This is a genomic window from Ignavibacteriales bacterium (assembly GCA_026390575.1).
Taxonomy (GTDB): domain Bacteria; phylum Bacteroidota; class Ignavibacteria; order UBA10030; family UBA10030; genus Fen-1298.
The window spans coordinates 1-57,671 of record JAPLFR010000002.1; the positions used below are offsets into that span (position 1 = coordinate 1).

Consider the following 57,671-nt stretch of genomic DNA (forward strand, 5'->3'; position numbering starts at 1 on the left):
TCGTTCACGTTCTTTGGTGTTCATGGTCAGGTGCATTTCTGGGGTTCCTTTGTGAGTGTGTGCACATACAAGGTACTACCCGTGAACCTGACATTTTCACTGTCCGCTTAACCTGACATTTTCTGTGCCGTATTACATTGAAAATGAATCCTGCTGGCGCGTTGAGAATAATTGTGGTATTATATTGACCAGCATTGCCACTCGTTGCCTCTGCATATACTGGACCAGTTATATCTGTCCAAGAACCTCCCGTATTATCTGCGGAGATTGCACTACCGCCGGTCGCTGGAGTTACACTCCCAGTGCCTGCGGCATTAACAGTGATGGATGGACTTGTATTTGCAGTTTTTGCGCCGTTAGTAATATCTGTAGCTGTGATTGTCGGACTACCGACTGTGTTTAGAGTAATATTGAATGTTTGAGTGCCACCAACAAGCGCAGCATTGGCTGGCAATGTAGCGGCACCATCGCTCGAAGTAATACCAACTACATCCGTAGCGGTTACCGGATTCCAACTGGCATCAACTGAATTTACATCTACTTGAAATAGATTACCCACATTGCTTGCTGTTGGTGTTCCTGTTTTACCCGTGGTACTTCCAGGTGCTGCTGTCTCACCCGGAACAAGTATTTGCAGTTTTGTAAACGCACCTGTATTTACCGTTGTGCTGGGGCTTGTGTTGGAAGTCTTTCCACCATCTGTGATATCCATTGAAGTCACAGTAGAAGTGCCCGCCGTCCGGAGTGTCACGCTAAATGTATGAGTTCCTGAAGACAATGCAGCATTCGCCGGCAGCGTTGCATTCAGATCAGATGAAGTGATGCCGACAACATCAGTCGCTGTTGGGATAACGTTCCAATTTGCATCAACTGCATTGACTGTAACATTGAAAGCAGTTACTGCACTCTGTGCTGTCGGTGTACCTGTCTTACCATTTGTCGTGCCTGGAGCCGCCGTCTCTCCCGGCATGAGTATCTGCAATTTCGTAAATGTACCAGCAACCACTGTGAGAGCTGGGCTTGAGCTGAAGGCTAAGCCAGTGGTTATATCGGTTACTGTCAATGTCGTCGATTGTAAGGTCGGTAGTGTTACACTAAAGACCGTTGACCCGGATGACAGCGCTTTATTTGCCGGCATTGTTGCATTGGCGTCTGTTGAAGTAATCGAAACGACATGGGATGAGTTTGCTACGTTCCAATAAGTATCAACCGCGTTGATAGTGACATCAAACGATGCTCCTGCTGTGGGTTGAGATGCTGTTCCAGTTTTTCCATTGCCGGTTGTTCCTGCGTTTGCCGTTTCTCCAGGTACCAGGAGTAGTAATTTAATTGGTGAACCAGCATTAATTGTTAACGAAGAACTTGCCGGTCCAGAGATTGAACCATCGCCTGCAGTTATCGTCGTCGCTTCTGCCATCAACAGAGTTGTGGCTAACGTAGTTGTCGACTGACCATTCGTGAAGCTTACTGCTGTTGTATACGTTGGGCTGCCGCCTGGACCGCTGTAACTAATCGTCTTTGATCCGCTGTAGGACGTCGTAACGTTAAAGAACTGATCTGTTGCAGTCAGTGAAACAATATTAAATGCAGCGCTGGCCGTCTGTGCTGTGGGTGTTCCACTCACACCGACACCAGCTGTGAATGTCTGATTGGGAAGAGTTACAACAAGTTTTACAGTCGCACCTGCTGTCTCTGTTAATGTTCCGAAATTTGTAGAACCATGACTTACGCCAACGAGTGTCGAAGTACCGGAGCTTGTGATATTTCCACTGGCGAGAGGTGTTCCAGCAGTGGGTCGGATACGGATATTCTGCCAGGTCAATGAATTGATGACAGAACTAGTGCTACTTGAGTTAACAGTGAATGATATTTGCGTAGAGGTTGTCGTCACTGCGGATATTGTTATATCCGAGCCGGTGCCGCTTACATGTCCAACACTGACTGTCGGTTGGGTACCGCCGGTGTCGAAAATGTAACCTGAGGGCACATTGAGTACAAGTGTTCCTGTCGTGACTTGACCTGTTGCTCCTTCTTGATATACAGGTCCGGTAAGGGAAGTGTATGTTACGCCAGTGTTATCAGCAGAGACTGCGCCACCCCCAGTTGCGGCTGTTACAGTTCCAACTGCTCCAGCAATGACCGTAATCGAACCGCTGGTAGATGGTGTCATCCCGGAGTTTGTAACATCGCTGACTGCAATCGTCTGACTACCGGTGGCATTTAAAATCACACTTAAAGTTTTCGTACCAGCAGCGAGAGCAGTATTAGGCGGCAATGTTGCGGCGCAACTCGCAGTAAATTGGACGACATCTGTTGAATTGACGACGTTCCAGTAGGCATCGACCGCATTAACTGTAGCATTAAATGATGAATTTACAGTTTGAGAAATGGGTGAGCCTGTCTTTCCTGATGTTGAGCCAGCAGCGGCTGATTCACCGGGCACGAGCAGCTGCAATTTTGTAAATGTTCCTGCGTTAACAGTCTCATAAGAACTGACGGCAGCGGTCTTCGCTCCATCAGTAATGTCTGTCGCCGTAATAGTAGTTGTACTGCCGCCGGCTTTCAATGTCACTGCATATTGGTTCGTGCCAGAGACGAGTGCTGCATTCGATGGAAGAACCGCGTTCAAATCTGATGAAGTAATTCCAACAGCATCTGTTATGGTGTTGACCAGATTCCAATAAGTATCAACAGCATTTACCGTAACGTTGAACGATGTTCCAGCTGTTTGCGGTGTTACTGTTCCAGTCTTTCCGGATGATGATCCCGGAACCGAACTTTCTCCAGGAAGAAGTATCTGGAGTTTCGTAAAGGCGCCAGCGTTAACTGTAATGGATGCGGTTGTAGCTGGTGTTTTTGTACCGTCAGAAATATCTGTTGCAGTTAACGTTGGATATTGAGTTGATTTTAATGTTACACTTAGTGTCACCGTCCCCAACGATAAAGCTGTGTTTGCCGGTAAAATAGCATAGGCATCTGTAGATGTTATCCCAACAACATGCGAAACCGAAGTTATAACATTCCAGTGATCGTCAACAGCATTCACCACCAGGTTAAATGATTCACCTGCATTTCTCGCTGTAGTAAATCCTGTCCAGCCTTGTGCTGATCCTGGAGCTGCCGTTTGGTTTGGCAACAGAATCTGGAGCTTAGAAAATGCCCCCGGATTCACTGTAATTGTAGGACTTGTATTGGCTGTCTTTACGCCATCAGTTAAATCTGAGGCGGTAATTTTTTTACTACCAGAAGTTTTCAGTGTAACGGAAAAAGCCTTGGTACCTGCAATTAGATTTGCATTTGCTGGTAATACTGCATTTGCATCATCAGAAGTGATACCTATCAAATCTGTTATTGTTGTGACTGTGTTCCAATAAGTATCGACAGCATTCGCTGTGATAGAGAACGATGAACCAGCTGTGGTTGCATTCGGAGTGCCTGTTTTTCCAATTCCTGTCGGAGTTCCCGGATCTGCAGCCTCACCAGGCACCAACAATTGCATTTTTGCAAACGCGGCCGGATTAACAGTTAGTGCCGAACTTGCAGGGCCAGTGATCGTTCCATCGCTGGCAGTAATGGCAACTGATTCTGCTTTGTAAAGTGTTGTCGAAAGAGTGGTTGTCGATTGACCACTCGTGAAGGAAACAGATGTTGTATAAGTTTGGTTAGTGCCGCCGGGGCCTGTATAACTGATTGTTTTAGCACCGGAATATGAAGCAATAATATTCACGAACTGATCAGTTGCAGTCAGTTTTGCAAGGTCAAACGCCGCACCTGCAGTCGGTGCCGTTATAGTACCGGAATTTCCGCTTGCCGCCTTCGTTGAAGCATCGGTGAAGGTTTGTCCCGGTAATGTCACGACAAGCTGACTGAGATTGCCGACAACTTGAGAGAGGGAACCAAAGTTTGTAGTACCATTTGTAATACCAGTAACGGTTGCTGTTCCTGGGTTTGCTGAAGTTCTTAAGATATTACCTGAACCAGGGAGATTCCCACCATCAATAGGTTGAACTTGAACGCCGATGATTGTTAAAATATCTGTTTTATTCGTGCCCCCAATACTTAAGGTTAATGTAATCGTTGATGCAGTTACTGATGTATTGGTGACAGCGACATTCTGGTTGCCACCTGTACCACCGGTGACTGTAGTTGAAACAGAACCTGGTGTGTTAAATTGCCATCCTGCTGGTGCAGTAAGAATAAATGTTACACCTGTACCGGTAGCAAAATCGCCGTTTGCACCTTCGGTTATGACAATGTTCCCAAGTGCCGTCCAGGCAGGAGATGTAGCATTTGCTGCTTTATCTGCAGAAATATTTGTTCCACCTGTGGCGGCAGTAACAGTCACTGCTGCTAGAGCAGATTGATCCCACGACAGTACAAGTACTGCAAAGAGCGAAATGAGCAATATGTGAATTGCTTTTTTCACTTTGTTAGAATCTGAATATGCTCTTTTGTTTCATTATTGATTCCATTGTTGAATACATCATGCCGCGTAAGCACTGGCTACCATTGGCTGCATATGCGAATGCTGCTCGCTGGAAAGAATGGAGAGAAGCGCACTCTTCATCGAGGTTTTCGCAATAAATCCATCGGCAAAATCCTGTGTGTTCCTGCGATAGAACTCGCTCGGATCCATCGAGAGAATAAATACTTTCGTGCCGGGCCATCGATTTTTGATCGCCTTCGTTGCTTCAATGCCATTCTGCTTCGGCATGTGAATATCCATCAGAACGAGATCGGGGTGAAACCGTTCTGCCTGTTCGACTGCTTCCTGCCCATCGATGGCTTCTCCGACTACTTCTATATCTTTTTGCGCTCTCAAAAACGCAATTAAGATCCGACGGAAACTGTCGTGATCATCGGCTAAAAGAACTTTGAGTTTGTACATGGTATTACTCCTTATTGTTGGTTTTTATTATTTGATAATTTGTAATTCATAGTCACTAGGAATACTTTGCTGCTCCCTCTGAACACTGAATGTCGCTTCGAGCGATGGCTTCATTGAACCTTTGAGTATAAATCCATCCGCGCGCGCTTCAAGTGCCTGCTTGCGATACATCGGATCGTCATGATTCGTGGCAATAAGCACTTTCGTTTCCGGCCATCGCTGTTTGATAATCCGCGTAGCCTCAATTCCATTCATCAAAGGCATCGAGATATCCATCAGCACAACATCGGGAAAAAGTTTCTCTACTTTCTTGATTGCGTCATCGCCGTCTATCGCTTCTCCAACAACTGAGACATTCGGCAATCGATCAAGAAAATCATGGACGACTTTCCGAAAATCTCGGTGGTCATCAGCGATAAGAACTTTGATTCTGTTCATACTCTTTTTCCCTTCTGAAAAATGAGAATACTCCTTTAATTACTGGGGATAATATAGCATTGGGGTAGTTGTGACGAATCAATTGATCACCGTATTTTGAAGAATACAGGGATTACCGTAGGCGTCTACGGTAAATACCGTAATTATACGCTTGAGGTTACTAAATGACGCCGATATTAGCCAAAAATGACAGAGTAATACCAAATGTATTTAAGAAACGATTCGGGGTGTCAAGGGAAACTTATGTGAACGATATGGGTGATTGGTTACTTTGGGGTGGAGATATTCCCGGTTGGCTACCGCAAAAGTATAAGAAGCAGTATAAACATCTCGATAAACAAAAACGATTGAACAATAGATTCTATTCGTACAATGACGCCACTCTCGGAGATTCTTTTTTCTATAGTCTCATGCAAGATTTTCTCGGTCATAGTATCTATGATTTCATAATCGTCAAAAATCTGTTCATAAAGCTCTTTGGTTTTCAAAAAGCTCCACACGATGAGCCAACAAGAGAACACAGAAAAGAGAACCAAAAGAAGGATAAGAAGATGATTCCCTGTGGCAGAAAGTAAATAAATAGCAGAGAATACGCTAAGAAGTATTCCATTAATTGTCAGGAGCGCACCCCAGTACATATATCTTGATTCACGTATAATTTGAGAATATTGAGTGCGGGATTTTTCGGACATTTGAGATTACTCTTATGAATAAAGAAAATAAAAATATTCTTTACTGTTTCGGTAATTTAATCTCTTGCGGATTTACCCGAACAATACGCTGTATGAACTCATGGAAAGGTATGGCTTTTCCTTTCATGTTTCCATCGAAGATCATTTCAATCTTTGTTTTGCGTCCGCGTTTAGTGGCATGTTTATTCGTTGGTTTGGGTTTGTTCATGTGTCTGACCTTATGGGGAGTTCTGTGAGATGACCTTTTATATATGCCTGAAGAATTACCTGAAAATTTGTATGGATAGCATCAAGAGTAACTACGTCCACCTCAAAATGCTCTTTGCACAATCGGCACTTAAATTCAATAATACTATAGCGCATACCCATTGCTCTTTTTTCTTTGGCGAGCATTTGCACATGATGTTTGGAACAGTAACAACCATCGTAAATTTTTCCGCTATTGGCATGATACATAAAGGTAATATTATCGAAAGTATGGAATTTTTCAGGTTGAATGGGTTCTTTTTGTACAGGTTTAAAGATCGACGTTTCTTCTTCTTTAATCGGATTAATAGATTCAACTTCGTTTGGTTTGCTGAGAGATTTTTTTGTTCGTATGCCTAAAAGGAACATGAATGAACTCACAAGTATTATATAAAACACTACAAATAATATCTCTATTGTACCCCATCGCATTATTGGTTTGGTCAGGATATTTATTAAATGATTTCTTATCCAAGAAAAAAGAAATACGAGAGTGCCTATCCCAATCGAAGAACATACACTCCAGAGAATATATCCATAGGCACTTTCTTCAACTGATTTATACAGCCGTTGTTTTCGTATTTTTAACCAGTTGTTCAATTGCTTATTTGATCGTATTTATTTTGAATTATTCTATTTATTAATCAAGGCTCTATATGTCAATCTTCCTTCACATGCGCCTAACAATAAACCAAATCTTACAGAGTCATTTTGTTTGCGAGAATTGTAGCGATATTCAAACTCTTCGCAGTATCTATGTAAATGTTTTTTAGAGGTATGATGATATATACCAACAATACCGCGTTTAAGCAAGCTCCAAAATCCTTCAATGGTGTTTGTGTGAATGATACCATCAACGTATTTGTGTGCGCTATGGTTAATAACTTTATGATCTTTGAACTCTTTATCCAGTCCTTTGTATGCAGTGTAGTTGTCTGTCATAAGGGTAGAATCGGGAGTTACACCTTTTCTGATAATTGGCTTTATGGTTTCTGCTTTAACGTTTGGAATAGTTTCTATTCGAGCATTTCCACCGCGTTCCACCATACCAAAGACCGGGGATTTTTCTGGATTGAATCCTTTGCCATAACCGTGTCTTGTACCGCCAATAAAGGTTTCATCAACTTCAACGATACCACCAAGAGGTTTTTCAAAAGAACCCGTTGTCATGGTAAGCCTTATTCTATGCAACATGTGCCAAGCAGTAGCTTGACGAACACTAATATCTTTAGCAAGCTGGCAGGAAGAAATACCTTTCTTGTGTGCAGACACAACGAACATCGCATGAAACCACTTCTGCAAAGGAAGTGCGGAATCCTCGAAAATAGTGCCAACTTTAACAGAAAACGGCTTTTTGCAAGCAGAGCATTTAAAGAGTTTTCCACCTTGAATCTTATACATCTTCTCAGTGCTTCCGCAATGGACGCATACGGGCTTATCTCCCCATCTGGATTGAATAAGAAACTCTCTACAAGATTCTTCAGTAGGGAATCGTTTAATGAGTTGAAGCAGGTTATTGATCTTGGGTTCTTCGATTGTCTTTTTCATGGTCGTTTCCTTGAGTTTTTAACTACACAAATATACAACAATTCTCTGGTAATGTCAAGCGTATAATTACGGTAAATACCGTAGATGTATGCCTGATGTTACTAAGAATTCGGCGAAAATGGACTGTTTTCAGCGAAACGCAATTTTTAAAATAGGTCGCGCAATCAGGTAAAGTGACGTAAAAGTGACAGAAAAGATGAAAAAAGACTTTGATACCGTAGATAGAGGAAATTTGAGGTAAGATCGAAAAAAGAGTTACTTAAAGCTTAAATAGTGTTGTGCTAATTGGGTAAAGTGGATGTAAGCGCGGCAGACTTTAGTAAAATATTTTTGCTTGTATTATAGAGAGATGAAAAAGTTTTTGCTGATATTAATAGAGAAGACTTGTTGCAATCAGGTAAAGTGTGCAAAAGTTGTGAAGATTGTGGAAAAATATCTTGATACCATAGATAGGGAACACTTGGCGTAAGTCCTAAAGAAAGAGTTACTTACAGCATAAAAAGTACTGTGTTAATTGAGTAAAGTGAGTGTAAATGTTGAAGGATTTAGAAAAAAGTTTTTGCTTGTTAATAGAGAGATGAAAAAGTTTTTGGGATTTATATAGAGAGATCTCTGAAATATTAATTGAATAACGGTAGTCGCGAACTCCCGCCTGCCAAAGTCTCGCTTGTGGGACGGCGGGAAGGTTAGTTCGCAATTGTGTTCAGAAAACGCAATCTGAAAAGCGCGACTACCATAATAAAATCGATTATTCAGATGTCTCATATAGTAAATCATTGATTCAATTTTTTTGTTCAATTATCGTAGAGGACATAAATGAAAAGCAATAATAAAAAAACTAGTCCTTATTGTTTCGGCAATTTTATTTCTTGTGGATTTACCCGAATAATGCGTTTCATCGTTTCCAAAAATGACTGAACTTGTTCAATGGGTTTCTTGACTTGGGGCTTAGTTGTTGTTTTTTTTTAGTCTAAAAAAAACCTCGACAAATGCCGAGGCTCTTTTCTGATAAACTTATAAATAAAAACTCACTTCATTCCCCTATGTAAAATGTCTGACATCTCCTTTTTGACTCGTTAGGAAGATGTCAGACATTTACTCTACTCATCTACTCGCTTATTTCATCAGGAGCATTCTCTTCGTCTGGACTGAGGTGCCAGCTATCAGACGATAAATATACGTTCCGCTCGACAACCTGTTCGCATTAAATTGGATAGAGTATAGTCCAGAACTTAATTGATCATTCACAAGTGTCGCTACCTCATGACCCAAGAGATCATAGACTTTCAACGACACGAAATTATTTTCTTGAATCGCAAAACTTATTTCTGTACTCGGATTGAATGGATTCGGATAATTATCATATAGTTTAAATCCACTCGGCTGATCGGATTCTAGGAGTGATAATTCAGATACGTTCTTTCCTAAAGAGGATGCTTCCACAGTATACGCAACGCCATCATTGATGACATTCTTAGCACCTTGGCTCTTAGGAACCCATACTTCATAGCTTGCCTGTCCTTTATTACCGTTTGCATCCAGCACTATGAGGTTAATTGTATATACTCTCCCGTTTCCCCAATCTTGTCGTTCTGCGCGCAAGTTTACGCACTTTGCGTCATTGCTAATAACAATATCGTTATACGTGTTACCATCACCGGGAACGTTTTCCGGTTCGTCGCTGCTAACAGAAGCAATTCGGATTTTGCTAATTTCAATCGGTAATCCTTTGCTGTCATTGGCAGAAACGACAATGTCAGCGACTTTGATGTTGACGTATTTATGATTTGCCGGCCATAAATTAATATGCGTGTCCTTCACCACAATTGTGGGCGGTGCTGCAGCCACAACATTAATGATGACATCATCGGAAGCGGTCAAATGGCCGTCAGACACTACAAGTGTTATGGTATGAGTCCCAACCGGTAACGTTACTGCAAGTTGCACACCTGTACCAAGGATGTTTGTTCCTTCATTCCAAGAATACGTCAGAGCATCTCCATCTGGATCTGATGAAGCTGAACCGTTCAGTGTCACTTGAACACCTTCATTAACCGTTTGATCTGACCCTGCATTGGCAACAGGCGGGTGATTTATTGTTGCTAAAACAGTCACAACAACAATATCAGAACATGTTCCACCATTATTATCGTTAACTGTTAACGTAATAGTATGAATACCCACTGGTAATGATACTGTAATTTGCGGAGCTGTTCCAAGTGTCGCCCCTCCTTCTTGCCATAAATATGACAACACATCTCCATCCGGATCTGAAGAAGCTGAACCGTTGAGTATTACTTGTGTACCCACGGTAACAGTTTGATCCGGGCCCGCCTTGGCGATAGGAGGCTGATCAGGAGAAATTAAGTTGCGTGATATCGAGAATGAATTACCAAAATAATTAGCAGTCAAAATATCCGGCTTGCCATCTCCATCTATATCACCGATCTTCAACCCATAAGGAGCAAGTCCAGTCGATATATCGACCTTAGGGGCAAAAGAATCTAGCGTAACATTACCGCTGGCACATATATTAAGAAATATTGAAACTTTTTCACTGGTGCTATTCGCTGTTACAATTTCCGGCTTACCGTCGCCATTCAAATCACAAAGTGCAACATCATATGGATTATTAACAGTGGCACTTGCAGTCGAGAAATCGACTTTCGGAGCAAACGATCCTGTTGTGATATTTCCGGTAGTACCTATGTTTTGAAAAACAGAAATCGTATTGCCCATAACATTTGCGACGACCATATCCATTTTCCCATCGCCATCGACATCACCAACCGCAACACCGATCGGATTTTCTCCTGTTGCAAAATACACGGGTAATGCGAACGTTCCTGATGATATGCCATAACCTGTACCTATATTCTGATACACCGATACACTATTGATCGTATTATTGGTAATCACAATGTCCGGTTTCCCATCACCATCGATATCTTTTATTGCTGCTCGATACGGATTTCCTGAAGCTGGAATATGAACTCCTGAAGCAAATGACGTTGAACCGATCGTGCTTATGTTTCGTAACACAGAAATTGAAGTGTTGTTGGCAGTGACAATATCAGGTTTTCCATCACGGTCAAGATCACCAATCGCCAAACTAATGACTCCTGCTCCCGTCTGGAAGTTCACTCTTGGGGCAAAGGAAATGCTTCCGCTGGTACTCATGTTCCGATAAACTGAAACTGTCGCTTCGCCACCATTGCAAACGATAATATCCGGCTTACCGTCACCGTCTATATCACTAACAACTACTCCCATAGGATTATTTCCAGTTGGTACGTTCACCTTTGCTGCGAATGATCCTGACGAGATAGTACCGCTTATGCTTATGTTTCTATAAATGGAGAGAGTGTTGTTACTCGAATTTGAAACGACAACATCCGTTTTACCATCACCATCTAAATCACTAATCGCAATATCAAATGAGTACGCATCATCGAGGAAATCTACATTCGAGGCAAATGATGATGCTCTTATGGTTGTACTGCCCGTGAAAGTTGTTACAAACGGCGCATTGGAATATGCCGTCAATCCTGTTACAACGTCTGTTACGGATAACGGTTGGTATGTTGCGCCAACAGGAACATTTACTGTGAGTGATGTTGAACTTGCCGATGTTACGACAGCTTTCACAGGACCAAAATAAACTATATTGTTCGCTGGAATAGAATTAAAGTTCGCACCGTTGATTGTGACACTTGCACCTATCGGACCCGAGGCCGGAGAGAAGGAGGCAATAGAAGGAACTGCACCTTGTGTCCTCACCTCATTTGCATAGAGTAACGTGAGTACGACAATGAAGAAAATATTTTTTATGAACGAACTTTTAACGAGTTGCATAAGTAACCCCTTTGCATTGGAAAAAATTAAAAATATTTCTTTGTGATCTTTTTTACAAAAAGCTTTGCAGTAATACTTGAGTCCGTATTATTCAGATCGAGATTACGACTATTTCCTAGATCGTATAGGAATTTTCTGATATCGACAACAACACGCACAAATGCCCATGCGTTCCTAGAACAAAAAAATTTATTCTTTTGCGTAATTTACTTAATAAAATTTAATGATTGAAAGTGCTAAAATCAATGATAATAACATGAAAAATGGAGAATTAGTTTCAATTATGTCTAGAGGAATTGCAGTGGTACCATTTTGAAGATTTGAAAAGAATCTACACTCTTGAGATTGCGTAAAAGCTATATCGCTTTTCTGATCACGACTAAAAATGAGAATTTTTCCTAAAACGAGACGTCAATAACTCTCAGTTACGATCGTTTTTTCCCCCTTCCTTACATCCGTTTGGGCTAATCGATGTCATTTATCAAAAGCACAATCTTGTTGATAAGAAGAGATAATGTTCACTGTCTCAAAAAGAGAAGATATTTTACGGAATGAAAAATGTTTTAATGAAAAGTCCAGAAGAACGTTGTTCTGATCCCATTAGGGGTTTGAACGATGTTTCTCTTTCTTGCTCAATGCGTATCGGACAAGATTGGCGGCGTCGTGGATATCGAGCTTTTGCATGATGTTTGTTCGATGCGTGTCGACTGTTCTTGCGCTGATGAAAAGTTTTTCGGCTATCTGGGAATTGTTTAATCCATCCGCAATATAGAAGAGGATTTCCTTTTCACGTTTCGTGAGAAGGACGTCTTCATTGCTGAGGGGAAGTTCTTCCCGTACATCCGCTTTCCGCAAGTATGCGTTCACCATAATTTCTGAGACACGCGGACTAAAGAAGGTCTCTCCTTTTGCTACAGCACGTATGGCGGCGGCAAGGTCATCTTTCCCTGTATTTTTCAACATATAGCCGCCGGCACCGCACTTAAATATCTGATACACATATTCTTCGTTATCGTGCATCGTCAGCACAAGAACTTTGGTGGTGGGATTATTTTTTCGTATAAGCTTTGTGGCTTCAATTCCTGAAAGTTTCGGCATCGAGAGATCGATGATAACAATATCAGGTTCCAACTTCTTAGTCATCGCAACTGCTTCTTCCCCATCGCCGGCTTCACCGACCACGACAAATTCTTTGTACGGTTCTAATAATTTAATAAGACCGCTGCGAACCATCGGATGATCATCCGCGAGAAGAATTCGGATTTTATTCATGAGTATTCGATTTTAGTATTGGTACTTCGACAGTAATCAGTGTTCCATGGTTCGGCGTCGAATCAATGGTGAGTGCGCCGCCGATCGAAGAAGCGCGGTCGCGCATACCCGGCAATCCCATACCGCCCTTGCCTGTTGCACGGATAAGGCTTGGCTGAGTGGTGATGCCCTTTCCATTGTCTTCGATAACGAGGCGAATGCCCTTGCTATGATGAATAATTTGCAGATTGACCTCTGTGGCTTCTGCATGCTTCGATATATTATTGAGCGACTCTTGCGCGATTCTGTACAGGCCTATTTCCAAATTTGTGTCGAACCGGTCGTTGACACCATGCGCTTGAAATTGAACTTTCACATTCGTTCGATTAGCAAATTGTTCGCTCAGAAGCTGAAGCGCAGGCGCCAATCCAAAATCCTCAAGGACGCTCGGCATCAGGTTGTATGAAATTTCGCGCGCTTCCTTCATCACGCTGTCAAGCAAATTCTTCATATCATCAATACGTTCACGTTCATCCTTGCCCGCCGTAATCATATCTTCCAGAATTTCAAGATTGAATTTGATAGCGGTCAGCATCTGACCAAGACCGTCATGGATTTCTCGTGCGATGCGTCTGCGTTCGTCTTCCTGCGCCTGCACACGTGCGCCGGAGAGAATTTCTAATTCTTTTTCCCGTTGAAGAAGATCTGTATACAGTTGAGCGTTGACCATTGCGATAGAATGTTTCTCGGCAAGCGAGGTAAGCAGCCGCATCTCGCGTCCGGCAAAATCGTGGTACTGGCGGTATCCTACAACAAGCATCCCCCTATGCTTTCCTTCTACAATCAACGGAAGCCATGCAGTTGAAATAAGTTGTTCCTCTCCAACAAGTGAAAGCCGGGAAAGCGGATATTGTGTATTGGTCTTGGAATTTTGTATAATCAGCGGATCTTCCCTTCTGAGAATATCACGCAGCGTGTCACTGGGTTGGAACATTTCTGCCGTATGCTGAAGTGTGTTGCCGCACATCGAATTCCATTGTATGTGCAAATTTGATTCATCAAACAGGAGAACACCGCCAAAATGTGCACGTGTCAGGTTTAATGTGTGCTGCAAAATTGCGGCAAATATTTTATTCAAATCGACAACACCAACAAGTTTTCGGTCGATATCACTGAGTGTTTCTTGTTCCCAGAGCCAGAGCGTCTGTTCGCGTTCGAGCATTTTTCGTTCGGTGATAGTACGAAACGACGCTTGCACAGCTGGATGATCATTCCATGCAATCACATGTGCGTTTGCTTCCAGGTCTATCATCTTTCCCTGTTTCGTCAAACCGCGCAGCTCGTAATTCCTCAGGACTTCGTCTCCTATGGAACGACCATCAGGCGTCAGCGTAAGGTATGGTTTGTTCGGCGGAGCAACGGTTTCCGTAAAATGAAGCGATTGCATTTCTTCCGCTGATGCATAACCGAAGATATTGATTGCTGATGGATTGACATACACGAGCCGTTCATTCTGCACGATCATAATCCCGTCGAGCGAGCTTTCTACAATACTGCGGTACTGGCGCTGCGTTTCGATCATTTTTCGCGTAAACTCTTTTCTTTCCGCGAGGTCCTTGTGCAAGGCGATGCATTCTAAAAGCGTTCCGTTCGCATCAAGGACTGGGGAAAGAATCAAATCTGCAATAGCCATTTGTCCGTCTGGTCGTGCAAATTCCACTTCTCCTTTCCATACCTTATCAGATACAAGATCTGATTTCGCCGAAGACCAGCCACTTTCTTTACTCCCCGTATGGGTAGTGATTTTCATAAGATCGAAAAGATTCTGTCCTATAACGGAAGATTGATTCATTCCACTCCATTGTAGAAATGCCGGATTTGCATAACGAGTTACACCGCTGCCATCAGTTACGTGGATTGGATTTGAGGAAGAGTTCAGCACTGCATTGAACTGTTTGAGACCGTAACTAATTTTTCGATTTCGCTGTGCTATCAGCAAGAAGAGAATAAAACAAAATCCGATGAGTACAAAATATAACGCGGGCTTCTGTAAGAAATATATACTTACAACTAATAGAAACGTCAGGAGCAGGCCGCCGCAAAGTAAAAACGTCAACGTGTGTTTCGCAGGCGGTGTAAGAAGGCTTTCGTTTGATGTACTACTTTTCCACACAGGTCTATTCATTCCTTACATCACACCAAAGGCAGATGCGTATGCCTTATCAAGAATTTTCAGTATTGTGTGCGGACTACTTTCCTACGAGTGTTTTGTATGCTTGCACGTCGAGGAGCGTGTCCAACTGAGCAGGCTCGGTGATCGCGATCTTTACCATCCATCCTTTTCCGTATGGATCTTTATTGACAACTTCCGGATGATCTTTCATCTCTGCATTCACTTCGACCACTTCGCCGGCGACAGGTGCAAACAAATCGGAGACGGCTTTTACAGCTTCAATCGTTCCAAATGATTTACCTTTTTCTACTTTTGTTCCAACGGCAGGTATCTCAATGTACACAATATCTCCTAATTCACTTTGGGCATAATCCGTAATTCCAATCCAGCCAAATTGTCCTTCAACTCGGATCCATTCATGGTCTGCTGTATATTTCACATGTTCGGGGAAGTTCATAGCAACCTCTTACGCTTAGAGAAGGTTTTTAAAATGAAGTTGTGTATCTGCCGCCGATGAAACGCGGTAAATCCCACAACCATACTCTTTGTTGAATGTCTAAAATTTAATCATCAAACACAAATGATTCGATAAACTTTGTATCGAAATCGCCGCTTTTAAATTTATCATTCAACATCAACTTTTTGTGGAATGGAATCGTGGTCTTGATTCCTTCGATGATAAATTCATCCAGCGCGTAGTACATCTTCGTAATCGCTTCTTCTCTGGTTTTGGCTTTCACAATCAACTTGGCAATTAACGAATCGTAGTACGGCGGAATCACATAGCCGGCATAAATATGCGTATCGACACGCACGCCAAAACCGCCGGGGAAATGCAGACTCGTAATCTTACCTGGGCTTGGCCGGAATCCCATTGCCGGATCTTCTGCATTGATGCGGCATTCAATGACATGCCATTGCGGTTTCACCTGAATTTTTTTCAGGCGCTCTCCCGCAGCCATTTGGATCTGCAGCTTCAATAAATCTACTCCCATGACTTCTTCCGAAACTGGATGCTCTACTTGAATGCGTGTGTTCATCTCCATGAAATAGAAGCTCTTGTCTTTGTCTAACAAGAACTCCACAGTCCCTGCTCCAACATATCTGACACTTTTTGCACCTTTCACTGCCGCAAGGCCCATTGCTTCGCGAAGTTCTGGAGTAAGTGCTGGTGACGGTGATTCCTCGGCTAACTTTTGGTGCCTTCGTTGAATACTGCAATCGCGTTCGCCGAAATGGACAACCGTTCCGTACTGATCGCCCATAATCTGAATTTCGACATGACGAGGTTCTTCTATGTATTTTTCAATATAGACTGCTGCATTCCCAAATGCAGTTTCCGCTTCGTGCTTTGCTGTCAGGTATGCATTCTCCAGTTCTTCGAGCGAACGGACAATGCGCATACCTCTCCCCCCGCCTCCTGCTGTTGCTTTAATGATAACAGGAAGACCAATCTCATCCGCGATCTTTTTTGCTTCAGTAATATCTGAAATAGTACCTTCGCTCCCCGGTACGACAGGCACTCCCGCTTTCTTCATGGTTTCTTTCGCAAGCGCTTTGTCGCCCATAGAAGTAATTGCATCCGGACGAGGACCGATGAACGTGAGGCCGGATGATGCGCAGATATCGGCGAAGTTTGCATTTTCTGCAAGGAAGCCGTACCCGGGATGAATAGCATCGGCATCTGTCACTTCTGCAGCGGCAATCAAACGCGGAATATTGAGGTAACTCTGCTTGCTTGACGGCGGACCGATGCAAACAGCTTCATCGGCAAACTTGACATGAAGAGAATCACGATCAGCTTCGGAGTACACGGCAACCGTCTTGATTCCTAATTCACGGGCAGCGCGAATGATACGCAGCGCAATTTCCCCCCGATTTGCTATAAGGATTTTCTTAAACAAAGGAGTGCGGTTTCCAGATTGAGAATGAATCACTACGCCTTCTCAATCAGAAACAAAACTTGATTATATTCGACTGGTTTGCCGTTCTCTGCAACGATATTCACTACAGTGCCGTTGCAATCTGATTCTATTTCATTCATTAATTTCATCGCTTCAACAATGCACATAACCGAACCGACCTGTACTGTCTGCCCTACTTCGACATATGGTTCTGCATCGGGAGATGGGGCACGATAAAAAGTACCAACAATGGGTGAACGAACCTCATGATATTTTGATTCCGACGGAACACCGTGTGATGCAGGATTGACCGATTCTGCGGGCTGGAGAATATGTGATGGTGTGGCTTGCGGTACTGCCATTTGTGCAGAATTTGCAGTCTGTACGAAAACCCCAGAGTTGCGATTACGCGCAACTTTGATTTTCGTCCCTTCTTCTTCAAGCTCTAACTCGTCGATCGAACTGTTTTCGACCAGTTTGATAATTTTTTTTATATAAGAAAGGTTCATCAGATCTCCGTTATAAAGAAATCTCAATAAAGCAAGCTTCTTCTTTTGGAAGGTGAGTTCACTTAACTATTCACGCGTTCTAAATATTTACCTGTTCTTGTATCCACCCGAATAACATCGCCCTCGTTGATAAAGAGCGGTACATTGATACTCGCGCCGGTTTCTACAGTGGCCGGTTTTAAAGCACCGGTTGCGGTATTACCTTTAATACCCGGCTCCGTTTCGGTAACTTTTAACTCCACATGCTGCGGGATTTCCGCTCCAACAATATCCAAACCCACCATCTGCAGTTGGACTGTTTCGCCTTCCTTTAAAAATTTTGCGCCTTCGCCCAATGCCTTTTCGTCCACTGGCATCTGCTCGTAGCTCTGTTTATCCATAAATTGATAACTGGCGCCATCGTGGAAGAGATATTGGAATTCTTTCTGCTCAACGCGGATTTCTTCCACCTCTTCGCCAGACCGAAAGCGGGTTTCTGTTACCCGACCACTCCTAAGATTGCGAAGCTTTGCTTGCACGAAAGCACGAAGATTTCCCGGAGTTCGGTGAATATATTCCTCAATCCTGTGTAATTCTCCATTAAATACTATAACCATGCCAATACGAAAATCAGAAGTTGAAGCCATGAGTAACCTTCAAATCCTCTCTATTTTTTACAAAAATGATACTATTTTTTGAATTTTAAGGGAAAAAGATACATAAACTTAGCAGAAAAGTCAAGAAACACGTAAATCTAAATTCGTGATAAGTCCAGATAAACCTTCTTAGCCTATATAGATACTTTTTTATAAAATTTTATGAACCACTTTTGCATTTTTCTCCTATTTACAACCTTTCCTTCACTTCTATAGTTCTATTTTCGGTTTATTCCTTTTTTTTATCTAACTCCTTTCTATTGGCACGTTTGGTGTTTATATTCTTTACAATGTAAGAATATAGAGATCAACAAAATGAACGCAGTGATACTGCCAATCTCTATAAATACATTAGAGCAAAAGTGAAGAACGACTCATGACAAAACGAATTTTATGTATTGAAGATGACGCTGGAATGCGGAAGGTGGTCCGACTATTGCTCGAAATGTCTGGATATGAAATGGAAGAAGCCACAGATGGAAAAGAGGGAGTGGATTTAGCATTGAGGATTCTGCCAGATCTCATTGTGTGTGATATCCGAATGCCGGGTATGGATGGATTTGAAACCCTGGAAGAATTGCACCGGCATGAATCGACTGCACACATTCCATTCGTTTTTTTGACAGGTGAAGACCCGCGCACTCATCTTCGAAAAGGGATGAATCTCGGTGCCAGCGATTTTATCCTCAAGCCGATTGATGCGGATGATTTCATTCATGCAGTGCAAGTGCGTTTGGACGAAGCCGATGAGAGGAAAAACGAATCGCAGCGCGCAATTGATGAATTGAGTGAAAGTATTACACGGGCACTGCCGCACGAACTGCGGACACCAATGACAGGGATATTAGGCTTAGCCGAACTTCTAAAATCGCAGGCAGAAGAAATGGCGCCTGAAGAAATTAAGGGCCTTGCACAGTCATTGTTTGATTCGGCTGTGCGGATGAATCAAACGCTGGAAAAATTTTGGATCCACACACAATGCCTGTTCCTCCAGAATGATCAAGCGAAGATTTCTGCATCTCGCCAAATGGGTTCTCAAGAAGCACATCAGATCCTTACGCGTGTTGCAGAAGAGCTTGCGTCTTCTTTTAACCGGTCCACCGACCTCGCCTTGAACCTCTCTCCCATCTCTATTGCAATTTCTGAACAATATTTAAAACAATTACTGCAGCAAGTGATGGACAATGCATTTAAATTTTCTACTGTCGGCACGCAAGTGATAATTTCGACTGCTCGCGAAAACGAAATGGGCATAATAACAATAAAAGACAATGGACGCGGAATGTCCGAAGAGCAAATCAAGAAGATTCATATGTTCATGCAATTCGATCGGGAACGGCATGAACAGCAAGGTCTGGGATTGGGATTGATGATTGCAAAACGTTTGACAGAAATTCACGGCGGCAATATTTTCGTAAACAGCATACAAGGGCAGGGAACGACTATTTCTCTTTCCCTGCCACTGCTCCCGATGAAATAGTTGTACTATTGGCGTTGGCGATACCTTGTCATCTGCACTCCGATGATAACCTGCATAGATTGTCCGAGGAAAAGATGCCAGTTGTTTCTATTCGATGCTATGCTGAGTTGAGCGATTTTCTTCCGCCGAATCAGAGGTTCATGACTTTCCCTCTGTCTCTTCCGTCAAATGCAGTTTTAAAAGATCTCCTAAACAAAATCGGAATCCCTTCCGACGTCATTGACTTAGCCCTTATCAATAACAAACCAGTCGGCCTAACGTACCACCTGGAGGAAAACGATCGGGTCGCCTTTTATCCGGTATTTGAGAATTTCGACATCTCCTCCGTAACAAAAGTACGGGACCATCCTCTCCGTCAGCCGAAGTTTATCCTTGATGTGCATCTGGGAAAGCTCGCCCATCACCTACGGATGTTCGGTTTCGACACGCTCTATCAAAACAATTGGACGAAGGAATCCCTCATTACAATTTCAAAAAACGAAAATCGGATACTCTTAAGCAGAAGCAAGTCGTTATTGGATATCGAATCACTCACCCATGCTTATCTGATAAAGAACATAGATCCACACTTTCAAATTGTTGAAGTACTTGAGTGGTTTGATCTTTACAATTTGGCATCTCCATTGACTCGTTGTATCAAATGTAATTCAAAGCTTCAGCTTGTAGAGAAAGAAGCGATACTTTCACGAATTCCACTCAGGGTAAAGGATTGGTGCAACGAGTATCAGCGGTGCTCATCGTGCGACCGAATATACTGGAAAGGATCACACTATCAACACATGAATGCATGTGTGCAGGAAATCTTCTCTGGGCGGTCTCATCCCGATTATCCAAATAAAAATAATTGAGAACTGGAATTAAGGTTCACTGAAATGCAGAACAGGAAGATTTCATGTTCCTAAAATATGATCGGAATACCAATCCAATCTACGTTACAATTGACTTTTTCAATACATTCAGGATTAGGGCAGTTCTTCTGAGGACTTTGAAGAGGAGGAACGCGTTAATACCTTCTGAACAATCGATTTCATCTCACTCATCTCTCTTGCATCAATCACCTTCAGGAGTACCAATGCAGCTCCAAATGCAATCACCAGTACAAGCTTCACTACTATACTCATAGGATCAAGCGGCTGTAAATGCAGTACACGATATAGTATAAACATGCATGCTGCTGACCCAGCAATCGTCAACACTTTATTCCATTCGTACTCTACTCGATAGAATCGCTGAGATGCAAAATACATTCCCGTCGCCATGACGATATAACTGAACAACGTTGAAAGCGCTGCACCAAGAATCCCTATTTTAGGAATGAGAAATAAGTTTGCACCAACATTCAACAATGCACCAGCGCCGGTAATAAACGGAAGATATTTTGTTTTCTTTTCAAGATACACACCGACGACAAACACAACGTACGCTCCGGTGAAGACATACGCCAGCAGTACCCAGGGAACGATCTCAACTCCTTGCCAGTAAATCGGCGGAAAGAATTGTTTTCCAAAGAATTTCATCCGGACAATGTCTTCAATGAATAACGAAATAGTAAGGAAAACGGACATAGCACCAAGTACAAAATAGGTGAACACTTTTGCAAAGAGCGGTTTTGCGTCGGCATCTTTGGCGTGATTGAGGAAAAAGGGCCGCCAAGCATAATCAAACATTCCGACAATGAGCATCATAAAAATGCCAAGTCGGTAATTGAGCTGGTAGATTCCGAGCGTTGCATCGTTGGTCAATGCTTTAACGATTGGACGATCGATCACTTGCATCGCAATACCTGCAAGTCCGGCAGGAATATACGGAAGACCAAATTGAAGAATCTCTTTATATAATCCGACGGGAAATTTGAAAGTTAACCGTCGAAGCACCATGCCAATCATTGCAAGAAAGGTGAGTCCGGATGCTAAGAGGTTTGCGAGAAATACTCCTTCAGCATGCATACCGAGACCAAGTATCAATCCGAGATTGAGAAGAAGATTCGCTGTGATGTTGAAAATTTTTAATGCTGCAAATCGCTTCGCCTTCTGCTCCATTCGCAGAGAAGCGAACGGAATGATCGTCAGCGCATCTAAGCAAAGAATCCATCCTGCATATTGTATAAAGTAATGTTGTGATGAATCAACACCTAAGAATGACGCCAGCGCAGGTGAATTGAAATGGATTGCCAGCGCAAGTAAAACTGATGTTGCTAACAGAGAGAGAAACGGAACACTGAAGTTTTGTTTCTTATCGCCAAGTTCCAGAGATGACACAAAGCGCATATATGCCGGCTCCATGCCATAACAAAAAATGACGTAAGCAAAAGCAATGTACGCATAGATATTAGAGATGACGCCGTTTTCGGCCGGCAGGAGAACGTTGGCATAAAACGGGACAATAAGAAAGTTTAATAATCGCCCGACAACGGTGCTCAAACCGTAGATGGCAGTCTCTTTTCCAAGGCGGAGAATTTTATCCAGCATGCATTAGCAGTCAGTAATCAGTATTCAGTTCTCAATCTTCATCATCATAGCATTGCATCTTGGTACGTTCGACGTACTACGTATTACTTCCGTCGTCAAGTATCTGCAATCGCATTCTGTAATCAGGTATCAATCTTGTCCTAAGGAGTTCACAGGTGTCATCAGTGCCTTCTCCATAATTTGCATGAAATATAACGGCGGCCGTGTTGGTTTCCCTGTGGCGACATCTAAAAAGCTATGAATCGTGTACCCTTCCGCAAGCAGTTCTTCCTCATGATTTCGGAATACTTGATAGTGTATTTTCAGTGTCGCTTTAGGTAATTCTGGAACGATCGCTTCAATAGAAAGCAGATCGTCATAGCGGGCTGGTTTTCGATATTTTGCAAATGCTTCAATGACGGGGAGAAGAATACCACGGGTTTCAAGCTCTGAGTAAGGTAATCCGAGTGAACGGATCAATGCAGCGCGTCCTACTTCAAAATATTCAAAATATTTTCCGTGATAGACAACTTTCATTTGATCCGTATCCGCATATCGAACACGGATTTCTGTGATGTGCTTTATCATTAACAGATTTAATGATCTGGTGATTTAGTGATTAGTAATTGATAACTTTTTTCTACCATCTGTCATCTGCAATCTGCTCTCTGTTATTTACTTTGGACTTTTTACTTGATACTTTTTTATTTCTCTTTCCACGCGCCCATCTTCGAAAACTTTTCGACACGAAGATGAACGAGACGATCCGGTTTTATCTTTTGCAGCGCTTTCAGCTCCTCCAGAAGCGTCTCTTTCAGCGTCTGCGCCATCAGTTTTGGATTGCGGTGCGCACCGCCTTTTGGTTCTGGAATGATCCGATCAATGATTCCTTGTTCTAATAAATCAGGCGCGGTGAGCTTCAGTGCTTCAGCCGCTTGTTCTTTATATTCCCAACTCCGCCAGAGGATGCTTGAACAGGATTCCGGTGAAATAACAGAATACCAGGAATTTTCAAACATCAGCACACGATCACCAACGCCAATGCCGAGCGCGCCCCCTGAAGCTCCTTCACCGATAACAACGATAATAATCGGTACGGGAAGATGCGACATCTCGAACATATTGCGTGCAATCGCTTCACCCTGACCACGCTCTTCCGCACCTATTCCCGGATATGCTCCCGGTGTATCAAGCAGAGTGATGATAGGTCTGCCAAATTTAGCTGCAAGCTGCATCAAACGAAGCGCTTTGCGGTATCCTTCCGGATTAGGCATACCAAAATTTCGGTATATGTTAGAGCGTGTGTCTCTTCCTTTTTGATGTCCGACAATAAGTACTGTTTCTGTGTCGATCTTGCAAAAACCAGCAACAATCGCTTTATCATCACCAAATCGACGATCGCCATGCAATTCTATAAAGTCTTCCGTCATGAGTTGGATGTAATCCAACGTATATGGCCGATCCGGATGCCGGGCAAGCTGGACTCTCTGCCACCGTGTCAAATTGCTATAAACGTTCATACGAAGCTGATCCACTTTTTGTTCGAGTGTAGCGATTTCGTCGGCAATATCGAGATTGTCTGCGTAATTGCGCATCTCCATAATTTTTTGTTCAAGCTCAAGAATTGGACGTTCAAAATCCAGTATAACTTTTGCCATAGGGAAAATCTCCTTGTCACGCTTTTATATTCCTTGCGTATTTTTTCGCATCGCACGATATTGCAGCCATGTCTTGATAAGAATTTCAAGATCAAGCAGAACGCTCTGGTTCCGCGCATAATAAAGATCGTATTGAGTACGTTCGTCGTCTGATAATGTTCGGTCTTGCTGCAGTTGCACCAAACCGCTGAGGCCCGGCTTGCCAAGAAAGAGCAAATCTTCAGTCTCCTTTGGTTTTCGCGATTCATTCATGGGTGTACCAACAAGACTCATGGTTCCATTGAACACACGCGGCAATCCCGCAAGAAATCCGTTTTGTTTCTTTTGCTTCATCGTTGATGATAATCGAAAAATAGGATAAACAGATATCAAGAACAATCCGGAAAGTACGATATCGAACATTCGTTTTGTAAACAGATGGGACGGCTTGTCGATATTATATGCAATTTGCACCAATGGCAAATCGTCGAGACTATCCACACTTGCCTTCCCAACAATGACTTCCATGGTCGTTGGAACAAGATGAAAGTTCACGACCTGTTCACGGCTCCTGCTGATCACCGAAAGAATTTGTGCATAACTGAGTGCCGTCGGTGAAAATATCACGTCGTTGATTTTCTGCTCTTTCACTATCTTTCCAACGTTGTCGATACTGCCAACGACCGGGACGCCATTCAATATCTTACCGATTTGCTCGTGTGTGGTTCCGACAAATCCTACAATTTCGTATCCCTCACCAATTCTTGCCCGCAATTTTTGTTGCAATCCAACAGCGTCTTTATCCGTGCCCACGATGAGCGTTCGTTTGCCAAACAGCGTTCCTCTGCCATGTGCAGACGTTTTTCTGACGAGTCGAAATACAAATCGCCATCCCGGAATAAGAGCCATTGAGAGAATCCCGGAAATAGCGACAATCATTCTGCTGAAGGCATAGTTCTTAAAAAAAGCTGTCAGTGCTGAGATGAAAACATAAGCGAGAAAAATAGCGCCGAGGGATCGAGAGATGGACATGCGCCGCTGTGTATATACTCCCGCCACGTACAAACAACCGATCACAATGATCGCTGGAATAGTAAAGACGATTGAATAGGCGTACGCCGGATATCTGAAGAGTTCTCCTCTCCATATGTATTCTGCTATAAGAAGACTTACGGTCATTGCGATAAAATCGAAAACAGCGATTTTCAAGGGCTTCAATGCTGACGTGATGAATGCAGCGAATGAAACTACGCCGATGGAGACACGCAAAACAATTTTAAAGAGTCTTGAAGATTGGAAATGTTTTTCGACGAAAAGATGCATTGCTTTATAAAATGTATGGATCTCATCTAAGCTGCTTCGCCGCGTGCTCTCGCCTTTGTAATGAATAATCTGTGTGGAGTGGACATAGTATATTCGCCAGCCGGTTTGACGAATGCGGTAGCACCAATCAAGATCCTCGCCATACATGAAATAACTCTCATCCAAACCTCCAACGTGCTCGTATGTTTCTTTTCGCACCATCATAAACGAGCCGCTGACAGCATCAACCGGATAAGTTTCTTCCGTTTGTAAATAGGTAAGATTATATTTCCCAAATAACTTGGTCTTCGGAAAGAGCTTGCTGAGTCCGAATATTTTTGTGAATGCAACCCACGGCGTCGGAAACCCGCGGCGGCACGCCGGTTGAAAACTGCCGTCAGGATTTAAAATCTTGCATCCGGCAAGTCCGGCTTCCGGATGACTCTGGAGAAACTCAACCATCACACGGATAGTGTCTTCCTGCACAATTGTATCAGGATTAATGAGGAGCAGGAATTTGCCACGTGCCTTCTTGAGTGCAACATTGTTTGCTTTGGCAAATCCAAGATTGACACTATTGGCAATAAGTCGAATGTGCGGAAATCGCCGCCGCACCATCTCTGCACTGCCATCATCGGAAGCATTATCGACGACGAAAATCTCTGATCGAAATCCCTTCAATGCTTTCTGAATGGAACCGAGCGATTGATGCAGAAAATCGCGAACGTTGTAGTTGACAATGATGACTGAAACATCGAGCAATGCTTGTCTACGCGCGCTAGCCATACGCTTAGCGGTTCTCTTTTGAAAACAAAGTTCTGAACTTCAACTTCCACACCATCCATGCCGCTTCATAGACAATATGTTTCGACATTTTTGAGACACCTTCGCGCCTGTCGGTAAAGACGATAGGCACCTCGCACACGCGGAAACCATGTTTCCATGCGAGATAATTCGTTTCAATTTGGAAGCTGTACCCGTTCGATTTGATGGAGTCAAGGTCGAAACTTTCCAGCACAGCACGGCGGTAACATTTGAATCCCGCTGTTGCATCTTTCACGGGCAGGCCGGTGATAATCCGCGTGTAAAGATTTGCAGAATAACTGAGAATCAATCGCCGCAACGGCCAATTCACGACGTTCACGCCATGGATATACCGCGACCCTATGACCAGATCACAGTCCTCGGCTTTTGCGAGAAGTTTTATTAACATCGCGGGATCATGTGAGAAATCGGCATCCATTTCAAACACAAAATCGAATTCATGCGCTAGTGCATATTTGAATCCCGCCACGTATGCAGTACCCAATCCTAGTTTGCTTGCGCGTTCAATGAGATGAATACGCACATTCGTCCTCTGCATTTCTTTTACTAACTTCGCTGTCCCATCCGGCGAGTTATCATCAACAATCAGCACGTTGAATCCTTCATCCTGTGCGAGCACCTCAGGGATGATCTTGGATACATTGTCCGCTTCATTATAGGTTGGGATGATAATAAGAGAATGTTTCATAAAATGACCAGATTATTTCTTCATTGATTCTAAAATTGATTGAACGATAAATTTCTGCTGATCTTCGTCAAGTTCTGTATGCATCGGTAACGAAAGAACTTCGTCCGTCGCATTCTCGGTTATCGGAAATGCGCCTTTGGGTTTCCCTGCCGCTTTATACGCTTCCTGCATATGCAAAGATATTGGATAGTAAATACCATACGGAATTTTTTTCTCACTCAGAGATTGTGCAACACGATCTCGATTTTTAATTCGAATTGTGTATTGATGGAAGACATGCCTGCCGTATGGCGCTTCAAACGGGATCTCGACATCGGACCCAACAAACAATCGATTGTAGACGAGAGCCGCCTTACGTCGTGAGTCAATCCACTGATCTAAATAGCGAAGTTTCACACGCAGCATCGCGGCTTGCAATGCATCCAATCTGCTGTTCACACCAATAATTTCATGTTTATAGCGTACGCGCGATCCGTGTACAACAATCATCCGCAGCTTCTCTGCTAAAACCGCATCATTTGTTACGACCATACCGGCATCACCAAACGCACCGAGATTTTTGCTAGGGAAGAAACTGAGGCAGCCCATCGCGCCAATGCCGCCAACTTTTTTACCCTTATAGTCAGCGCCAATTGCCTGACACATATCTTCTATCATGGGAATATTGTATTGACGTGCAATTGTTACCAGCGGATCCATATCCACGGTTTGCCCGTACAAATGCACCGGAATAATCGCTTTCGTCTTTTTTGTGACCACTGCCCCTATCTTTGATGGATCAAGATTAAAAGTCTTCGGATCTATATCGACATAAATCGGCTTGGCACCAAGTAACATAATTGTTTCAATAGTAGCAGCGAATGTGAATGGCGTCGTGATCACTTCATCCCCCTGCCCAATTCCCAGTGCCATCATCGATACCATGAGTGCATCGGTGCCGGAAGCACATCCAATTCCATGATTCACATGCAGGTACTGCGCAATTTCATTTTCAAACTCCAATACTTCTTTACCGAGAATATATTGTCCCGATTCAATCACTTTGATTGCAGCTTCGTCTATTTCTTTCTTTATCTTCTTGTACTGACCGACAACATCAACCATATGAATTGGTTTCATTCAGATTTCTTTCAAGCTAATTCTGTAAATTTTATCTGCCTTTTTACTTATACCTTTGAACTTTTTTACTATTTTAAGCGTGCCCTTTTCCTGTAATCATCACATAAATAGTGTTAAAAAGAATTTTCAAATCCAAGCGCCAAGAAATATTTTCAATATAGAATAAATCGTATTTAATCTTTGCGCGCACATCCTCCATATTTTCGTCATATTTATGTTTCACTTGCGCCCAACCTGTAATGCCAGGCCGCACACGATGACGGTGGTTGTAGAGCGGAATTTCTTTCGTTAATTTATCCACGAAAAATGGACGCTCAGGCCGTGGCCCTACTAAACTCATATCTCCCGTAAATACATTGAAAAACTGGGGAACTTCATCAAGATGCGTTTTCCGAAGAATGCGTCCGGCAGTCGTCACGCGCGGATCGTTCTTTCCAGCCCAGATTGGTCCAGACTTTTTTTCTGCATCCAAGCGCATCGAGCGAAACTTCAATATCTTAAAATGAGTACTATTCTTTCCAACACGCACCTGGCGATAGAGTACAGGACCTCGAGAATCAAGTTTTATGAAACACGCGATAAGAATCCAGAGTGGAAGTCCGGCAAGCAGTACTGTAAAAGAAAAAAGAATATCGAGTGCGCGTTTTGCTGTTTCTTCCCACGGCTTCATCAACTGTGGTCGCACTTCCATAAGCGGCAAACCATAGAGAGAACTGATGCGTGCCTGCCCGCTGACAATATCGTATAAATCCGGCATTATTTTCATGCCTACGTCAACAGAATCACATTGACGCAATATATCGCTCAGTTGTTTTCGTTCGGAGGGATCAAGCCCAATCAGTACTTCACTGATTACGTGCTTCTTGATAAGCACAGATAATTCCTTCATCGTTCCCACAATTGAGATGCCTTTGTAAGTGTTCCCTTTCGTGCGAAGATCAGGTGCACTCTTTGCTCCTACTTTCACAAATCCAATTACTTTATATCCCAAAGCCGGATATTTCAGCACCATATCACACAACTCAAAAGCTTTATCTGACCATCCGACAATAATTGTGTTGCGCAGTCCGACTCCGGCTAAGAGTAATCTCCGTTGAACAAATCGTCTCGTTATTCTACCGATGACAACTAAGACCATCAGAACAAACCAATATCCAAAAATCACAAGCCGGTAATGTACAATAGTATCACTGGATTTATCATCAAGAAAAATTAAAGAGAACAATATCAGTGTACCAATAATAGTTACTCTGACTATCGTGAGAATCTCATCGATGCGGGATTGCTCATACCATGAATGATAAAGGCCAAAGATACTAAACCAGATAAGCCAGTACACACAAACGAACGCCATGGGCAATAGAAAATCCGGTTCAATGCTGTAAGGAATCCATCCGCTTCGCACACGAAAATAATAATATGCGAAATATGCAAGATTGATGGTGAGAACATCAATTAACAACGTAGTGATTTGTTCACGCCGGGAGTTCATGAAATCGTTGTCGTGTGATGCGTCAAAATGTCTAAAATCTTTTCCGATGCATGACCATCGCCGTATGGATTTTTAACAAGATCATGCTTAATGTTTCCTTCAACGGTGCGCTGGATTGCACCAAGGATTTTTGCAACATCCGTACCGACAAGCTCGGACATTCCAAGATTGACGCTTTCCATCCGTTCCGTAACTTCACGCATGACAATGCAATGTTTCCCAAATGATGGGGCTTCTTCCTGAATACCTCCGGAATCCGTAAGCACAAATTCGCAATGCTTCATCAGCGTAAGCAATTCAAGATACGGAATTGGTGCAATGAGTTTTACATTTGGTATATCTCCTAATAATTCATGCACAGGACCTTTTACGTTCGGATTGAGATGCACAGGATAGATAAAATAGAACTGAGGATATCGAATTGCGCATTCGCGGATTGCTGTACAAATGTTTTGAAATCCACCGCCGAAACTCTCGCGTCTATGAGCAGTGATAAGTGCAAACGGCTTTTTTATATCAGGGGATATTGTTTCGAGCTTATTCAGATCATGCTTTTCTTGTATCAACCTCAGCGCATCTACAACAGTATTGCCAATGACATATAACGTCGAATCCTTTGCTCCTTCTCGTTCTAAGTTAAGACGCGAATCCTCAGTTGGACATAAATTATACATCGATACAACACTAATAAGCCGCCTGTTGCATTCTTCAGGGTATGGTGCGTCCATGTTAAATGTTCGCAGGCCGGCTTCAATGTGAGCAACTTGCACTTTCATATTAAATGCACAGATCGCGGTCATTGCCGCGGTGGTGGTATCTCCCTGTACCATGACGATATCCGGTTTCACCTTCTCAATGACCGGCGGGAGTTTGGCAAACACAGATTCGCAAATCATATTCAGTGTTTGGTTGGGACGCATTATCTGAAGATCATCGTCTGGTTGAACTCCAAATATGGACAATGCTTCCATCGCCATAGTCTTATGCTGACCTGTAAGGCAATAAACGACCTTTATATCTTTTCGCTTTCTAGCTTCTATGACAACTGGGATAGTCTTAATAATTTCAGGGCGAGTACCGGCAACAATAAGGAGAGTTTTCAATAATTCTTTCTCTTTAATCTTTCTGGGAGTCTCAATAGTATTAGTATTAATAGGAGTCACCTTCTTTTAGAAAATAAGAAATTCTTTCAAGGAATTCATCTTTTTAGGAAGATTTCACGAGGTGGAAAAGATTTACTGATGCGCAGCGTATGTTTTTATTAAAAAGGTTTGCTATTCATCAAGCAAGGTGCGTGAGCTAAATAAATGCGCTTTCATTATCTTGAAGAAATCATTTGGGAGAATAACAGATCCATCCGCATTCAGGAGGAAGAATCATCGGTTCTGAAGGTTTCACTCCCACACCCTGAGTAAGAACTCCTCCAAGAATTATATTATAATTATACCATCCATGGGGGAAAAGTCCTCTGATTATCCAATTACCAGCACTATCGGGGCTTCTATTAATATAAACTACTACGCCATGATCATACTCAATTCTCACTCGTCCCATAAAATCCTTAGAATGTATATCAGCAAATTCGTTCGGGTGATCGGCAATGTATTGTGAGGCTGTTTTCGCTATTCCGATCGAATCATAGTACATAATGCTAACCGGTTTTGCATCTGTAAGAAGTTTTTGCATCGGTAGCACGTGTCGATATTCCAGAATAATTTGTTTCAGAGAATGATCCTGCCAATCGGATGCACTTTTTGTAACTAATCCTCCATGCCCATAAGCGAGTTCTGTCGCAATAAAAGGCAACAACTGTTTCTCAGAGAACGATGTATCCAACAAACTCCCATAGAAATCGTAAATGTGGCCAGCTCCATGATAAGAAGATTTCGATCTGAGTTTGTTGAGATGAAAATCTATGAACAGCGGAGCATGATATCCATTATAATAATTGTCATAGTAGGATTTGTTGCGGGACTGAGATTGTCCAGGTGGATTAGGAACCGCAGTATATATCCTAGCTTCAAAATCATCGAAGTATCCAGCATAAAGGAAGTGATTTCCACCTTCACCTTGAGTCGGTCCATTGTTTGTCTGTTTTCTTAATATGTCGGGAATCCTTCGGTAGTTGCGCAATGTATAGAGGAACTTGCCAGAATTTTCTCCAAGACTCTTGTCAAAATCGACATAGCTCTTGCTTTCATCTCCCATTAACGGTCCAGAAGGAGATGTTGAGCTTGTGACGTCGAGGTAACTCCAATCCGCACCATAGTTATGATAAATTGCAGCGGAGACCCGCGTTCCAATATCAAGAATACGAGATGGCTTGATAGCATATGCGAATTCACTGTTACAGTTTGGCCCAAACGCCATCGCAAATTTATTATTGGGGAGTTTCGAAACACACGTACTGTCCACCTGGATCAAAATCTCGGCTCCTGTCCGATATTTGAAATACATATCGACATAATTTTGATGAAGAGCAAATGTGAATCCGTGTTGATGCGCTTTATCTCGAATGTTTTTCATTACTTCATTGCCGCCGCCGCCCCAGCTCTGCCACTCCAGATGAGGGCAAGCATCATTCCCTCCAATGTAATCGTTTGCCGGAAGCACATTCGGATTTCCTGCGTCGTCCCCCGACCACCACCAGTCTTTTATGAGGAGAGCAATATTGGTGATCCCGAGCTTTCCCAAACTATCCAGATAACAAGAGAGTGAATTGTCACCAAGCCATGGTTTTAAGATCCATGGGAAAGGCGGTTGAAAACTAACAACAATCTTGTCTTGCATTTTATCTTTGTGCGGTGCTATTGGTCCTACGACATTAGGCATAACCTCATTTACGTCCTGAGACGTCGTGAGATATATTCTTTCCTGTATCCGATGACGTGTTCCATCAGTATTCGGGAAGTAATCGACTCTTTGTGCATAAGCACTATCAGTTAATGATTTTGTGAGTGGATACATCCTTGAACAATTAGTTCTTTCCCAATCGAAAAACATTGATGTGAAGCTCGATGAATTTTTCTCATAGAGTAAATTTGTTAATGTCAGGTATGGAACAGGAACCACAAATACGCTATTTTCAGAACTCTTTGCATATCCCAAAGTAATACCGGATCCCATCGGATCATTATCGTCGGTACCGACAATATCAATTATCAAAGTTCTTCCTTTGATATGAAATTTCATCCAATAACTATAGAGGGAATTTCGTTGATTGTATATCGTCCATAAAAAGGCAACACTATCTTTATCAATAATCCGATTTTTCAGTAGATATGTGAGTTCGTTATTCAGTGGAGTTAGAATTTCTTGATGATCAGAGACGAGAACTCCACCACACTTTGCTGGATGGAAATAACTCTGTCCATTTGCAGATGCTGAGAGCCCGTCAAATGTTCCCCGTTGATTTTCATATTTGTACAACGGAATATCTTCAAACCAGAATGTAACTGAACTGCTATCAGTTGAAAAGTCAATTCTGTTTGTGCCAAGAACCTGCGTGGGCTGTGGTGTAGTTTGGGAAAAAGAGATTCCAGTATACATTATTGAAAAGATTAAAGCCAACAAGCGATAATTGCAATTTAAGGTTTTCATACACATTTCCTTTATTGCTGTGATAAGCCCTTGATTGTAAACACGCACTATCGCAGCAGTAGTAATTTCTTTGTTTGTATAAAACTACCCGATTGCAATTTGTACAAATATACTCCGCTTGCCAATCCTCGACCATCGAATGTCTTTTCGTAACTTCCCGGTCTCATCTCCTCATTTACCAATGTTGCCACTTCTCTACCGAGAAGATCGAAGACTTTCAGTGATACAAAACTTGTCAAAGGAACATCAAAACTTATAATTGTCCCTGGATTGAATGGATTGGGATAGTTCTGGCTTAAAGAATATTGAGTAATTACTGACTTCTCTCCGTAACCTGAAATACTTATGCCATAAGGCCCTATCTGGAAATTTCCAATCTTAAACCGATAGATAGCAATAATTGAATGATTACCATGAGATTGCGGATTAAATCGAATTGTGTCAAATATTGTCGAATTAGATGCTATAGTTCCAATTGGCATCAAAGCAAATCTGTACGAAAGATCAGGAACAGAAAAATCTCTAATAATTTCCAAGTCTATATTATTCAGATTCGTTATAGTTAGTATTGTATCATGGTATTCACCGATACGTACTTTTCCAAAATTAATGTTTGTGGCACTGATTACAACCTGCGGAGAGACACACAGACCAGAAATAATAACTTTATACGGCCCGGTTTGGGTAACTCCGTCATCAAACATATATCTTATTGACATAGCATGATTACCCAAAGTTTTAGGTGCAAAATGAATAGTATCAAAGATACTTGCATTTGGTCCGACCGTACCAATTGGCCCGGTCGGCACTATAAACGATGAATCAAAATTTAAAAACTCTCTTGTAATATTTTGAGGAACACCTGTTAAATTAGAAATTGGTATAATATTATCCGCATATTCACCGATAGCCTTGCTTCCAAAATCAATCGTAGATTCACCAGACATAGTAATAGGCATGCCAATTCCACTAAGCCAAACCGTATCAATTGCAGGTATTATATCATTAGGTTCTGTTGACCGGGATGAATAAATAATATAGCCAGTATGCATACCTGCCGTTCGCGGAATAAATTGAATTTCGTCAGTATAAGTATGGTTGTGATAATCAGCACTGATTGGATTTGGTATATCATTCGGTGTTTTGAATGCGGGATTTGAAGGTTGCCCCCTTTGAACAATCACATCAGCCATGACAGCTACTATATACAAAACACCTCCTCCAAGCCCATTGACGTCAGCAGTGAATGATAATGAGTGAGAACCAAAAATTATTGCTCCTCCACAAATTGGTGCGCTAAAATGAATAACATCAGGTGATGATTTTGAATTGGAATAGATTGAAAAATTAGTGTTTTGATAACGATCCCTAGCCGTAAGTTCCAACCCTATTTTGCAGAATGCAGTATCCCCGGAATTCACGAATCTACGATCAAAATCCCAAGTCAATAGTGGATACGCCAGCCACTCGGACGAAATAGGCGCATTAACTGAATCCACAACGAGTGGTATATTACCAGTGTTAATAATAGATATTGTGGTATCAAGATGTCTTCGCGAGAAGAAAACCTGACCGAAATTGATCTGTTTATTTGTTTTCAAAATAGCTTCCATACGTCCTTGTATTGTAATATCAATTGTGTCAGGAGAGGTAACTGACGAACTGGTTATGATAATTTTTGATAATGATGTTCCATTCGGAGGAGAAGTATGCTTGATTGATAATACAGCATCACTCATTGGGCCCATAACCAAGAATGAAGGAGTGATCTTTAACGATGGATTAGTACTTATAATGCTATATATACGAACGAGTTCTGTGCCGTTACACGTTAAAGTGATTGTTGTATCCGTTGGAATACCAGTAAGTGCACTGAATGTAATATACCTTGGGAATTTAAGATGAGGGCCTATATAGGAAGGTGAGAATGATATTAAATTATTGCTCCACCACCCTCCTTGAATTCCGTAGTAGGAGATCCTACCTGTAGATTGTATGACACCTATATCTTTACGAAAATAAATATCACGTTGAGTAGAAGTCATTGCTCCAATATATTTGCTGAATATAAAATCCTTTGTTGTATCACCATGTAAATATCGAGAGAATATCGAAGAATCGTTGTAACTATAAACATAATATTTCCAAAAAGGGAATACACTATGAATATAATATTCATTACCCCAATCAGAAGTTAATAGATAAATTTCATGTTGACCTCTATTCATTTCCACTATTTGAAAATAACTTGTATCGTTCATAGAAATAGGTGGATAGTTCGTATAATTGAAGTACCAATAACGGGTATAATTTCTCGTCTGCCTAAATTTCCAACTCGTCGAATCTAACGAAGTGATAGAAGAAATAATTTGGTACTCGGTAGTTCCTGTATCAGTTGTAGATGTGTGGCCCATAGAATACGAATAATTATTAAAACTATAAGTCCATTTATTACCAAATCTCAGTGGAAAAACATCTGCAAGAGAATCTTGTTGCGCAAAGGAATTATTGATAAAAACCAAAGAGAATAATAAACAGAATTTTATAGTAATGGTTTTCATGGATTGCTTACATCTCGTGAAAGGTTTTGTAAATATCTCAGTAGCTGCAAATCCCTTCACATTGCATACGTACATGCATAATTCAGTCAGGAAATAATTCCTTTTTGAATTATACGTGCGCCCAGTTACTTTGTTTACAACGACAGCGACATGATATCATTGGTGGAGCTATTTTACCAAATTCTGCTTCAAACTGCAAGGCAGAGTCAAGAGGTCATGAATGGTTGATAACTACAAAGAAGGAAGGTGTTAAGAATTTGCTAATTAAATAATTTTTTACTCGGATGATTCTGATTCGTCATCCGCTCTTGCTCCACCAGCTTTATACCACTTAATATTCTCGTCCAGACCTTCCTTTATGGAATACCGGGGAATAAAACCAAAGTCACGGATTTTATCTGCCTGATGAAATGTTGGGACAGTAAATTTTTTCATTCGTGCTGCAGTGAGAGGAAAATCTATGCCTGTCAACTTTCCAACTATATCAAAAATATAACCGCCCGCCTCTGCCAAGAGCAAAGGGACATACAGTCTCTGCGGCTTACGCCCTGCTTGGGAAGCTATGAGAGCAACCAACTCCCTGGTTTGCATGTGAGGTTCATCTGCATAATTGAAAATATGAAGTCCAGCCTCGCATCTATCCTTGAGATAGATCGTAGCATCCACCAAGTTTCTAACATAGGCGATCGATTTGACATTTTCTCCGCTGCCAACCATTAAAAACCGCCCATCGCAAACTTGACGAATCAAACGGAAAATATTTGCTTTGCTGTGCGGACCAAAGACAACTGTGGGCCGAATAATAATTGCAGTTCGCGAACTATTTTCCTTAGCCCAGGCAGTTACACATCTTTCGGCGGCTAGTTTTGATGCACCATAATGATTATTTGGCACAGGTGGAGTCTCTTCCGTTGTATTTGACTGCGCACCATACACGGCAACAGAGCTGTAAAATATGAGCTTTTTAATATTTGCATTCGATGCTTCTTCTAAAATAGCTCTCGTTCCCTGTTCATTCACTCTAAAATAATCTGATTCAGCAACACCAAAATCTTTATGCTCGGCTGCAAGGTGAATCATGGTATCTACATCTTTCATCGCTTGACGGACAATACTTCTCTCGAGAATATTTCCATCGACCTGAACAAATCCAAACAAAATATCTTTTCGAGGCCGGATATCAATACCGCGAACCGTTTCTCCTTTTTCAAGAAGAACACCTGTAAGGTATTTACCGATAAAACCTGCATTGCCAGTGATGAGTATCATTTAACACTCTTACCATGAGTTAATTCCATGATTAATGCATCATACTTTATTGCGATAGCTTCTTTGGAATAATTCTTCTCAACATATTCTCTGCCCTTCTTACCTTCATGGGTAAGAGTCTCCCTGTGTTTGTAGGCTTCTAAGATTGCATTCGCAAATCCCTCCTGATCATCGATAGGCACTGCCCTGCCGCAACCTGATTGCTCAATGATCCACCGCAATTCTGAATCTTCATCAACTAACGCTATCGCCGGTTTTGCACAAGCCATGATAGAATAGATTTTAGAAGGTACGCCATCCTTGCTGCCGGCAAGGTTCATCGGAATTATACTTACATCGCAGCAAGAATTAATTAGCGGCATGAGTTCTTTCGATTGATAACCAAGCAGTGTAACATTATTCATCTTTTTATCTTCAATCTGTTGTTTGAGCCAATCACGTTTAGAACCATCACCAATTATAACAAATCTTATGGGATGTTCTCTGAGATTTTCAGCTACGAACAACACTGTTTCCCAATCTTGAACTATTCCAATATTGCCGGCATAAAGGACGATGAAGTCATCGAACAAATTGTACTTTATCGAGAATTCGTTTCTCCTTTCTTTTGGACTATAAAACCTGGTGTCAACAAAATCAGGGATCATACGCAACTTACTTTCTGGAACCCCCCTCTTTTTGATCACTCGTTTAAATTGTTCTGCGATCGGGACTATGGCGGTATTTTTTCTATAGATGAACTTCTCGAGCCAATTGAGAAAAGCAATGAAGGTTTTGTTTTTCACAATACCTTGACGAATAGCAACATCCGGATATAATTCTGCCACCTTATATACTGACGGTGCGCTCCATAGTATCCCTAATAACCAGGATACGACAGCAATTGTCATAGGAGGGGAAGTTGCAATAACAATGTCTTGTTTTTCAATTTTAAATAATGCGACAAAGAGTGAAACCACATGAAATCGTATATAATCAAAGACTCTCATCCATACTCTGTTACCTTTATATGGTACTTTGACATGCCATATCGGAATATTTTCAAGTTCGCTGGAAAATAATAATCCGAACCAATGTTTCTGCATCGGCTGACGTTTTGCCATCTCTTGTAACACGTTGTTGTGAGGTGTCGTAGAAATGACCGTCACTGAATGCCCGAGCCGCTTTAGCTCGACAGCCATCTCGGTCATCAAATATGCAGTGGAATTACCATCCGGAGAGAATACCAAAGAATGAAGAAGAACTTTACTCATTAGGCCTTTCAGTACAAATGTTGAGCTTAGAAAAATTTATTTTGATTTTGTAGCAGTAACTTTAAAGGCTGCGGCCGACATGCCTGGAGGAAATTCAGCATCTCTCCGGATATCATCCCAATTATCGTTAAACCATTTGATTGTATTTTCGAGTCCCGTTTCAAAATCCATCTTAGGTTCATAGCCCAGCAAATCTTTTGCCCTCTCTATGGATGCAAGTAACCTTTTTTTTGTGTCCCACACACGCCGTTCTGCCCTTATGATTCCGGCTTTATTACCAGTCAATTCGTTTATATGTTCCGCCATTGATAAAATATTCACTTCACTCCCCGACGCAATATTCATCTCTTGCCCGATTGCTTTTTCAGTATGAGCAGCCCTCAATAATGCATCGACTATGTCCATGACATATGTAAAATCACGAGTTTCCTCACCGCTCCCCGTGAAGGGCAACGGCAATCCGGATAGTGCTCTAAAAATGAAATTTGGGATGACGTTTCTATATTGTCCTGGTACTTCTCCAGGTCCATAGGAATTAAAGAACCTTGTCTTTACAATGGGTAACCCATAATGATGATGGAAAAAATTTGCGTACAATTCACCCAGCATTTTCGTTATCTGGTACGGAGTGGTGAGATGCATAGACATAAAATCTTCTTTCAGAGGCAACGGTGCTGTTGAACCATAGATGGAACAACCAGATGAAGCATATACTAATCGTTGCACACCACACATCTGAGCATACTGATATACTAATAATGTCCCTAAGCCATTCGTCATCAAGTCGTGCTGGGGAAAGTCCACGGAATTTTGATTTGCAAAAAAAGCGGCTAAATGATACACAATATTTGGCTTCAAAACAAAAACACGTTTTAACGCTACTTCATCTGTAACCGATCCTCTCACAAACAAAACATTTGGCATGGAGGGTATATTCCATTCGTAGCCTGCCGACATATTATCAAACACGACGACCATACGGGCGCCAAGTCCCGCAATAGTACGGGTGAGGTTTGTACCAATCGCGCCGGCACCTCCCGTAATCAATACTACTTTATCTTCTAATGCTTTTTTATATTCTTCCATTGATAATCCTTTTTCAAATTTATTATTATTATCGACATATAATTTATTTGCTATAGACTTTTTTCATCCAGGCTACGTATCTGCACACTCCTTCGTGAATATCAATTTTAGGATCATGTTTTAGATCGCGCCGTGACTTTGAATAGTCAACTATTTTTACCCGCGTCGTAAAACCTTCTTCTCCCTTGTATTCCGCAAGCGAAGGACTTGCTCCGGTCTCTTTGATAATGATTGCTGCCAGTTCCTCAATGCTGATCACCCAATCTTCTCTGCTCCCGATATTATAGACTTCACCAGGGATAAAATTATCCACAATATTAGCAAAAGTCCTGCACGTGTCTTCGACATAATCAAAAATCCTTTTATGTCCCTTATATACTGTGAATTTTTTATTCATTAAACAGTGATACACAATAATAGGTATTACACCCCTATAACGGCTGTAATATTCATGAGGGCCGTAACATCCGACTGGCCGCACCCGCACCACATCAACACCGAACATTGCTGCATGGTTTAAACATTGTAATTCCCCCGTCCACTTCGATATTGCGTAGTCGTTCATTTGCTTTATTGGTACACGTTCCATAACATCTTCGGACATTAATTCATCGTAGTCACCATAGACCTCGGCGCTGGAAAAGAAAATCATTTTAAAACGATGCTGCTCCTGAAGACGCAACATATTTTTTGTGCCGATAACATTTGTGCGCCAGAGGTTTTCGTAATGATCTTCACCGTTCCAGCGGCCATATTCTGCGGCAAGATGGTACACGTAATCAAACTTATGCGATCGAAAAACACTATCGACCTGCTGATAGACACCGGTATCCGCCTTCAAATGTTGAGGATCTTCCCCCTGTAAAATGTCACACGTCCACACGTCATGACCTCTTGCACGTAATTCATTTGTCAAATTCGTACCAATAAATCCTCTTCCGCCTGTGAGAAGTATTTTTGCCATTACTGTTCTCCAAAATTATTTTGATCAATATACATAACTTTCTTTGTATTCTTTCAACCTGCGATAAGACTCGGCCTTGTAATAATTTAACCCATGAATTTATTCATCGCATCACCTTGGCAAGCGATTTTATATGCATTGAGTAATCGAGGTATGATACTGTCTTTTCGATATGTTTTAGCCTTCTCTAAACCACGTAATTTATAATCAAGCAATACATCATCATTTGCAAATTGCAGCATGGCTTTTACCATATCCTCGATATTTTCTCCATCGAAACATATCACAGTTGAATTCCCCGCAAATTCTTTTGTCGTAGGTATGTCAGAGGCAACCACGGGGCAACCGCATGCGAGTGCTTCCATGATAGGAATTCCACCTCCTTCGTATAACGAAGGAAATACAAGAGCTGAAGCAGCGGAATAAAGCGTTGGCATCTCACTATCATCTAATTTGGGCAACCACATCACATTATTTTCAATTCCGGCGGCATGCAATTTTTCTGCAATAACTTTATCAGCTCCATTTTTCATTCCACATAAAACTAACGGCCAAGTTGTTTTCTGTCTCGTCCGGAGTATAGCATAGGCTTGAAAAAGCCTTTCATGATTCTTATGTGGATAATAGTGAGCTACATAAAGCCAGTAATGATCCGGAAGTCTGTATTTTTCACGAAAATTCTTAGCGATCCCAGATTCAACAGGCTTGAACATGTCATCGATGATAGGCGGTATAACAATCATTTTCCCTGAATCAATCTCAAACCTATTGTGAATATCACTTTTTGTCGTCTCTGACATCGGTGCAATTACATTCGACATCCGCAGACTATAAGGTACCATGACATACTTGTATATACGATTGAATAATGAATGGCTCATTGAGCTGCGAAATGCGAGCAAATCGTATACCGTAATAATGGACGGTACTGAACAATAAAATGAACGCGTATTTGCAAACCAATGCAACACATCGACAGTGTCATTTCTCGTTCTCAATTGAAGGAACAAATTTTCATAGAGAATCCTCGTCATTCTATTCGTACCATCAATTCCAATAGATATTATTTTTGTATTTTCTTGTTCTGTAATCAGGCGTTTACTAAATGGTGTACAATAAGCTATGTAGGTATTTTTCTTATCATAAGATTGCAACGATTGCACGAGACTCTTTATATAGTTCCAACCGCCACCAATACTCGGATGTGCATGAAGGAGATTTAAACCTATTCGCATGTTCTACCACTTATCGTTAAAAAAAGGAGAGAGTAGGATACAAGCGTTTTCCTGATTGTTATATTCATATTGGTTGTTTGACTCTTTCTCGATTGATGGTCGATTTAATTAATTCCCAATCAGCAAGAGTTACGCCCTTCAATCCAATAATGATGATTCCAAAAATTATTGAGCTGAACACCATTCGAAGCGCTGGGTGAAGCTCTCCAAGGGGGAGAAATAAGATCATAGAAATAATTGCCGCAACTATTGGTTTCCAAGTATTTTTTATAAGAGTAACTGATTTTAAGAATGGAAATGAAAGTATGAGGTACACAAAATAACACAATTCCGAAAGTACCATAGCTAAAGATGCTCCTACAATACCATACTTCAGAGTTAGAATCGGTGTAAAAATAGTGTACATAACTGCGAGGAATATCGTCCCTATCATATACCGCCGTTGTTTATCCGAAGCAATTAGAGCTATTTCAAGAATGGATCGAATGCTCGCGAGTACAAACGCCCATATAATGACGGCGAATACCATACCAGAGGATTCGTATTTAGCAGTAAATAATAGTGTCATAAGCGGTAAAGCACACAATGTTCCCACGAGGCCAATCGGAACTGCGATTAATGCCGAGAGTCTGAAGAACTTTTCTACAAATCTTGTATAGTGGATAAGTGATTCCCGAAAATACGTAGAAAGGCTTGGCAATAAAATTCTGTGCATACTTGTAAGAATATATGCCCACATGAATAATACAATGCGGTGCGCTGCGGTAAAGTAGCCAAGTTTTTCCATCGATAGAAAATACCCAACCATGAGCGGTGCTGCGGATAGACAATACTGCGAAAGCAACGAGGATATTCCTATCGGTGCTGATTTATGCAATGCATCCATGGCACTACGAATGCTTAACGAAGACCAGGCAAAACCAAATCGGTTTATAACGATTGATAGAATCATCACACTTGGAAGAGTGATGCTGATAACGTAAAAGTACGCTGCAAGTGTGGCATCTTCACTTCTTGAAATCAAAAATACTACTGCGAGGAAGAATAAAATGCCTTTCAGAATCCTTGCAATACTGATCAGTCCGACCTCCTGACGCGCTTCAAATACCCATTCCAGGAGAAAGGCCATTGGAAAAACACAGAGCGAAGTGATAACCACGAGAGATGTTGTGCCTGATGGGAGCAGGTTGAGGATAGATAAAAGTACTGCAAAACCAAACAGGAATATCGCCAAAACAAATCTCACTGACACGACATTTGCAATCCAAGAGCTGACGATCTTAGGATCCCGTGCTGTCTCACGTAATCCGATGACTTCCAGTCCAAATTCTCCTATTCGCAATAAATACAACATGCATACCTGCGCAAAATTCCATACTCCAAATCCAGATGGCCCTAAAACTCGGGCAAGTTGAACAAATCCAAGAAAAAAGAAAGATTGACCTAACACATTGCCGGCAAAAAGCATTATATAGTTTTTTAACAATTTTCTAGCGGGTACCACTCACGCCTCACTTCGATGCATTAATGCTCAGAGTTTATTCCAAAAAATCGCGGTATTCCATGCTCTATTTATCAGTTACCCCGGTGCAGATCAATCAATAAAGCTGATCATTGGATCCTAAATTCCTTCCATCACTGTGTTTTCCTATGACAGGAATTCATACAGCCATGGATCAAGAAATCTCGATAAAATGCCTATCCCTTACTTCACTGTCGATCTCATCTATTGATCATAGTGAAGCAATGGAAACTCTTGGATCTACTTTCTGCGGAATGATAGTCCAGCGTAAAAATAAATATATCACTAACAAGTTGTATTCAAACCAGAGAAATGAAATCGGAAAATTAAAGTAGGTAATGAACATAACAAATATCATTAATCCGTACGCCGTCACGTTTTTTATGGATGGCTTGCTCCGCATACGATAGTATATCAAACCAGAACTAAATCCAAGTATAAATGGAATCGAAGCTAATCCAATAACTCCAAAATCGCTGTAGAACCACCAAAAAGCTGTATAGGTATTATAGCTACTCGTAAGGTATGGCATCCGCGAAAGATTAAAATAATCAATGATCCAATATTTAAGGCCTGAGATAGCAGTAATAAAGTCGAAAGTGAAATATCCATATGTATGATATTCTAAGAGGTTTACAGATCTGGCAAAATTCTCTAGATTCATAACTACATACATATAAGGCTCAGTAAGGAAGGCATAATCTTTTGAAAAATTCATTTTTGATACCCGATACATATAAATCATAAGAAGATTGCCAAGTCTCAACGACATAATCCAATAGAAGAAGGCAGTCACAACTGTAAAAAGGATAATGACAGTTTTCGGTCTTATATAATGACTAGCGTAATAAAGAAGTACAAAACATATAACCCCCGCCATAATAATTTGATATCTCTGTAAAAGAAGGACATAGGAACCCACAGTAATCAAAGATAAAACAACGAGAATATTTTTCTTTGCTTTATTCCCTTTCACCATGAGTATGTATATAATAGTAAAGAAGATGATGAACGATGCCGAAAAAAGGAAAAGCGTCAATCCAGATATGTTAAAATCAACCCTTGATATTTTGCTTCCAACAACAAAGATGGGAAGCCACCCTTTAACAGATAAACTTACAATGTAGGAGAAGCTGTAGACGGCAACGCTTAAACAAATCAACCAAAAAAGTCGTGACTCATTTATTTTTTCTTCACTTAAGAGATTACGCATTGTATTTAATGGAATTAATTCTTTTTGAAGATTAAGAACATACGCTATAAATGTACCAATGAGAAATGCAATAATAGCAGTGAGGAGCAATATCCAACTTTCGAGTGTCCAACTATGTTGAAATGCACTAAACTTAAGTTCAGTAAGCGCAATGCTAAAGCTCCACACGAACCCAAATATTCTAGCTGGTGAGAAGGGATCCGCATGACGCCTGATAGCTAAGAAGATGATCCCTAAACAAATCCCAAAACAAATCCAAGAGATCCAGCTCATGAGAAGCGCTCTACCATTACCTTCAACATTATTTCTTTATGATGTTTTTCCATTTTAGGCCAAACCAATCAGATCTCAGGTAATGTAATATTGTATTAAACCTCACCGGATCACTAGCTCTCAGTCGCTCGAACCCTTCAATTGAAAAAATAATCAACATTGATAAAAGTGCCGATACAACTAAAGCGATAAGAGCATATAACGACACTTTTGGTTTTGCTTTTCGTTCAGCCGGTATTGCGCTATCAAGAATAATGACAGAAGGGGTCTGCCGCTGCTCTTCAACTTTTGCTTGTTCGTATAATGGTGTTAAGAATTGAAGGATTTTATACTGAATTTCGACATCACGAAACCATCGAATATATTCACCGCCGAGGTCAGGTATTTTATTAAAAGGAACAAAAACTTTCATTTCATTTTGCGGAATATTTGTTCCCCTATTCATCTGTGTGAGCTTATTGTGCAATTCATCTATTTCAATTTGCGTTGCAATAACAGAAGGATTATCTGCTGATTGGGTCCTGCGAAGGACATTTGCCTGGACTTCTTTTAAAGCGAGCTGTCCTGTGATTTCTGCAGCTGCCTTTATTGACGCTTCCATTTGTTCAGGTAACGCTATGACACCATATTTCTTTTGGAATGATTTCAAAGAATCCTCTGCTTTTGCAAGGTCACTAAGATTCTTCTTGTATCGTTCTTCAATAAACTGACGGTTACCGCGCGCGTTTTGTCCCTGCAATCCCGTATTAGTTTTATTCAACATCTCAACAAAATAGTTTGTCATATCGGCGGCACGCTGAGGATCCTTATCGTACACCGTGATGGTAATATTACCTTCATCCTCGATTTTAAAATCAACATTCGTGAGTAATTCTTTTATGGTATTCTCAATGGGATAGTCAGTGATATCGTATACGTGCACCAAATCGAATTTTTGAATCACGGCGTTGAGTACCGTACCGCTTTTTAATATTGCTAAATATCGATCCGCTTCCGAATTGCCAGATATTGATGACAATGCTTTTGAAGGCGAAAACGATTTTGCGAGTGATGCGATTCCCTCTAATCCTCCCAATAAATCGGCTTTTTCAGCCGGGAATACCGAAGCAGTCGATTTATACCATTTTGGTAAAAGCAAAACAATAATAGCGGTAAGAACAGTACATAATAAGATAAAACGAGAAATAAACTTTCTATACTTTGTGATAATAGAAAGAAAATCCAACAAGCTGCTTGCAGGTGTTTGAGCATTTGTCTTTGCGTCTGCTATTTCTTCCGTCTTTTTATTTGTCATATTTTTTCCAAGCATTTAATCATTTACTCATGAACGGCTGACAACGTGTACGATTTTGTACGTCAGTGCTGAATTTATTTCTTTAATTGTATTGCCAGTAGTGCTATGCTCACCGCTGCTGTGATAACTGCGGCGGTTTGGCTAAAAATACTCATATAGTACGCAAAGGTGCGTTCAATCTTTTTCGGTACCCAGACATAGTCCCCCTCTTCTATTTTTGTTTCATCAGGAGCAAGCCATTGATGCGTTGACCGTTTTATGATCATTACATCACCAGTGCGCGCCTTATCGGTGAAGCCACCTGCTCTTTGTATATAATATTCATAATTTTTCCCTGCAACAAATGGAACGTTTCCGGGATTCGTGACCTGACCAAACACGTAGATGGTTTTTCTTACAGAAGGGATCGATATGTAGTCCCCATTCCTTAGATACACATCCTCCGAAAGGTCTTTATCGATAAACAATTTTCTAAAATCCACGTTGACGACTTCGCGCTTCGTATGCAACTCGCTTTCCATCAGATAATAGGAACTGTCTTCCGGCGCTATGCTTCCCCTTAAACTAAGAAGTTTTTCAAGCTCCACTTCTTCACGCGAGACCGTACCGCGATAGACTTGAGCAGATGCAAGCGACGCATACTCCGTAAAACCTCCGCACCATTCGATCACTGTTGAAAGTTTCGTACTGTCCTTGGATAAGGGATATGTCCCGGGATAATTGACTTCTCCCTCGACAATCACCCTGTAATCTTCGCGCACATCCGGCTGTTCTTGAACCACAATTCGGTCGCCCGCAACAAGAACCGGTGTATTCAACGAGTCATGTATCAGAGTGTGAAAATCATACACCGTCATGACCTGTGTGCCTTTCTTGACATCGTATCGGAATAAAAGAATGCTATCAGCCTTTGCCCGTGCAGTGAGACCGTAGGCTAACTCAATAGCATCGATCAAATGCTCGCCTTTGACCAGTTCGAAACTTCCCTGTGCATTGACGCCGCCATAAACGCCGAAGATATTCTTCTTCGAATCGATACGAGGGACAAATACTTCGTCTCCTTCCCTGAGCAACTGATTATACTGCGCATCTCGTGTTGCAAAGTATTTCGGGATGTCGATATGAACAATCTCACCCGACCGTCTCGTAAGACGTATATTACGCTTCGATTGAAAGCGTTCTTCAAGGGATGAGAGATCGTCTCTGATATACATGTGCGCCTGACGAAGCTTATTCTCTTCAGTTATTTTATTCGCTTCAGCCACAGCCTTATCAACACGATCCGTAGCATAGAGAATATATTTTCCGGGAAAGCGAACAGCGCCTGTCACAGTTACGCTAAACTGCCGTGGCGTCAATAATGTTACTGTTGGATTCCCTGTGATATATTTTTTTTTGATTTCTTCGATGATTCTCTTCTTTGCATCCTTCAAGGATAAATCGACAATCGGAACTTCTCCCACTGTCGGAACAATCAATGTTCCTTCCGGCGTTACTGTAAGAGAAAAATTCAAGGGTGGACTGACCCATATATTTACAGAAAGAACATCGGATGGTCCGATAAAATATTTTTCCGGATCTACAGGCCCTTCCATAGGAGGCACATTACTGACAGGCGCTTGAATCATGCTCTTCAGATCAGATTTTGATTCTTGCAACTCCTTCTTTGTGTCTGTCGTCCATTGTGCGTTGGATGTCAGCATAAATACACACCACATACACAAAGAGAGGATGGTCGTTTTGAGATTCCAGAATTTCATCGATTGATTTTGTTTTATCATATTTCACCGCAAATTTTTCTTGTTCGCTCCTCACGGAACTTCTTCGTAATTTATTTTATAAATACTCTGTTCCCATGGAGCCCAATTTTGGGCGAAGTTACTTCGTCCCTACGTTTTTCTCCTCAACTACTCATATACTCATCGGCTCGTCTTCTTCTGTCCCACTATTTCTCTGCCGCCATACAACATTTGATAATAGTTCTGGTATTCACCGCTGATTATCCGTTCCCACCATGGTTTATTGTCGACGAACCATTTTATTGTTTCTGCGATACCGCGCTCGAACGTGTATTCAGGTTTCCATCCAAACTCATTTTGAATTTTACTGGAATCAATCGCGTACCGGCGATCATGCCCAAGACGATCCTCAACATACGTTATGAGAGATTCTGGTTTTCCAAGATTCTGCAGAATCAATTTTACAATTTCAATATTCGGTTTCTCATTGTTCCCGCCAATATTATACACTTCACCAACGCGCCCTCGATGCAGTACCGTGTCGATTGCCGAACAATGGTCTCGTACATGCAGCCAATCACGTACATTCATTCCATCCCCATAGACCGGCAACGGCCTATCGCTGAGTGCGTTTGCAATCATCAATGGAATCAGTTTCTCTGGAAATTGATAAGGCCCGTAATTGTTTGAACAGCGCGTCACGACGATGGGTATGCCAAATGTATGATGGTATGCTAACGCCAGCATATCCGCGGATGCTTTACTTGCCGAGTATGGACTATTCGGATGTAACGATGTTCCTTCGGTGAATAAACCAGTTGTTCCGAGTGATCCATACACTTCATCCGTAGAAACTTGTAGAAATCGTTTCATCTTCAATTCCTTGGCAACTTCCAACAGAACATGTGTGCCCGCTATATTTGTGTGCACAAATTCCGAAGCACCAAGAATACTTCGATCTACATGCGATTCAGCAGCAAAGTTGACAATAACGTCAATTTCGTACCGCACCACACACATTTGTACTCTGGTCTTGTCGCAAATATCACCTTTTTCAAACGCGTAACGCGGATCCTTATCGATACCAGTCAAGTTTTCAAGGTTGCCTGCATAAGTGAGCTTATCAAGATTGATAACACGGTACTCGGGATATTTTTGCAGGATGAACCGAATAAAATTGCTTCCGATGAATCCTGCGCCGCCTGTAACGAGTACATTCATTGATTAATCCATTTGAAAAGGTGAATGAGGATCGCTTTCATGTCGAATTTCATCCACAGGTCCTTTGCGTTCCTTACCTGCGTAGAGTCTGTTCGGGAGATTGATTACCCACCCTGGTTTTGGTCCAATATTTCTATAGGCATGGACCACACCGGCTGGAACTATCACAGCTTGTGGCTTCTGCTCACCGGCATCAAATACCATCTTTTGTCCAAATGAAGGTGAATCTTTTCGCGCATCCCATAAATAGATTCGAAATGTTGATGGTCCGATAAAGCAAAAAAAATCTGCCTGGTCTTCGTGTTCGTGCGGTCCACGTGCAACACCTGGTTCTGTCTGCGAGATATAAGACATTGCAGGAAGAAATTCTTGAGCAATGATATCGCTTCGGAATAATTCCATCAGCCAGCCACGATTATCTTGATATTTCGACAAATCGCGGATGATTACATCGTGAATTTTACCGGTTTTGTAATTCATCATATTCTCTCCAATAATGAAATCTACAAAAGAATGCCCGTATTTCAAAACCCGGCATCTGAGTACGCTTTGTCTAATAGAGGAAAAATATAACTCGCCCCTTTAGAGATGAATCTAAAGGTTCAATGTAATATCAGAAGTACTACGAACGCAGTAACAATGGAAGGATTCGATAACCTTTTAATAATTTTTGTTGATGAGAAACTACAGAATTAATTTTCAAATGTCAACGCTTTACTACATTCGCTCGGGAGCGGAAATTCCGAGAATTTTACATCCGTTTGCGATTACTGTCTTTGTGGCAAGGCAGAGCGCAAGCCGTGCTTTTGCAATATCCAACTCTGGTATGACAATACGGTGCTCATGATAAAATCGATGAAATGCGGTTGCGACATCCTGCAAATACGTCGTCAGCCGATGCGGTTCAAAATTCATCGCGCAGGATTCAACAGTCTCAGGAAAATCAAGGAGCAGTTTAGACAGTGCAATTTCTGCAGGTCCCTTGAGCAAGCTATACTCGATGCCTGTAAGGGCATTTGTTGCGTTCAACGTTCCTTGTTCCTCCGCAAATCGAAGAATGCTGGCGATTCGGGCATGAGCATATTGCAAGTAATAAACCGGATTTTTCTCCGATTGCTCTTTGGCAAGATTCAAATCAAACTCCAAGTGGCTGGATGTAGAACGCATCAAAAAGAAGAAACGTACTGCGTCTGATCCGACTTCATCTATTAATTCATCAAGCGTTACAAAGTTCGCAAGCCGCTTGGACATTTTAACTTGTTCGCCATCGCGCATAAGCGTTACGAATTGGTGAATGACTACCTTTACCTTTTCAGGATCGTAGCCAAGCGCTTTCACTCCGGCAAGAACATCAGGAATTGTAGCAATATGGTCTGCACCAAAGACATCCACAATAAGTTCGAAGCCGCGCCGAAACTTTTCCCGATGGTATGCAATATCCGGTAAGCGGTACGTTGGCTCGCCGGTGGACTTGACAATAACGCGATCCTGGTCAAGTCCCAATGCACTCGTCTTCAACCAGACAGCCCCGTCTTGATCGTACGCAAGCCCTTTATTGCGAAATTCTTCAATTACTTCCTGAATCATTCCGCTTTTGTAGAGCGAATCCTCATTGAAGAAAATATCATGCACAACACCCATTCTTGCGAGCACTTTCTTAATTGCTGTAAACAATTCCTGTTCTGCAAATTCTTTACATAGTGCCAATGCTTCTTCTAATGACATCGTTACGATGGAATCGCTGCGATCTTTCTTTAAATCATCTGCAATTTCACAGATATAGTCGCCTTGATAACCATCTTCTGGGAATAGGAACGAAGAATCGAACAACTGCCGGTACCGCGCATACGTTGATTCTGCAAGCATGCGCATCTGGCGGCCTGCGTTGTTGTAATAATATTCTCGCGTAACATCATGTCCCGTCCACACAAGCAGATTTGCAATCGTGTCGCCAACCGCTGCTTGGCGGCCATGACCAACGCTTAAAGGTCCGGTTGGATTCGCGCTCACATACTCCACCTGTGTCTTCTTCCCGTTGCCTATATTCTTTTTCCCAAACGTTTCTGCATGTTTGAGGATAGCGCCAATCTGTGCAGTGAAGAATTCTTCCGTGAAACGAAAATTAATAAACCCCGGTCCAGCAATTTCAATGTTCGAGACAGAGTTCGGCTCTACTTCGAGCTTGTTAATAATTTCCTGCGCCACTGCGCGCGGATTTTTCTTTACCGCCTTCGCCAGCAGCATTGCGATATTCGTTGTGATATCGCCGTGTGCTTCATCTTTCGGCTTTTCGAACGTCAACGTTGCAACACCGTCGTACGAAAGTGAAGCAAGCGCTACGCCAAATTTTTCCGTCAGATACCTCTTCATTCTGTTTCCATGTGTTGCTTCTTGATCGGTTTTCGGAGAGTCGCGCGGCGTTTATGTGCTACCGGCTTTGGAGCCTCTAATGGATCTTGCACTTCTGTTCTCTTCGCATCGCCCCAGAGACGATCAAGGTTGTAAAACGATCTTTCTTCTTTATGAAAAACGTGCACCACTACGTCAACATAATCCAAGACAATCCAGCGCAATGCATGATAACCCTCTTGGTGCCATACGCGCTCGCCAAGAGTTTCCATTCCATCCTGCACTGAATCGGCGATCGCTTTCACTTGTGTATCTGAGTCTGCCGAACAAATCACGAAAAAGTCTGTTGCGCTTGTGAGCTTTTTCAAGTCTAAAATCACAATATCGATTGCTTTCTTTGAAATCATCAAGTCGGCAATTCGTTTTGCTAATGTACGTGCAGTCAATGTATTTTCCTTTCAGTGGATGACTGAAACGCTTTAAGTCTGGAATAATCTTTTCCTATCACGACAGTGATATCAAGATAACGTGTGCGGTCGATTTTCTGGAATATTTTATCCTGGGAAACTCCAAGCATTGTTGCGAGCTTCCTTGCAGCATCCAAGTTGCCAGAACGATCAAGAATAATAGTGCGTTCTTCAACTTCGTTATTATTTCTCTTCATCTCGACAACATCATATCCTTGTGTACGGAGGACATTCGTCAAGTGCTGCGCTGCTCTCATACTTCCTGCGCCATCCAACACTTCTACTTCGAGTGCCCGGTTGTTCACAACCGGGATGTATCCACCTTCCTCACTTCCAGTATTACTTCTTCTGTTTGCTAGTACATAGATCGCAAGAAAGAATGCGACGCTCAGAACGATAAGCGTACCCTTCATTATCTTCCCGCGCAATGCAGTCAGTCGTTGGTTTTTGTGAACACGTTCACTTGATGCTGAAGATTCAACGTCTGGGTGGATAGTAGTGTTGGAATGCTCGGCTTGCTTCATTCCTGCCTGACAAAAAAAGAACCGAGAAAGCTGACAGCAAGCCATTCAGCCTGACCCGGTTCACTTCGAGACACTCGTTTTAACTTGCGGTTCAGTGACTCTCCTCCTCATCGATTCGATCGTACATCGGCATAAAACCAAATCTATCGTAGTTATTGAGCCAATACATTGCGGGTAATTGCCGGTATTGAATTTGGAGCAGCATGTTTTTACTTGGCCGATAATTTAATTCTGCTCTCGATAAATAAATCCCTGAAATATCTTTTGCGAAACTGCCGCCAAGACTATTGAACGGCGAGTGCACTAAACTCACATCAAACTGAACGGAAAGCGGATTCGAAATCTGATACGCAATGTTGCTCGTCAGTTCGCCAAGTGAATAACCTTTGCCGCCGGAGGTTGTGTAGCTGAGTGAATAACTATTGTGAATAGTGAATCGGCTTGGATCAATCCATCCGAAAAGCAATCCATCATCCGAACGAAGCAATGATTCTCCAGCCGAAGATCTCGCTTCCGGTTGAGATCTGAATTGGCCTATAGCTATCGCACTAAAGACCAAAACTACTGCTGTTGTTTTCAAGAGGATTTTCATTGCACACCTTCTTTTCTGAAATAATTGTACTCAAAACTGGAGTGATTGTCAAGGTTACAACTCTCCTCTAAGAAAGACGAAATCGATTACTAGGTTGTTCCGCATCAGAAGATAAAATGTTCATTGATGAATAAAACAACACTGCCGTATCATACTGTGTTTATGAAGAAAAATCAAGAAGGATCCTCAGCATGCAGAGCAACATCGCGGCAATGGAGTTTTTTTGTTTTAAGACCACCTTTCAGTATATTTTTTTATGAAATTATTTTACGCAAGTGCTCAAGAATGAAAAAGCAATTAGAACCATGGCGCAGGAATCTGTACATCATCTGGACTTCACAATTCCTGGCGATGATGGGGATGAACCTCGTAGTCCCCTTCCTTCCATTCTATATCCGAGAACTCGGCGTCACCGATCCTGAAGTAATTGCAAGTTGGAGCGGACTTGTTTATGCAGGGCCATTCTTTCTTTCCTTCTTTTTCACACCATTATGGGGAATGATGGGCGATAAGTACGGCCGCAAGTCCATGACTGTCCGTGCAATTTTTGGATTAGCAATTTCTCAAGCGCTTATTGGTTTCTCTCCAAACGTTGAGATGCTTTTTTTCTTTCGGATGGTTCAAGGAGCATTGAGCGGTTTCGTAGCTTCAGCGCTTGCACTTGTATCCGAAACGACTCCGCGAGAAAAGTCAGGTTACGCAATTGGCATTTTGCAAACAGCTTCTGCCGGCGGCACTGTCATTGGACCGCTCGTTGGGGGCACACTTGCAGATATGTTTGGTTATCGCCCGCTCTTTTTTATTGTTGCCGCGATATGCGCTCTTTCAGGTATTGTTGTTGTAAAATATGTGCGGGAGACACATGAGCAGCGCGTCGAATCGGTTTCATTTCATATGCTGATTGACAACTATCGCTATGCGCTTCGCTCAAGACCTATTCGGATCGCGCTCGGCATTATTCTACTTTCGCAGGCCGCTATTCTTATGATACAGCCAATATTTTCTTTGTACGTCGATTCGTTAGAGATAAACAAGGAATATCTTGCAACAATTTCTGGAGCAATATTTTCTACGACAGGTCTAGCAATGGTCATCTCGGCACCATGGTGGGGAAAACGAAACGATGCGAAAAGTTATAAGAAAAACCTCTCCATTGCCATCATCGGTTCCGCGGCGGCATTCGCCGCACAGGGATTGGTGACGCAAGCGTATCAACTCATTTTTCTTCGAGCACTCCAGGGACTTTTTATGGGAGGATTACTTCCAACTCTCTATTCGTACGTGACAAAGAATTCATCTAACGAACGCCGCGGCGGTATTATCGGTATTGCGTCCAGCTTCAGCGTTCTCGCAGCAATGATTGGGCCGCCCTTAGGCGGATTGATCGCTGCAGAAGTGGGATTAAGGGAAAACTTTTTTATCACCGGCGGCATTTTATTTTCTGCCGTCATTCTCGTCCGATTATTCTTTGTTGATATGCACGGCAATGATGGATTGCCATCAACTGACGCTGCCAATGTTGCCGAAGTGGAAATGTTAGAAGAGGCAAGTTGAAATGTCAAAGAACAATACTTCATAGATCAAAGAAAATATTCTTCTCGTTGACTTCTCCGCGCTATTCTTCCAATGTCATAATATCCTTCGGTTCTTGACCCAATGCCCTCGCTTTGAGTACCCGGCGCATAATTTTCCCGCTTCGGGTTTTTGGTAAAGAATCAACAAACTCGATATGTTCTGGTTTTGCAATTGGTCCCATCTCATGTGAAACGTGGTGGCGGAGTTCTTCGATAAGTTTATCACTTTTTTCAATTCCGGTTTTCAAAATAACGTACGTATAAATCGCATTTCCTTTCACTTCGTGCGGCAAACCGATTGCAGCTGCTTCAGCGACTGCTGGATGGCTTCCAAGCGCACTCTCAATCTCAGCTGTGCCCAATCGATATCCAGAGACTTTGATGACATCATCCACACGGCCGATGACCCAGTAATATCCATCTTCATCGCGTTTTGCCGAGTCTCCTGTCAGATACACACCGGGGAATTTGCTCCAGTATTGATTGACATACCGATCCGGATCTTTATAAATCGTACGCATCATTGCCGGCCAAGGGGTCTTAATCACAAGGAATCCTTCTTCATTTGGGCCAACCGGTTTTCCCTCCTCGTTGTAAATGTCCATCTTTAATCCAGGAAATGGACGCGTACCAGATCCTGGTTTTAGCGGTACAACAGGCGTTGGAGTGATCATAAACATCCCTGTCTCTGTCTGCCACCATGTATCCATTATCGGACATTTCCCTTTGCCGATGACGCGGTGGTACCATTTCCATGCTTCAGGATTAATTGGCTCACCGACAGAACCAAGCAATCTGAGAGATGAAAGATCATGGCGGTTTGGCCATGCTTCACCGAAACGCATCAGACCTCGAATGGCTGTCGGAGCCGTGTAGAGAATATTGATGCCATAGCGCTCAATCATCTGCCACCAACGATTTGGAAATGGATACGCCGGTGCTCCTTCATACATAAATGACGTAGCGCCATTTAAGAGCGGTCCATAGACTATATAACTGTGTCCAGTGATCCAGCCCGGATCAGCCGCGCACCAGTATCGATCTTCTTCTTTAATATCGAAAACGTACTTGAGCGTCGCGTAGGTGCCGACCATATATCCGCCATGTGTGTGAAGAATGGCTTTCGGTTTGCCGGTTGTACCAGAAGTATAGAGAAGAAAAAGGGGATCTTCGGCATCTACTTTTTCAATGTTGCACTGACTATTTGCGATCGGAAGAGCCATCAACTCATGAAACCACATATCGCGTCCCGATTCCATATTGACCGGCTCGCCTGTCCGCTTTACAACCAAAACACTTTCAACACTTGCCGCACGTTGCAATGCTTCGTCCGCGATTGCTTTCAGCGGAACTATCTTGCCTCGCTGGTACGATCCATCTGCGACAATCAATATTTTGGAGTGGCTATCTTCCAAACGTTCATGCAATGCCTCAACAGTAAATCCTCCGTAGACAACTGAATGAACCGCTCCAATCCGCGCACACGCCAGCATACCAATGACAAGCTCAGGAATTCTTCCCATATATAATGTCACGCGGTCGCCTTTTTGCACTCCGAGACTTTTCAGAACGTTCGCAAACTTGCATGTCTCACGGCGCAGAGCAAAGTAGGAGAATGAACGGAACTCGCCTTTTTCCCCTTCCCACATGAGGGCAAGCTTATTACGGTGGGCTGTTTTTGTATGCCGGTCCAGACAGTTGTACGCAATATTCGTTTTGCCTCCAACAAACCATTGATAGAATGGCTTCTTGGAATCGTCCAGGACTTTCGTCCATGGTTCAAACCAGTGCAGTTCACTTGCTTCCTTCGCCCAGAATCCTTCCAGGTTAATCTCCGCTTGTGCACTGATAGCTTCCCAGTCACGGGCACGTGCATTGATAATTGTATCATTTGATGGATAAAATATTTCGCCTGTCAGCTTTTGGTCTGCCATTGCATAGCCCCTTCCGAATTAGTTTATATGTATAAAAGTCGATGCTGAGTGATTGCAGTTCTCCAATATTTTTAGAACAATTACTATGGCTGCTTAATTCCTGAAAACCTTTTTAATTGCAATTATCCCTAAATGTTCTTTGTCCGGTTTTGATAAGTTGTATTGGCATTTTGTTGCAATTTGGAGAATACTCTAATAGATTCAATAGCATTTTCTATTGAAGGATTAAGTTTTATGCCTCCCAATGGCTCGCGAAAAGAAAGGCTGTACCTCATTGATGCAATGGCGCTGGCGTATAGAGCATATTTTGCATTTATTCGTCAGCCGCTGATGAATTCGAAGGGCGAGAATACAAGTGCCGTTTATGGTTTTGTCACATTTCTGAATCGCATTCTCTCGCAGGAATTTCCCGATCATATTGCGGTTGTGTTCGATACAGGCAAACCAACGTTTCGTCACGAAGCTTATAAAGCATATAAAGCAACGCGCCAGAAAATGCCGGATGACATGATAACGCAGATTCCTCTCATCAAGGAAGTGGTGCGAGCATATAATATTCCAGTGGTTGAAATGGATGGCTACGAAGCGGACGACATTATTGGCACTTTAGCAAAACAAGCTGAGCGTGAGGGCGCTCTTACTTTCCTCGTCACTCCCGATAAAGATTTTATGCAGCTTGTTTCCGATACGACAAAAATCTTCAAACCCGGCAAACAAGGGACAGACGTCGAAATTGTGGATTGTGACGGAGTGAAACAAAAATTTGGCGTCATTCCGGAAAAAGTCATTGAAGTCATGGGCCTCATCGGTGATGCGTCAGATAATATACCGGGAGTTCCGGGAATTGGTGAAAAGACAGCGATTCCGCTCATCCAAAAGTACGGCAGTATCGAAGAACTGTATCGCCACCTTGATGAAATTCCTCAAAAAGGCGTACGCGCGAAATTAGAAGCCAATAAAGAATTGGCATTTCTTTCTAAACAACTTGTCACAATTGATATCAACGTACCACTTCCTATTAACTTCCATTCGTTGAAAGCAGAAAAACGAAACATTGCCAAGTTGATGGAATTATTTGGAGCACTTGAATTCCGGTCGCTCCTCAGTAAGCTTCAGATGGGAACACCGGAAACACTGGAGATACCGGAAACACCAGCTCACGTAGATCCAGACATTGAATTTACACCACCAGAACCACTTTCCGATATTACGACTGATAAACATCAATATCATCTCATCACGACCGAACGCGAATTTGCGACACTCTGCGGCAAGCTAAAATCTGCACAAGAATTTGTCTTCGATACAGAAACAACTTCTACTGATTCGCTGAACGCTGAACTTGTTGGAATTTCATTCGCACTTAAGCCGCACGAAGCATTCTATGTTGCAGTTTCTGGTAAGGAACGACAGGGGCAAGGCGGTCTCTTTGGCAACAAAGATGATCAATCGAATGCTTCCATAGGTTTGTCACCGGAATTCGTTTGCAAAATACTTAAGCCGATTCTTGGAGATTCCCGCATCAAGAAAATTGGCTATAACATTAAGTATGATATACTGGTACTGTCACAGTATGGAATGAATGTCGAAGGCACGCTGTTTGATCCGATGATCGCCAGTTACATCGTCCGTGCAGATGGCCAGCATAATATGGATGATATCGCCGCAGAATATCTTTCATATAAGACCATCTCCTTTTCAGATTTGGTGGGCACTGGCAAAGAGCAAAAACATATTCGCGAAGTTTCCCTCCAGCTTCTTTCTGATTATTCATGTGAAGATTCCGACATCACTTTTCGGTTGTACGAATATTTTCAAAAGAAGTTGAACGAACTTGGCATGATAAAACTTTGCGAAGAAATGGAATTCCCG

General features: G+C 42.1%; 44 protein-coding genes (1 of these 44 running past the window's edge). 5 read left to right on the plus strand and 39 right to left on the minus strand.

The features are described from left to right. Nucleotides 1-4: 4 nt before the first annotated feature. The 3 genes from NTX44_02110 to NTX44_02120 are packed head-to-tail and all read right to left on the minus strand — an operon-like array spanning nt 5 to nt 5,326. Entirely contained in the window at nt 5-4,426 is a 4,422-nt protein-coding gene (locus tag NTX44_02110) for a hypothetical protein (GenBank protein ID MCX6120398.1), read from the minus strand. Between the two features lie 57 nt (nt 4,427-4,483). Then, nucleotides 4,484-4,888: a response regulator transcription factor gene (locus NTX44_02115; protein MCX6120399.1), complete on the minus strand. Its 405-nt coding sequence runs from the start codon at nt 4,886-4,888 to the stop codon at nt 4,484-4,486. Nucleotides 4,889-4,915: 27 nt separating this feature from the next. Next, a complete protein-coding gene (locus NTX44_02120; protein MCX6120400.1) occupies nt 4,916-5,326 on the minus strand; it encodes a response regulator transcription factor in 411 nt (136 codons plus the stop codon). A 164-nt stretch (nt 5,327-5,490) separates the two neighbouring features. Here NTX44_02120 and NTX44_02125 point away from each other — a divergent pair, with 164 nt between their 5' ends. Further along, the gene (locus NTX44_02125; GenBank protein MCX6120401.1) at nt 5,491-5,901 is read left to right on the plus strand and encodes a hypothetical protein; all 411 of its coding nucleotides are present in this window, start codon (nt 5,491-5,493) and stop codon (nt 5,899-5,901) included. 157 nt (nt 5,902-6,058) lie between these two features. Here the strand turns inward: NTX44_02125 and NTX44_02130 are convergent, their stop codons facing one another. The 10 genes from NTX44_02130 to efp form a co-directional block, all read right to left on the minus strand. Further along, the gene (locus NTX44_02130) at nt 6,059-6,226 is read right to left on the minus strand and encodes a hypothetical protein (GenBank protein ID MCX6120402.1); all 168 of its coding nucleotides are present in this window, start codon (nt 6,224-6,226) and stop codon (nt 6,059-6,061) included. Then, on the minus strand, nt 6,223-6,864 hold the full coding sequence (locus NTX44_02135) for a hypothetical protein (GenBank protein MCX6120403.1): 642 nt from the start codon (nt 6,862-6,864) through the stop codon (nt 6,223-6,225). The genes NTX44_02130 and NTX44_02135 overlap by 4 nt, the downstream gene beginning before the upstream one ends. A gap of 33 nt (nt 6,865-6,897) precedes the next feature. Next, complete coding sequence (locus tag NTX44_02140; protein ID MCX6120404.1) at nt 6,898-7,812, minus strand: IS1595 family transposase; 915 nt, start codon at nt 7,810-7,812, stop codon at nt 6,898-6,900. A 1,116-nt stretch (nt 7,813-8,928) separates the two neighbouring features. Next, nucleotides 8,929-11,667 carry an FG-GAP-like repeat-containing protein gene (locus NTX44_02145; protein MCX6120405.1) on the minus strand — a complete coding sequence of 913 codons (2,739 nt, stop codon included), beginning with the start codon at nt 11,665-11,667 and terminating at the stop codon, nt 8,929-8,931. Nucleotides 11,668-12,267: 600 nt separating this feature from the next. Further along, nucleotides 12,268-12,939: a response regulator transcription factor gene (locus NTX44_02150; protein MCX6120406.1), complete on the minus strand. Its 672-nt coding sequence runs from the start codon at nt 12,937-12,939 to the stop codon at nt 12,268-12,270. After that, nucleotides 12,932-15,091, minus strand: a complete 2,160-nt coding sequence (locus tag NTX44_02155) for a PAS domain S-box protein (protein ID MCX6120407.1) — start codon at nt 15,089-15,091, stop codon at nt 12,932-12,934. Before NTX44_02155 ends, NTX44_02150 begins: the two co-directional genes overlap by 8 nt. Nucleotides 15,092-15,167: 76 nt before the next feature. Beyond that, nucleotides 15,168-15,548, minus strand: a complete 381-nt coding sequence (gene gcvH / locus NTX44_02160) for a glycine cleavage system protein GcvH (protein MCX6120408.1) — start codon at nt 15,546-15,548, stop codon at nt 15,168-15,170. A 106-nt stretch (nt 15,549-15,654) separates the two neighbouring features. Continuing rightward, nucleotides 15,655-16,995 (minus strand): acetyl-CoA carboxylase biotin carboxylase subunit, encoded by a 1,341-nt coding sequence (gene accC / locus NTX44_02165; GenBank protein MCX6120409.1) that lies wholly within the window; start codon nt 16,993-16,995, stop codon nt 15,655-15,657. A 32-nt stretch (nt 16,996-17,027) separates the two neighbouring features. Continuing rightward, a complete protein-coding gene (accB, locus tag NTX44_02170; protein ID MCX6120410.1) occupies nt 17,028-17,504 on the minus strand; it encodes an acetyl-CoA carboxylase biotin carboxyl carrier protein in 477 nt (158 codons plus the stop codon). Between the two features lie 62 nt (nt 17,505-17,566). After that, entirely contained in the window at nt 17,567-18,130 is a 564-nt protein-coding gene (efp, locus tag NTX44_02175; protein MCX6120411.1) for an elongation factor P, read from the minus strand. Nucleotides 18,131-18,515: 385 nt separating this feature from the next. On the opposite strand from efp, the gene NTX44_02180 reads away from it, so the two are divergent. Further along, entirely contained in the window at nt 18,516-19,619 is a 1,104-nt protein-coding gene (locus NTX44_02180; GenBank protein MCX6120412.1) for a hybrid sensor histidine kinase/response regulator, read from the plus strand. A 74-nt stretch (nt 19,620-19,693) separates the two neighbouring features. Then, complete coding sequence (locus NTX44_02185; protein MCX6120413.1) at nt 19,694-20,467, plus strand: twitching motility protein PilT; 774 nt, start codon at nt 19,694-19,696, stop codon at nt 20,465-20,467. Nucleotides 20,468-20,581: 114 nt separating this feature from the next. Here NTX44_02185 and NTX44_02190 read toward each other — a convergent pair whose 3' ends face one another. The 25 genes from NTX44_02190 to NTX44_02310 all read right to left on the minus strand — a co-directional run bounded on the left by NTX44_02190 (nt 20,582) and on the right by NTX44_02310 (nt 52,291). Continuing rightward, nucleotides 20,582-22,087 carry a polysaccharide biosynthesis C-terminal domain-containing protein gene (locus NTX44_02190; protein MCX6120414.1) on the minus strand — a complete coding sequence of 502 codons (1,506 nt, stop codon included), beginning with the start codon at nt 22,085-22,087 and terminating at the stop codon, nt 20,582-20,584. Between the two features lie 129 nt (nt 22,088-22,216). Then, the gene (locus NTX44_02195) at nt 22,217-22,654 is read right to left on the minus strand and encodes a thioesterase family protein (GenBank protein MCX6120415.1); all 438 of its coding nucleotides are present in this window, start codon (nt 22,652-22,654) and stop codon (nt 22,217-22,219) included. Between the two features lie 116 nt (nt 22,655-22,770). Continuing rightward, complete coding sequence (locus NTX44_02200; GenBank protein MCX6120416.1) at nt 22,771-23,724, minus strand: acetyl-CoA carboxylase carboxyltransferase subunit alpha; 954 nt, start codon at nt 23,722-23,724, stop codon at nt 22,771-22,773. A 24-nt stretch (nt 23,725-23,748) separates the two neighbouring features. Continuing rightward, a complete protein-coding gene (locus NTX44_02205; protein MCX6120417.1) occupies nt 23,749-25,791 on the minus strand; it encodes a glycosyltransferase in 2,043 nt (680 codons plus the stop codon). A gap of 4 nt (nt 25,792-25,795) precedes the next feature. Continuing rightward, a complete protein-coding gene (locus NTX44_02210; protein ID MCX6120418.1) occupies nt 25,796-26,518 on the minus strand; it encodes a polyprenol monophosphomannose synthase in 723 nt (240 codons plus the stop codon). Nucleotides 26,519-26,530: 12 nt separating this feature from the next. Beyond that, complete coding sequence (locus NTX44_02215) at nt 26,531-27,637, minus strand: DegT/DnrJ/EryC1/StrS family aminotransferase (protein MCX6120419.1); 1,107 nt, start codon at nt 27,635-27,637, stop codon at nt 26,531-26,533. Between the two features lie 73 nt (nt 27,638-27,710). Then, on the minus strand, nt 27,711-29,129 hold the full coding sequence (locus NTX44_02220) for a sugar transferase (protein MCX6120420.1): 1,419 nt from the start codon (nt 29,127-29,129) through the stop codon (nt 27,711-27,713). Next, nucleotides 29,126-30,232: a UDP-N-acetylglucosamine 2-epimerase (non-hydrolyzing) gene (gene wecB / locus NTX44_02225; protein ID MCX6120421.1), complete on the minus strand. Its 1,107-nt coding sequence runs from the start codon at nt 30,230-30,232 to the stop codon at nt 29,126-29,128. The genes NTX44_02220 and wecB overlap by 4 nt, the downstream gene beginning before the upstream one ends. A gap of 229 nt (nt 30,233-30,461) precedes the next feature. Continuing rightward, complete coding sequence (locus NTX44_02230) at nt 30,462-32,729, minus strand: hypothetical protein (GenBank protein ID MCX6120422.1); 2,268 nt, start codon at nt 32,727-32,729, stop codon at nt 30,462-30,464. A 47-nt stretch (nt 32,730-32,776) separates the two neighbouring features. Beyond that, nucleotides 32,777-35,290 carry a choice-of-anchor D domain-containing protein gene (locus NTX44_02235; GenBank protein MCX6120423.1) on the minus strand — a complete coding sequence of 838 codons (2,514 nt, stop codon included), beginning with the start codon at nt 35,288-35,290 and terminating at the stop codon, nt 32,777-32,779. A 276-nt stretch (nt 35,291-35,566) separates the two neighbouring features. Continuing rightward, the gene (locus tag NTX44_02240) at nt 35,567-36,559 is read right to left on the minus strand and encodes an NAD-dependent epimerase/dehydratase family protein (protein MCX6120424.1); all 993 of its coding nucleotides are present in this window, start codon (nt 36,557-36,559) and stop codon (nt 35,567-35,569) included. Beyond that, on the minus strand, nt 36,556-37,812 hold the full coding sequence (locus tag NTX44_02245) for a glycosyltransferase family 4 protein (protein MCX6120425.1): 1,257 nt from the start codon (nt 37,810-37,812) through the stop codon (nt 36,556-36,558). The genes NTX44_02240 and NTX44_02245 overlap by 4 nt, the downstream gene beginning before the upstream one ends. A gap of 36 nt (nt 37,813-37,848) precedes the next feature. Beyond that, nucleotides 37,849-38,898 (minus strand): NAD-dependent epimerase/dehydratase family protein, encoded by a 1,050-nt coding sequence (locus NTX44_02250; protein MCX6120426.1) that lies wholly within the window; start codon nt 38,896-38,898, stop codon nt 37,849-37,851. 43 nt (nt 38,899-38,941) lie between these two features. Continuing rightward, nucleotides 38,942-39,862 carry an NAD(P)-dependent oxidoreductase gene (locus tag NTX44_02255; protein ID MCX6120427.1) on the minus strand — a complete coding sequence of 307 codons (921 nt, stop codon included), beginning with the start codon at nt 39,860-39,862 and terminating at the stop codon, nt 38,942-38,944. 86 nt (nt 39,863-39,948) lie between these two features. Continuing rightward, nucleotides 39,949-40,662 carry a glycosyltransferase family 1 protein gene (locus NTX44_02260; protein ID MCX6120428.1) on the minus strand — a complete coding sequence of 238 codons (714 nt, stop codon included), beginning with the start codon at nt 40,660-40,662 and terminating at the stop codon, nt 39,949-39,951. 499 nt (nt 40,663-41,161) lie between these two features. Then, nucleotides 41,162-42,601, minus strand: a complete 1,440-nt coding sequence (locus tag NTX44_02265) for a flippase (protein ID MCX6120429.1) — start codon at nt 42,599-42,601, stop codon at nt 41,162-41,164. A gap of 229 nt (nt 42,602-42,830) precedes the next feature. Beyond that, nucleotides 42,831-44,105: an O-antigen ligase gene (locus NTX44_02270; protein MCX6120430.1), complete on the minus strand. Its 1,275-nt coding sequence runs from the start codon at nt 44,103-44,105 to the stop codon at nt 42,831-42,833. A gap of 28 nt (nt 44,106-44,133) precedes the next feature. After that, nucleotides 44,134-45,399: a Wzz/FepE/Etk N-terminal domain-containing protein gene (locus NTX44_02275; GenBank protein MCX6120431.1), complete on the minus strand. Its 1,266-nt coding sequence runs from the start codon at nt 45,397-45,399 to the stop codon at nt 44,134-44,136. A 74-nt stretch (nt 45,400-45,473) separates the two neighbouring features. Then, nucleotides 45,474-47,180 (minus strand): SLBB domain-containing protein, encoded by a 1,707-nt coding sequence (locus NTX44_02280; GenBank protein MCX6120432.1) that lies wholly within the window; start codon nt 47,178-47,180, stop codon nt 45,474-45,476. Nucleotides 47,181-47,318: 138 nt separating this feature from the next. Beyond that, on the minus strand, nt 47,319-48,359 hold the full coding sequence (rfbB, locus tag NTX44_02285; protein ID MCX6120433.1) for a dTDP-glucose 4,6-dehydratase: 1,041 nt from the start codon (nt 48,357-48,359) through the stop codon (nt 47,319-47,321). A gap of 3 nt (nt 48,360-48,362) precedes the next feature. Further along, on the minus strand, nt 48,363-48,842 hold the full coding sequence (locus tag NTX44_02290; protein ID MCX6120434.1) for a dTDP-4-dehydrorhamnose 3,5-epimerase family protein: 480 nt from the start codon (nt 48,840-48,842) through the stop codon (nt 48,363-48,365). A 234-nt stretch (nt 48,843-49,076) separates the two neighbouring features. After that, nucleotides 49,077-50,729 carry an arginine--tRNA ligase gene (gene argS, locus NTX44_02295; GenBank protein ID MCX6120435.1) on the minus strand — a complete coding sequence of 551 codons (1,653 nt, stop codon included), beginning with the start codon at nt 50,727-50,729 and terminating at the stop codon, nt 49,077-49,079. Then, nucleotides 50,726-51,154: a ribosome silencing factor gene (gene rsfS, locus NTX44_02300; protein ID MCX6120436.1), complete on the minus strand. Its 429-nt coding sequence runs from the start codon at nt 51,152-51,154 to the stop codon at nt 50,726-50,728. The genes argS and rsfS overlap by 4 nt, the downstream gene beginning before the upstream one ends. Beyond that, the gene (locus tag NTX44_02305; protein ID MCX6120437.1) at nt 51,151-51,699 is read right to left on the minus strand and encodes a LytR C-terminal domain-containing protein; all 549 of its coding nucleotides are present in this window, start codon (nt 51,697-51,699) and stop codon (nt 51,151-51,153) included. The genes rsfS and NTX44_02305 overlap by 4 nt, the downstream gene beginning before the upstream one ends. 91 nt (nt 51,700-51,790) lie before the next feature. Beyond that, nucleotides 51,791-52,291 (minus strand): hypothetical protein, encoded by a 501-nt coding sequence (locus NTX44_02310; GenBank protein ID MCX6120438.1) that lies wholly within the window; start codon nt 52,289-52,291, stop codon nt 51,791-51,793. Between the two features lie 285 nt (nt 52,292-52,576). Between NTX44_02310 and NTX44_02315 the strand changes: the two genes are divergently transcribed. Continuing rightward, on the plus strand, nt 52,577-53,845 hold the full coding sequence (locus tag NTX44_02315; GenBank protein MCX6120439.1) for an MFS transporter: 1,269 nt from the start codon (nt 52,577-52,579) through the stop codon (nt 53,843-53,845). 61 nt (nt 53,846-53,906) lie between these two features. On the opposite strand, the gene acs is transcribed toward NTX44_02315, so the two are convergent. Then, nucleotides 53,907-55,799 (minus strand): acetate--CoA ligase, encoded by a 1,893-nt coding sequence (gene acs / locus NTX44_02320; protein ID MCX6120440.1) that lies wholly within the window; start codon nt 55,797-55,799, stop codon nt 53,907-53,909. A 234-nt stretch (nt 55,800-56,033) separates the two neighbouring features. On the opposite strand from acs, the gene polA reads away from it, so the two are divergent. Further along, on the plus strand, nt 56,034-57,671 hold the 5' portion of the coding sequence (gene polA, locus NTX44_02325) for a DNA polymerase I (protein MCX6120441.1). The gene runs 1,191 nt beyond the window's last position; the window shows 1,638 of its 2,829 coding nt (coding positions 1-1,638); its start codon is at nt 56,034-56,036; its stop codon lies beyond the right edge, outside the window.

Coding starts and splice junctions, on each gene's coding strand:
- NTX44_02310 (MCX6120438.1), bottom strand. CDS start 52,291: ATGAAAATCCTCTTGAAAACAACAGCAGTAGTTTTGGTCTTTAGTGCG.
- acs (MCX6120440.1), bottom strand. CDS start 55,799: ATGGCAGACCAAAAGCTGACAGGCGAAATATTTTATCCATCAAATGAT.
- NTX44_02290 (MCX6120434.1), bottom strand. CDS start 48,842: ATGATGAATTACAAAACCGGTAAAATTCACGATGTAATCATCCGCGAT.
- NTX44_02190 (MCX6120414.1), bottom strand. CDS start 22,087: ATGCTGGATAAAATTCTCCGCCTTGGAAAAGAGACTGCCATCTACGGT.
- NTX44_02145 (MCX6120405.1), bottom strand. CDS start 11,667: ATGCAACTCGTTAAAAGTTCGTTCATAAAAAATATTTTCTTCATTGTC.
- NTX44_02115 (MCX6120399.1), bottom strand. CDS start 4,888: ATGTACAAACTCAAAGTTCTTTTAGCCGATGATCACGACAGTTTCCGT.
- NTX44_02220 (MCX6120420.1), bottom strand. CDS start 29,129: ATGAACTCCCGGCGTGAACAAATCACTACGTTGTTAATTGATGTTCTC.
- NTX44_02120 (MCX6120400.1), bottom strand. CDS start 5,326: ATGAACAGAATCAAAGTTCTTATCGCTGATGACCACCGAGATTTTCGG.
- NTX44_02140 (MCX6120404.1), bottom strand. CDS start 7,812: ATGAAAAAGACAATCGAAGAACCCAAGATCAATAACCTGCTTCAACTC.
- NTX44_02130 (MCX6120402.1), bottom strand. CDS start 6,226: ATGAACAAACCCAAACCAACGAATAAACATGCCACTAAACGCGGACGC.
- NTX44_02280 (MCX6120432.1), bottom strand. CDS start 47,180: ATGATAAAACAAAATCAATCGATGAAATTCTGGAATCTCAAAACGACC.
- NTX44_02275 (MCX6120431.1), bottom strand. CDS start 45,399: ATGACAAATAAAAAGACGGAAGAAATAGCAGACGCAAAGACAAATGCT.
- NTX44_02195 (MCX6120415.1), bottom strand. CDS start 22,654: ATGATAAAGCACATCACAGAAATCCGTGTTCGATATGCGGATACGGAT.
- NTX44_02305 (MCX6120437.1), bottom strand. CDS start 51,699: ATGAAGCAAGCCGAGCATTCCAACACTACTATCCACCCAGACGTTGAA.
- NTX44_02210 (MCX6120418.1), bottom strand. CDS start 26,518: ATGAAACATTCTCTTATTATCATCCCAACCTATAATGAAGCGGACAAT.
- argS (MCX6120435.1), bottom strand. CDS start 50,729: ATGAAGAGGTATCTGACGGAAAAATTTGGCGTAGCGCTTGCTTCACTT.
- NTX44_02240 (MCX6120424.1), bottom strand. CDS start 36,559: ATGATACTCATCACTGGCAATGCAGGTTTTATCGGTAAATACCTTACA.
- efp (MCX6120411.1), bottom strand. CDS start 18,130: ATGGCTTCAACTTCTGATTTTCGTATTGGCATGGTTATAGTATTTAAT.
- NTX44_02200 (MCX6120416.1), bottom strand. CDS start 23,724: ATGGCAAAAGTTATACTGGATTTTGAACGTCCAATTCTTGAGCTTGAA.
- NTX44_02185 (MCX6120413.1), top strand. CDS start 19,694: ATGCCAGTTGTTTCTATTCGATGCTATGCTGAGTTGAGCGATTTTCTT.
- rfbB (MCX6120433.1), bottom strand. CDS start 48,359: ATGAATGTACTCGTTACAGGCGGCGCAGGATTCATCGGAAGCAATTTT.
- NTX44_02205 (MCX6120417.1), bottom strand. CDS start 25,791: ATGGCTAGCGCGCGTAGACAAGCATTGCTCGATGTTTCAGTCATCATT.
- NTX44_02255 (MCX6120427.1), bottom strand. CDS start 39,862: ATGGCAAAAATACTTCTCACAGGCGGAAGAGGATTTATTGGTACGAAT.
- NTX44_02270 (MCX6120430.1), bottom strand. CDS start 44,105: ATGAGCTGGATCTCTTGGATTTGTTTTGGGATTTGTTTAGGGATCATC.
- NTX44_02230 (MCX6120422.1), bottom strand. CDS start 32,729: ATGAAAACCTTAAATTGCAATTATCGCTTGTTGGCTTTAATCTTTTCA.
- NTX44_02245 (MCX6120425.1), bottom strand. CDS start 37,812: ATGAGTAAAGTTCTTCTTCATTCTTTGGTATTCTCTCCGGATGGTAAT.
- NTX44_02260 (MCX6120428.1), bottom strand. CDS start 40,662: ATGTCAGAGACGACAAAAAGTGATATTCACAATAGGTTTGAGATTGAT.
- NTX44_02250 (MCX6120426.1), bottom strand. CDS start 38,898: ATGGAAGAATATAAAAAAGCATTAGAAGATAAAGTAGTATTGATTACG.
- NTX44_02180 (MCX6120412.1), top strand. CDS start 18,516: ATGACAAAACGAATTTTATGTATTGAAGATGACGCTGGAATGCGGAAG.
- NTX44_02125 (MCX6120401.1), top strand. CDS start 5,491: ATGACGCCGATATTAGCCAAAAATGACAGAGTAATACCAAATGTATTT.
- NTX44_02150 (MCX6120406.1), bottom strand. CDS start 12,939: ATGAATAAAATCCGAATTCTTCTCGCGGATGATCATCCGATGGTTCGC.
- accB (MCX6120410.1), bottom strand. CDS start 17,504: ATGAACCTTTCTTATATAAAAAAAATTATCAAACTGGTCGAAAACAGT.
- gcvH (MCX6120408.1), bottom strand. CDS start 15,548: ATGAACTTCCCCGAACATGTGAAATATACAGCAGACCATGAATGGATC.
- NTX44_02235 (MCX6120423.1), bottom strand. CDS start 35,290: ATGAAAACCATTACTATAAAATTCTGTTTATTATTCTCTTTGGTTTTT.
- NTX44_02315 (MCX6120439.1), top strand. CDS start 52,577: ATGAAAAAGCAATTAGAACCATGGCGCAGGAATCTGTACATCATCTGG.
- NTX44_02215 (MCX6120419.1), bottom strand. CDS start 27,637: ATGAAACCAATTCATATGGTTGATGTTGTCGGTCAGTACAAGAAGATA.